We start from the raw sequence: 56,995 nt of genomic DNA on the forward strand, positions 1-56,995 counted from the left end.
GGTCTGGGCATAGAGAGCCTCAAGCGCCGCCTGTTCCCCGGCGGCGGCACGGGCAAGCTGCCGGTCCAGGCCGTCCTCCGCCGAAGCGGTCTTGGTGCGCATCGTCTGTTCCCCCCTGTCTATAATTGAAACGCATCAGCACGGCGTTTTATTGCGCCGGCTGAAAAAATTTTTTGGGATGATTGGGCGGAGCTTTTTCCGCCGCCTCTATCATAGCAGGCCGGAAGGAAAAAATCCAGTCCCGGCGTGAGCCGGGGACCTTTGCAGATTTTCCGGCAAAAGCGGTCTTTTGGATTGACAGGCCGGAAAAAAACGGGTAGAATACAAAGCGGACATTCGTTTCCCCGGACAGTCGCTTGGCTTCCAGGCTGAGGGAGCCCCCATGAAAACCGTATCATCCCGTATACGCCCCGGCAGCTCAGGGGATGGAGCGGTTGTCTCCCAGGCGGGAGCGGGAACGCTTTCCTAAAAGCACATATCCGGCGCATACAAGTGAACAGGCCCCGATAGCTCAGATGGATAGAGCGGTCGCCTCCTAAGCGACAGGCCGCTGGTTCGAATCCAGTTCGGGGTGCCAGCTCAGAAATTCCCAACACCGCTCCGTTTCCCGCCTTTGGCCGGAAACCTGTGCTGTGTTGGGAATTTCTTCGCCTTCCGCCGGGATATGCCGGATTCCCGGCGGAGAGGGAACGGGGCGGCGGACCGCCTTGCCGGGCCGCGGTTTGGTTTGGGGCGCACGGCCATCAATTTAACGAGCGGACTCCGGCTCGGAAATTTCCAACACCCTCGCCGGATTCCCGGCGGAGACTTCGATTCAAAAATTTTACGCAGGGACCCTGTCCCGTCCGCCGGAGGCCGCGGCCGATTTCAAGAATTTACCCGGAACCAATCGAACCCAGCTCTAAACAATGCAGTACAGCGCCCGGGACCACGGGCACGAGAACAGGCCGAGGGCCATAGGCCCTCCGCCTTCTGCGGTCCTGATCTGTACAGGGCTTGTGTCCGGCGTCACGGATTTTCCCCTGCCTCCCCGCCGCCGGCTGTGACGGTCAAAGCTGGAGCTTAGCCGCGGCAGCGGCGATGATACACGGAAGTATAAAACACGTGAACCCTGCCCACCTCCTGTTTACGCGCTGCAAAACCGCTGAGATAATCGCTCCCATGACGGCGCATGAACCAACCGACTGTCTCTGACCGAACGCCCAGTAAAGCGCGACGCCCCATATCAGCCAGCCCATAAGCATGACGCCAATCGTATGCTCAAGGTTACTGCTTGCCATCTCCTTTTCACTGTGGCCTTTGCGCCGCCTGTCTCCCTTGCGGTTATTACAGCAGTAGTCATAAAAAGACAACCGGTAGCCGCTGTCGACCGCTTTGATGTAAGCACGAATATTGGCTCTTGTGGCCAGGTTTCCGTCGCCGGCGTCTACCTTGTACTTTCTCAGCTCCATCTTCTCCGCAGGGCTGGCATCCATTCCCTGACCATGGGCCTTCTGATAAAGAAGCTGCTCTTTTCTTGCGTTATTCACGTTTACCTCCCTCGTCCGCTGAGTGAATCTATCATCGCGGCAACCGCTAAGGTCACAAGGATTGAGAAAATCCATCCCCGTCCCATAAGTAGTTTCAATATAATAAATAACACACCTGCGATTATGATAGCATTATCAGACGAATTTTGCCTGCTGCCTGTATCGGCGCCTCTGGCCTGACCGCCGCCTGCGGGCCTGCCGGAAGAGCCAACGCCCAGCAAATCATCAAACAGCGGTTCATTGTCCCTCAGCCCATGGGGGTATCGGGACACGACATTCAAAATCATGTCCTCCGTCACGCCCATTCCCCTGTAACGGCCTGTTATTTTGGTTCTGCCATAGGGATTGCCGACGGAGCCCCTGATGTTCCACAGCTCCGCAATGGCAGAAAGCGCAAAGCCGAATCCCTCATGCTGGTTTGCCCCCGACACGCCTTCCACCGCTGCCAGATAGATGCTGTGCGCAACATTACGCGGCGTCATGCCGGCATTTTGAACAACCTGAGACGCTTGTCCTTTATCCATAATCCACCCTGCCTGTTCATCGTTCTATACATTTTATGTAATATTGTAATGTTTCTCTGATTGGCGCGTACTCCGGCGCAATGGCAAGAATCTCTTCCTCCACATCGGAAAGCAGGATTGTCCCATCAATCTCTTTGCCCTTGTATTTCTCAAAGACAGACATCAGCCCTTTTGCCTCCAGGGTTTTCCTGGTGTTGTTTCCGTTGTCGCCCTGGCCGATTGCAAAATTCATACACGCCGCGTCGCCGTGCTTCGGCCCGCGCACCCCAAGCAGAATGCCAACGAACGCATTATAATCCCATTTGTTGGCCAGACTCTTTCTGTAAAGGAGCAATTGATCCCGAAAGCGGGTCATGGCCGGCGCGCCGGCGCCGCGCCGGAACGCGGCCAATGTCAGCTTATCCAAAGCCCGGAAGGCAGAAACTGGCTCGCCTATCACTCCGACCTGTTCTATCTCCATTCTCCTCATGCCACTACTATCATAAAAAGGACGTGGTCTCACACGGTATTCTTCATAGCTGTTTGTAACATTCCAAAATCTATATAGCTGACTCTCATCTGGAACATGGTAGATATTATCAAAACACCAAAAATGGAGGTTAAGGTTATTGTAACGCTGAAAGTGTATTCTTTTCTTTTCTCCATCCTGTTTAAGATGATACACCTCAAACCCTGTTGGAATAAAAGCAAGTTTGCCGTCAAAATAATAGTATCTTGAATCATTGAAACCCAATGTACATAATTTCCAGCCTACAGAATATTTTCCCCGCAGCTGGACTACGCCCTGGATATCTGTGTGAACCAGCTGGATATCTTTATCGCTCGTTTTTACCCACATGGTATCGTCAAGCATATTAAACGAGAAAATATGCCGGTCATCCCATGACGGCAGAGAATCCTCATTTATCTTTGCTTTCCAGCTGGGCCTTGCAAAGCAATCCAGTACGCTCCATTGATTTTTCGATAAATCAATATGAACGATGTAAGAAATCCGATTCCCATCGCTTCTCGTATATCCCGCCACAACACGATGTTTATTCGCATACAAAAATTGGCAGGAGATATTACCAATATTTGAGGGGGCCTGAGAAAACGGCAGTTCTCTTCCCCATTCCTGCCGGTAGCTTTCCCGCAGACAATTGTCAAATGCCAAGTCCCCTTTCTGGACGCCCCACAGCAGCGTCTTTTCCCCTGTCAGCATATTGACGCGGTAAATATCCGTACTCATTGCGGGCTGCCTTGTTTCGGAGTAAATCACTGTATTGTCATAGACATATACGCATTCCAGACGAGAATGACCATGACGGCTTTCTTTTCTGCCAAACACATGCGTATAAATCTTACGCCCGTCAAAGCCGAATAAGGAGATGGTTTCCATGTCGTAAAGGAAATAGCCACGGCGGTTGACCGCAATATAAGTATGGAAATTAAATGTTCTTCGGGTATGAAGCCTGATTGCATGGGATGTTTTCCGCTGTACATTGGATTTTATGACATAAACGCCGTAATTCCTGGCCTTGAGACTTCCTTCAGAGCGAAGAAAATAAATATCACCCTGATATTTTGAATATTGGGAATATCCTTTCCTGAAATAATTCCTCTCCATAGTGGATGGAGCTGTGCGTCGCCAGTCAGGGTCAACATAATACTCGCTGTGAAACCCGAAGCAGTCCTCATTCTCCAGCTTGTCTGAAAGCGGATTGAATCCTGAATTTGTCATATTCATACCATTTCCCTCCCTCAATATTCCCTTCCGTATGTCATACGCCGCAAAACCGCAGCCTTTATTTGCAGGTCAGCTTAATCCACTCCGAAAACTTCTTGAACAGGCCGTCAATCTGCGCGGAGGTATAGCCATATTTCAGCAGCCGTTCCTTGATGCCCTTCTTGCTTTTTGCGTTCCAGTTCGCTTTCACCCAGCCCTTTGTCTGGGTCCGAATCGTATTATAGGGCCCGAACCACTCCATCCACTGCGCATAAAACGCGTTGAGCAGCTTCCCCTTGTTCGCCGCCTTGGCGGATTTCAGGTAATACTCGTCAAATCCCTTGTGGTCAAACCAGTCAATCATCTTCCCTTACCTCCTCAAAAATTTTGGCAGCGGCCCGCCGGGGTCACCGCCGGAATATCCTGACTGCAAATAATCCCATCTCCAGTGCGGCCGCCGCGCATCCCGCCATGAAAAAGACCTGATTTGCCAGGCCATACGCGTGGAACAGTCCCAGGGATACCCCTCCCTTAAGCGGGTACAAAAATCGCACCTTTTTCTTGTTGCATACATCCGTTGCCAGATGGGAGAGAAATCCCGCCGCAAACGAAACCACCGCCTTTTCCCACACCAGCCCAATGGCGAAACACAAGAGGGCCAATGCCAGAAAAGAATGCATAAAGGACCTGTGAGGCTGTTCCTTGCCAAACGCGCAGATGCAGATAAACAGCAAGATACCGGCGATAATACGGCCATAGCCGCTGTTTCGCACCACCTGTTCAATTACTCCGGTGTGGAAAAAACAGTCCAGCGCAAGCACCGCCAGCAGCACCACGGCGGAAAGCATGACAATTTTATCAGCATCACGGTGGGACCCTGATGTGCCGACGTCTATGTCGCTGATCAATGCGCCGAAAGCGCCTCCGCCGGCGGCCAATACAAGCTCCGGCACAGTCTCCGGCTGGGTGACCGCCATGGCCGCGGCAATTCCAATCACCATATGTGTTTTCCCTAACAAAACTGCCTCCCTTCCCCCCGGCAGCCGGACAACCCGCTTGTCCCTGTCACCTCCGAGGACACTGCGTTCAAATTCAGCTCCAGCAGCGAATCATCCGGGTTCATACCCCCGCCGCACGGGGCATAACGCTTCAAACCGCCCCATCGTGTCGAACTATGTAATATCATACCCAATTGAGTTATAATTGTCAATAGCCAACCCGTTTGTTCATCTATTGGGCATCACCCATTTTAGATAAACTTTTTTTCAGATGACGAAAGCGGGGCATATTGGATGATAGAAAATGAGGTCCTGGGACGAATCCGGGAGTTCCTGAAATTGAATCACTGGTCCATTTACAAGCTGGCAAAAGAGTCAGGCATTCCCTACTCAAGCCTCAACAACTGCTTTCTCCGCAACACCTGCCCGACAATCCCGACGCTTGAGAAGCTTTGCGCGGGGCTGAATATCAGCCTGTCGGACTTCTTCGATTTCAAGAAGAACCCTCTCCGTGACACAAGTTTATCCGAGGATGAACAGAATCTCCTGAGCGCGTACCGGAAGCTGTCCAAAAGAGACAGGGAGCTTCTCGGCGCATATTGTGACGGTCTGAGCAGGAAAAGAAGATAGCGGCCGGAAGACCCCCGGGCCATCCCCCAGGCTCGAATACCGGCGGCCTTCCGGGCCGCCCCGGGGAATGGACAGCGCCCAGGAAAAAACGGCATATCGCACAAACAGCGCCCTGCCCGAGTCGGAAGCAACTCGGACAGGGCGCTGTTTGAACGTCTGCATGTACCGATGTTCAGCCGTGCTGACGGCATCACTCCGATGAACAGAGCTTTTTTCGCTTCATCCGCACAGGGAAACGCCGCGAAGGAGACTCCTTCGCGGCGTTTTTCAGGCAGCCGGAACAGAATCAGGCGGCAGCCTTGCTTCGGTTGGAAATGCGGTTGCTGACATAGACCAGGGCAATCAGGGCGATGCCGATGACGTCCGTTGCGGCGCCGGGAATCACCAGACACAGGCCGCCCGCCAGGGACACCACCCGCATGATGGGATTCACCGGGCCGTTGAGATAGCCGATGAAGCCCGCGCCGATGCCCACCAGGCCGATGACGGCGGTGCAGATCATGGGCAGAGCCTCCAGGAAGGTGCCGCCTATCATAATCATCTTGGGATTCATAGCGAACATGTAGGGTATCAGGAAGGCGGCAATGGCCAGCTTGGTGGCGTTGACGCCGGTTTTGAAGGCGTTGCCCTTGGCAATGGCGCTGCCGGCATAGGCCGCCAGAGCCACGGGCGGCGTGATGTCCGCCACAATGCCGAAGTAGAAGCAGAACATATGGGACGCCAGCATGGGGATGCCCGCCTTGATGAGGATGGGGGCGGCGATGGTGGAGGTAATCAGGTAGTTGGAGGTGGTGGAGACGCCCATGCCCAGAATCAGGGAGGTGAACATGGCGCACACCAGAGCCAGGAAGACGTTGTTGCCCACCAGGTCGAAGATGCCCGCGCCGATGCGCTGGCCCAGGCCTGTCAGAGTCACCATACCGATGATGATGCCGGCGGTGGAGCAGGCGGTAGCCACGGAAACCACATTCCGTGCCGCCTGGGGCAGGGCGGTGAAAATCTGGAGGAAGGGCACCCGGGTCCCCTTCCGGAGATAGGGAACGATGATGCAGATGAGACAGCCGATGAGGGCGGAGCGGGTGACGGTGAAGCCGGAAATCATCAGGTAGATAATGCCGATCAGCGGCAGCAGCAGGTGTCCCTTGTCCCGCATCAGCGGCCAGAGCCTGGGCAGCTGGTCCCGGGGGGTTCCCTTGAGGCCCAGGCGCTTGGCTTCCAGGTGAACGCTGATCCAGATGCCAATGAAGTACAGCGCCGCGGGAATGACGGCGATAATCATCAGCTCCCGGTAGGGCACGGCGCAGGCCTCGGAGATCAGGAAGGCGGCGGAACCCATGACCGGGGGCATGATCTGCCCGCCGGTGGAGGCGGCGGCTTCCACGGCTCCGGCAAACTCCGGCGTATAGCCCAGGGACTTCATCAGGGGGATGGTGAAGGAGCCGGTGGACACGGTGTTGGACACGGAGGAGCCGGAGACGGTGCCCTGAAGGGCGGAGGACAGCACCGCCACCTTGGCGGGACCGCCGGCGGCCCAGCCTGCCAGGGAGTTGGCCAGGTCAATGAAGAACTGGCCGATGCCGGTTTTCTCCAGGAAGGCGCCGAAGAGGATGAACAGGAAGATGTAGGTGGAGCAGACCCCCAGGGGGTTGCCGATGATGCCCTCGGTGGTGATGAACAGATGGGTGATGATCCGCTTGAGGGAGAAGCCCCGGTGCTGGAGGAAGCTGCCCATGTACTTGCCCACCATGCCGTAGACAAAGAAGCAGGAGGCGATGATGACGATGGGCGGGCCCACCACACGCCAGCAGGCCGCCAGAACCAGCGCGATGCCGAGGCCCGCCATAACCGTGTCCATCATGGTGTAAGCGCCGGCCCGGAACTGGAGGGCCTTGTAGTTCAGAATGAAATAGGCCACCACGCAGAAGAACAGCCCCGCCAGCAGGCAGTCATACCAGGGCAGCTTTTTCCGGTCGGCGTTCTTGGTGGCGGGGTAAATCAGAAAGGCCAGACAGATGGCAAAGCCCAGGTGGGTATAGCGGAGAATCTGGAGGGGCACCTTGTTGGAGATGGAGGCGTAGAGCTGGAAGAGCGCGAAAACGGTCAGAACAATCCGGAGGAGCTTTTCACCCCTGGGGGAGAAAATTTTATACTTGGATTCCCGGTCGATGGCGGACAGGTCGATCTCCTCAGGAGGGGTCTGTACTTTTTTCTTGAAGAGGGCCATGGCTGTTCTCCTTCTGTTGATGTTTTATATCAAAGAGCCTCCGGCACGGGGAACCGGGGGTTCCTTCGATTCCTGAGTTGAAGCCGCTTCATGCGGCGGAGGCAGAGGCGCGGGGACTGCGCGGTTCTTTATGGGTTCTTAACGTCGGGAAGAGCACGGGCAGGACAGAACCATTTTCTGTCCTGCCCGCCGCTTCATACTGCAGGTATTTGCTTGTCTGCCGGATTACTTCAGGTAGTCGGGGATCTCGATGCCCTGCTCCTCATAGTAGCGCATGGCGCCGGGATGCAGGTCGCTGGGGATACCGCTGAGGGCGGCGTCCAGGCTCATGTAATTGGCCTTGGCGTTGATTTCCTGCACATCGCCCAGGTTCTCATAGATGGCCTTGGTCAGGGCATAGATTTCGTCGTCAGAGAAGGTATCGTTGCACACCATCATGCACTTCACGGCCACAGAGGTGATGGGATGGCCCAGGTTATACTCGTCGGTCTCCGGGGTGAAGGAGGAATAGAAGGGATACTGCTCCAGCAGCTTGGCCATATGTTCGTCATCAATGGTGACCAGGTCGATGTTGCCGTTCAAAGACAGCTCGGTGACGTTGGAGTTGGGATAACCGGAGCACATGAACATGCCGTCGAAGGTGCCGTCCTGAACGCCGTTTTTGGCGGTGGACTGGTCGGCAAAGGTCTCATTGATGTCGTCATAGGTCATGCCGTAAGCGCCCAGAATCTGACGGGCGGCCACCTCGTAGCCGGAGCCCACAGCGCCCACGCAGATGTTCTTGCCGGCCATGTCGGAGATGGACTGAATGCCGCTGTCCTTCCGGACCACGATCTGCACCATCTCGGGATAGCAGGCGGTGATGGCCTTGAAGTTGGTGATGGGGGAGCCGTCGAAGAGCTCGATGCCGTCGTGGGCATAGCTGTACACGTCGGACTGAATCATGGCAAACTCATTTTCGCCGGAGCCCAGCAGACGGGCGTTTTCGGTGGAGCCGCCGGTGGCGTTGACGGTCAGATTCGCTCCCGTCACATTGTTGATAACGGTGCACATGGCGTTTCCGAACTGATAGTAGTTTCCGGTGGCGGAGCCGGTGCCCATCAGATAGCTGCCGGAGAAACCGGGCTCGGCAGCGTCGCCGGAACCGGAGTCGGCAGGGGCGGACGTACCGGAGTCCGCGGGAGCGGAAGTGCCGGAATCGCCGGAAGAGGACCCGCCGGAATTGCCGCCGCAGGCGGCCAGGGACAGGACCATCATCAGGACCAGAAGCAGAGACATAAACTTCTTCATAAACTTTCCTCCATTATCGGTTTGAAAGGGTATGCTTTGCTCCGCAGGCGCGGACCATAGCACCTCTATTATAACAGGGACAGACATAAGATGTCCAGTTCGATATCCTACAAGGAAACAGTCGCTTTTTCATCAAATCATACAGAAAACGCCGGATAATTAAGTATTACTCATTATAACTTAAACAAATCAACAGCAAAATGAGAAAAACTCATTGAATTTTGAGGACAGATTGTTATAATACAAACAAAAGGGGGCGGTTTTGTGCTGGTAGAGCGGATTCGGGGCGGGTATGCCCAGATGTCGGCGGTGGAGAAGCGGATTGCCGACATAATCCTGGAGGACCCGGTGCAGGTGACCAACAGCACCCTGGCCCACCTGGCCGCCCGGGCCGGCGTGTCGGAGGGCAGCGTCATCAACTTTGCCGGACGGCTGGGGGTGGGAGGGTTCAGCGCCCTGAAAATCGCCCTGGCCCGGGAAACCCACACCGGCTTTTCCTTTGGCGGCGTGACGGAGGAGGACACGCCTCTGTCGGCCTTCCGGAAAACGGCGGGCAACACCGCCGACGCCGTCCAGCGCACGGCCCGCGCCATTCAGAGCGCCCCTCTGGAGCAGGCGGCGGCGCTGCTGGCCTCCGCCCGGCGCATTGACATCTTCGGCGCAGGGGACTCCGCCCTGATTGCCCAGGACGCTTATTTTCACTTTATGCGGGCAGGCCTGCCGGCCTATGCCATCACGGATTACCTGACCTTCAGCATCGACGCCGCCCAGCTGGACGAGAGCTGCGTCGCCCTGGCCGTTTCCCACTCCGGGCAGACGGCGGAGATTGTGGACGCCATGGAGCTGGCGAAGCGGCGGGGCGCGGCCACCATCTGCGTGACCTCCTATGGGGACAGCCGTCTGGCGAGGCTGTGCCAGGCGGCCCTGGTTACCGCCTCCAGCGAGGCGGAACGCCGCCAGGAGGCAGTGGCCGCCCGGCTGACCCATATGATGGTGCTGGACGCCCTGTGCGCCTATCTGTCCGCCCGGCGGGGGAGCCGGGCCGTGGAGCGGGAGGACGCGGCGGAGCAGTATCTGTCCCGCCGGCGCTATCCCCGGTGAAAAGGAGGAGAACGGGAATGAAACGGAACAACAGCCTGCGCGTGCTGCTTCTGGCGGCCTGGGGAACCTATATGACTGCCTATCTCTGCCGGGTGAACCTGTCCACGGTGCTGGATAAGCTGTCGGCAGGGCTGGGGGTCAGCGTGGAGTACCTGGGGCTTGCCAGCTCGCTGTATTTTGTGACCTATGCCGTGGGCCAGCTTCTCAACGGCGCGATCGGGGACCGGGTGAATCCCTACCGCTTTCTGATGCTGGCCCTGAGCCTCACCGGCGGCATCAACCTGATTCTGGCGTTTCAGACCAGCGGAGCCCTGTTTACGGTCCTCTGGGGTCTGAACGGCTTTTGCCAGTCCATGTTCTGGAGCACGCTGCTGCGTCTGCTGTCCTTCCACGCCCGGGAGGACCAGCGGAAAAACGTCTCCACCATCATGTCCACCTGCTCCGTAACAGGCTATCTTCTCAGCTGGGTGGTGCTGAGCTGGCTGTTCCGGCCCCTGGACTTCCGGCCCTATTTCCTGGTCCCGGCACTGGCGGCCCTGGCGCTGATTCCGGCGTGGCTCCTGCTGTCCCGCCGGATTCCCTATGAGGACAGGCGGGGAGAGCGGCCGTCCCCGCCGCCTCTGCCTCAGATTGCCCGGGAATTTGTTCAGGACCGGCTGTTTTTCATCTGTCTGCTCTGTCTGCTGGTGGGGGCCATTCAGGAGGGGGCGGTGTTCTGGCTGCCCATGATTTTCACCGGCGTCCTGGACCTGGGGGAAAACTCTCTGCTGCTTCTGGTGCTGATTCCCCTGGCCAAGCTGGCGGGGGTGTTTCTGGCCAGAGGGACCCTCTCCCACCTGGGAGACGACGCGCGCTGGGCGATGCAGGTAATGCTGGCCCTGGCCTGTGCCGCGGCAGGATGCCTGGTTTTGACGGCGGAGCATACTTCCCTTGTGACGGTGCTGCTGATTGCCGCCCTCATTGCCGTGGTCAACGCCGGCAACTGGTATATGATCTCGTACCTGCCCCTGTATTTCTCCGGCCGGAACATCGTCTCCACCCTGGTGGGCGTCTTCGATTTCTCCACCTACATCGGCGCGTCTCTGATGTCCGGCGCTCTAGGGGGCCTGCTGAGCCGGGTGGGCTGGGTCGCCCTGCCTGCCGCATGGCTGGCGCTGTCGGTGCTGGGGCTGCTGCTGGCCTTCACCGGCGCTGGCGGCTGCCTGGCGAGGAAGGGCGAACAGAGAGTGATACTCATTTCAAATAAAACTAAATAGTTTTATTTGAAATAGAACCCCACTCTGCGTTTCCGTTTTGCGCCGGAATGGCACAAAACACGTCTCAGAGCCTGTTTAAAATCTCAACGTGTGCGTATTGGCGAGGGGATTTTTTGTCCTGCAAGGCAAAAATCCGCAGGCATCCTGACGGATGGCAAGGATTTTTAACGCAGTCAGGGCGGAAAATACACTGTCAAGACGTGTGCGGGGAGATTTTAAACAGGCTCTCATAAGAATCCAACGCGTTTCCTGCGCTATAAAAAGCTTTTGAAAGCTTTTTAATGGATTCCAGTATGAAGAACAGGGCCTGAAAAAACAGGAATCAGGAGCTGCCGGACGAATGGGGCAGTTCCTGATTCCTGTTTTAGAGGCTGTTTTAAAACCAGCGGAATGTCGGATGGGGGCAGATTGTTTCGCCAGACAAGGCGATTGGACGCGGGAATCCTGACGGATTTCAAGTCCAATCAACGCAGTCCTGGCGGAATAAGATACCCCAAGACGGCGTTTTGACGGTTTTAAAACAGACTCTAGTACATTTCCCGGGAAACCCAGGACCATAACGGACTCACGGGGCTTCCGGACCGTCCAGGGCCTTCCGCCGCCCCGCGCTCCCCTCAGCGGAACCGGGTGGCGAACCGGTTCCCCAGCCTCTGGCGGAAGGTCTGCCGCAGTTCCGCCCGCTGTTCCTTTGTCAATGTCCGGCAGGGGAGGATGTAGAGGTCCTGGGCGGAGACATAAATCATGAAAATCTGGTTCAGCTCAAAGACACAGGCCAGATTTCCAATCTGTTGGGAGGCCTTGATGCTCCGCTCCGGAATTTCAAACTGGACCCGGTGGGACTCCAGGACAGCGGTATAGGTGCAGCCCAGGAAGTTCCCCGGCGTCCGCATATACTGCCGGATGCTCCGCTCCGTCCCGGCGAACAGCAGGAGGCCCCAGCAGAGATAGGCCGCCGCCAGGAAGAACACCAGGGGGTTGGCCGTTCCCAGCCCCAGATAGGAGCCGGTCCCGTAAAGAACGGCCCCGATCAATACCACGAACATGATCTGCAGGGGCCGGCGGTGCCGCAGAAAGAGGCCATAATAAGACGCCTTCCGGAAGTCGGAAACCGTCACCTTATACTCCACCTGTATTTTCTCCATGCTTTTTTCAGCCTCCGTCATCATCAGAATGAGGCCACTATATCAGAATTTTTCCCCTTTTTCAACCCGGGGACGGCGCAGGGAACGGGATTTACGCCCGCCCCCTGTCATAACGCCTGTGGCGGGTCTCTGTGCCCGCCCGTTTTCCCAATGATGCTGGGCTTCCGGCAGGCAGGCCGGACCGTTGGAAAAACGCCGCCCGTCAAAAATACCGGCAAAAAAATCAAAAGGGGCAAAATGCGCAAAAAACGCAAAAATGTCAAAAAACGCAAAAATACTGCCCGGGATTTCTCCCAGGCAGTATTTTTTCTTGACAGCGGGAAAGCGGCACAACCGCGGCAGGACTGCCCGTTTATACCTCTGCCGGAGCCTCGCTGGAATCCCCGAAGGTCTTCACGGCTCTGGCGGTTTCCGCTCTCTTCTCTTCCAGAGACTCCTTCAGAATCATGTCCTTGACCTTCATCAGCCGGATGGTGGTGGCCCGGTCGTTTTCGTCCAGCTTCATGTTGATATACCGGATGGCCTCCTGGGTGTTGGGGATCATCACATACTCCAGGGCGTTGACCCGGCGGCGGGTCTTTTCAATCTCCTCCGCCATCAGCTGGGCGGACTTCTCAATCTCCGCCAGCTTCAGCATCTTCCGGAAGACCTTCCCCAGGGCGTCCACGGCGGTGTCCAGCTCGCCGGAGGTGGCCGCGAAGCCGTAGGGATAGATGTCGGAATCCGACCGTGTCTGGGTCTGGAAGTCGTACACCGGCACGTTGACGGACATGATATTCTGGAAGGTCATGGTCAGCTCCACGCTCTGCTTGGGGTAGACCAGAGCCTGTTCCAGGGCCTCGGAGCTCATGAGGGCGGAGGCCACGGTGAAGGCCCCATGGACCGTCATCAGCTCTTCTTCCACCTCCGCCCGGAGGGCGCGGACCTCCCGGACGGTGTCCAGGAACTGCTTCATCAGCTCATCCCGCTTGTCCTTCAGCAGCTTGTGGCCCCGCTGGGCGGTGCGCAGCTTGCCTTTCAGGCGGGTGAGCTCCATTCGGGTGGGGCTTACCGTGATATTCGCCATGGCTCACCCCTCCTTTAGTCTTTCTTTGGCCAATACTTCTCGATCAGCTCAGGCTTGATGCGCTTCAGCTCCGCCTTGGGCAGGATGCTGAGGAGCTCCCAGCCCAGATTCAGCGTCTCTTCAATGGACCGGTTTTCGTCATAGCCCTGGTTGACATAGCGGCGCTCAAACTCGTCGGCAAACTTGGCATACAGCAAATCGGTGGGCGTCAGGGCCGCCTCGCCCAGAATGGACATCAGCTCCTTGTTGTCCTTGCCGGTGGAGTACGCGGCGAACAGCTGGTTCATGGTGTCCGCGTGGTCCTCCCGGGTCTTGCCCTTGCCCACGCCCTTGTCCTTCAGACGGGAGAGGCTGGGCAGCACGTCCACAGGGGGATGGATGCCCTGGCGGTACAGGGACCGGGCCAGGATGATCTGACCCTCGGTGATATAGCCGGTCAGGTCGGGGATGGGGTGGGTCTTGTCGTCTTCGGGCATGGTGAGAATGGGAATCATGGTGATGGAACCCTTCTTGCCCAGCTGACGGCCGGCCCGCTCATACAGGGTGGCCAGGTCGGTGTACAGATAGCCCGGGAAGCCCCGGCGTCCGGGAACCTCCTTCTTGGCGGCGGAGACCTCGCGGAGGGCCTCGGCATAGTTGGTGATGTCGGTCATGATGACCAGCACGTGCATATCCTTCTCAAAGGCCAGATACTCCGCGGCGGTCAGAGCCATACGGGGGGTGGAGATGCGTTCCACGGCGGGGTCGTTGGCCAGGTTGGAGAACAGGACGGTCCGCTCGATGGCGCCGGTCCGCTTGAACTCGCTGACGAAGAATTCGGACTCCTCGAAGGTGATGCCGATGGCGGCGAAGACCACGGCGAAATTGCCGGCGTCGCCGCCCAGCACCTTGGCCTGACGGGCGATCTGGGCCGCCAGGTTGGCGTGGGGCAGGCCGGAGCCGGAGAAAATGGGCAGCTTCTGGCCCCGGACCAGGGTGTTCAGACCGTCAATGGTGGAAACGCCGGTCTGGATGAACTCGTTGGGGTAGTCCCGGGCGGCGGGGTTCATGGGCAGGCCGTTGATGTCCCGGTACTCCTCGGCCAGGATCTCGGGGCCGCCGTCGATGGGCTGGCCCATGCCGTTGAAGACCCGGCCCAGCATGTCGCCGGACACGCCCAGCTGAAGGGGGTGACCCAGAAAGCGGACCTTGGCGTCCGCCAGATTGATGCCGGCGGCGGCCTCAAAGAGCTGGACCACGGCGGTGTCGCCGTTGACCTCCAGCACCTTGCCCCGGCGGATGGACCCGTCGTGAAGCTCCACTTCCACCAGCTCGTCATAGGTGACGTTTTCCACCATCCGGACCATCATCAGAGGGCTGACGATCTCCTCTACGGTTTTATATTCACGAATCATCAGTTCTCACCTCCCTGGGCGGCAACCTCTTCGATCTGCCGCTCCATATCGGCCTCGATCTCCTCATAGACCTTGACGTAGTCCTCGGCGGGGACGCTCTTGGCCCGGCCGATTTTCTCACGGGCGGGAATATCGAAGAGCTTCATCGCGGACGCGCCCTTGGCAATAGCGTCCCGGCACAGAGTTTCGTAATGGAGAATCATGGCCAGCAGCCTGCCCTGGCGGTCGTAGCTGGAATAGCCGTCGATATCCGTAAAGGCGTTCTGCTGGAGGAAGTCCTCCCGGACCATCCGGGCCACTTCCAGAGTCAACTGGTCGGAGGGGGACAGGGCATCCTTGCCGACGAGCTGGACAATCTCGTTGAGGTTGGCCTCCTGCTGGAGGATGCTCATGGCCTTGGTCCGGTCCTGCATGAAGCTCTCGCCGAAGTTCTCGTCGAACCAGGGCTTGAGGGTGTCCAGATACAGGGAGTAGGAATTCAGCCAGTTGATGGCGGGGAAGTGGCGCTTATAGGCCAGAGACGCGTCCAGAGCCCAGAACACCTTGACAATCCGCATCGTGGCCTGAGACACGGGCTCGGACAGGTCGCCGCCGGGAGGGGACACAGCGCCCACGGCGGTCAGACTGCCCCGGCGCTCGTCGCCGCCCAGGCACTCCACGCTGCCGGCCCGCTCGTAAAACTGGGCCAGACGGGAAGACAGATAGGCGGGGTAGCCCTCTTCGCCGGGCATCTCCTCCAGACGTCCGGACATCTCGCGGAGGGCCTCGGCCCAGCGGGAGGTGGAGTCTGCGATAACGGCCACGTCATAGCCCATGTCCCGGAAATACTCGGCAATGGTGATGCCGGTATATACGGAGGCCTCCCGGGCCGCCACGGGCATGTCGGAGGTGTTGGCAATCAGCACCGTCCGCTTCATCAGGGACTCGCCGGTGCGGGGGTCCTTCAGCTCGGGGAATTCCCGCAGCACGTCGGTCATCTCGTTGCCGCGCTCGCCGCAGCCGATGTAGACCACGATATCCACATCAGACCACTTGGCCAGCTGGTGCTGAACCACGGTCTTGCCGGAGCCGAAGGGGCCGGGAACGGCGGCGGTGCCGCCCTTGGCGATGGGGAACATGGTGTCGATGATCCGCTGGCCGGAGCACAGGGGCTTCACCGGGGGATATTTCTTCTCATAGGGCCGGCCCACACGGACGGGCCACTTCTGGGTCATGGTCAGGGGGACGTCCCTGCCGTCCTCTGTGGTGAGGATGCCGATGGTCTCCGTGACATTGAAGCTGCCGCTTTTCAGCTCCTTGATGGTTCCCTTCATTTTGGGGGGAATCATAATTTTATGGAGCACCACGGGGGTCTCGGGGACGGTGCCGATGATGTCGCCGCCCACCACCTTGTCGCCGGCCTTGGCGATGGCGGTGAATTCCCACTTCTTTTCGTGGTCCAGGGCGGAAACCTCCACGCCGCGGGTGATGTTTGCGCCCACCTTTTCCACAATCTTTTCCAGGGGACGCTGGATGCCGTCGTAGATGCCCTCGATCATGCCGGGGCCCAGCTCCACGCTCATGGGCGCGCCGGTGGTTTCCACCACAGCGCCGGGGCCCAGGCCCGAGGTCTCCTCATAGACCTGGATGGAGGCGGCGTCGCCCTTCATGGTCAGGATCTCACCGATCAGGCGCTGAGGACCGACGCGGACCACGTCGGACATGTTGGCGTCCGACAGACCCGTGGCAACCACCAGCGGCCCGGAAACTTTAACAACTTTGCCGCTCAAATTTATGCAACCTTCTTTCAGGATAAATTTGCCGGAAAAACCCTCTTCAGGCTCCGCCCGAACAGGGGTCCAGGGGCAGGCCCCCCGGTTTCTCCGCCGGAGGCGGAGAACTGCATTTCAATCATGTTCGCGACGGCATGTGCGTCACGAAGCTCCCCCGGCCGTCCTGCCGGACGACAGGGGAGACAGACGGGGGCGGAGCCCCGTCCTTACAGGGCAATCCTGCAAAAAACACTCCGCACAGGGGGCGGGCTCTGTCCCGCCCGAACGGTGCGCCGGTTCCGGAAAACAGGCTTGCCGGTTACAGAATATCCGCGCCTACCGCCCGCTCGATGGCCCTCTGGATGTTGTTCTTTCCAATGCCCAGGGAGCCTCCCCGGCCGGGAATCAGGATAATGGCGGGCCGCAGCTCGTCCTTGTAGCGGGCCAGCACGTCGTCCATGTCCCTGGCCAGCTGCTCGGTCAGGTAAATCACCGCGCAGTTTTCCTTTGCCAGCTCCCGGATCTTCTCCCTGGCCTCCGCCGCGTCTGCGACAGGGTAGGTGTCCAGCCCCAGGGCCCGGAAGCCCATGACGGATTCCCAGTCGCCTACGGCCGCAATTCGATAAGTCACTGCCATACGTTCACCGCCTTACACATAGCCAGTCCGCAGCCGGGACCGGATGACGCCGGCGCTGAGCCCGGCCCCCCGGCCCATCAGAAGGATGCGGATGTTGGTGTACTCCGTTTCCCGGGCGGCCAGATAGCCCAGCAGGGGCGCCTCTCCAAAGGGCACGAACTGGGCCCCGGACAGGTAATCGCCCACCGCGTCGTCGCAGCGCTTCTCAAACTCCGTCAGGGAGCCGCCCCGCAGGGCCTCGGCGCCGGCCTCCGCCGCCGCCTGGAGGGGCGTGGGTCCGTAGAGCTCCGTCAGTCCGGAGCCCCCTGCCGTCCCCACCGCCAGAATGGAACCGGGTTCCACGTCGCCGCCCTCCAGCAGCACCGTTTTCAGGAAGTCCGCGCTCTTGCCCATCCGGAGGGTCCGGATCAGGCTGCGGAGATTGGCCGCGTCAATCTGGGAACGGACGTAGCCCGCCAGAAAGGCGCTGCCGGTCTCCTCCGCCACCCCGGCCATCTCCCGGTAGCACCAGCGGTCCAGCACGATGTCGCTGAGCTGGGGGTCCCGGGTGGCGTCCAGGGTCTCCCTGGCCTCCGCCGCGGCGGCGGCCAGAGACTCCGGCAGCTCATCCAGGCGTCCTGCCTGGACGGCCTCCTTCAGCACCTTGGCCTCCACCCGGCCCATGTCCATCAGCATCCGGTCGGGGCTGGTGTCCATGGCCTGGGCCTTCAGAATGGCCTTGATATTGTGATAGTCGTATTTCAGCTTGAAAATGTCGATATACCTGGGGTCCGGCGCGCCGCCGGTCAGGTCCGCCAGGGTGGCCTCCCGGACGGCGGACAGCGCCGCGTCCATGGCCTCCGGATCGCTGGCGTTCAGCTCCGGATAGCCGCACTCCTGAAGGATTTTCACCGCTTCCTCGTCTGTGCGGGCGTCCAGAATCTGTTCCATCCGCTCCCGGCTCAGGAGACCTGTCTCCATGGCCTTGACCCGGGCGGAGATGGCCAGGTAATCGGTGTCTCTGATTTTTTTAGTCAAGACACTTCCTCCTTGTCACGCGAAGAGCTTCCGCGCCACGTCCCCGGCTGTCTCCGCCTTCTGGAGGCGGACCAGGGTGTCGAAGGCACAGTTGACCTCCACGTTTTCCGCCCGCAGGATAAAGCCGCCCTGAATGGCCCGGGTCTCGCCGGAGAGCTTCAGCTTTTTCCCGCCGGCCTTGTTGGCCTGCTCCACGGCGGCCTTGCCCACGGTCTCCCGGTCCTTGGGGGAGAAAATAACCTCCTCCGTTCCGGTGGAGGACGCCTGAGCCAGCAGCTCCGCCAGCACAGATGTATATTTCTCCGCAGGCATGGCGCGGAGCTTTTTCAGGGCCAGGTCATAGGCCTTTTCCACCATTTCCTGTTTGGCGGCAAGGGCCAGCTTCCGAGCCTCCATCTGGGCGGTGCCCGCCAGGCGCTCTTTCCGCTCGGCGGCGGCCTTTTCGTTCTTCGCCGCGATCTGGGCGGCCTCGGCGTCGGCCTGGGCCTTATAGCCGGCGGTAATCTCCGCCGCCTGGGCTCTGGCCTCGCTCAGCACCCGGTCAATCTCGGCCTGCGCGTCAGCCTGGATGCGCTGGGTGATTTTTTCAATTCCGTTCATGTCAGTCCCCTTTCTCCGGGGCGGCTCAGAACTGCAGGAGCATCAGCATGGAGGCCAGCAGGGACAAAATGGCATAGAACTCCACGATGCCGCACAGCAGCAGGCCCTTGGACCAGTCATCGGGCTTCTTGGCCAGAATGTTGATGGAACCGGCGGCCACGCGGCCCTGGGCAATGGCGGAGAGCAGTCCGCCGAGAGCCATGGGCAGGCAGGCGGCAAAGTAGGCCATGCCCTGGGCGGTGGTCATATTCAGAAGGCTCTGGAAGTCCCCGCCCATCAGGCCCATCTGGGCGATGGCAAAGAAGAACACCACCATGCCGTACAGGCCCTGGGTGCCGGGGAGCAGCTGGAGAACCATGACCTTACCGGATTTGCTGGGGTCCTGGCACAGAAGGCCGGTGCCGGCCTCGCCGGCGATGCCGGTGCCCTTCGCGCTGCCCACGCAGCTCAGACCAACCGCGAGACCCGCGCCCAGCAGCGCCAGAGCCAGACCGCCAAAGGATTCAACGAAACTCATGATAATTTCCTCCTCAATTATTTCTCGATGTCTACATATTTGGGTTCGATATTCAAGGGACGGAAGGGCTTGCCGCCGTCCTCATAGAACCGGCCGAAGAACTCCAGGCACTGCAGGCGCATATCGTGGACATAGCAGCCCAGAATATTCAGCGCGAAGTTCAGCGCGTTGCCGATGACGGCAATGATGATAAAGGGGATGATGTGCCCCGTCATGGCGCCCAGCTGATTGAACACCTGGGCCACCACCGCCCCGGCCAGCATCAGGGCCATCAGGCGGGAATAGGACAGAATATCGCTGAAGTAGCCGGTGATGCCGTTGTACAGGGAACCGAAGATGCCCGTGACGATGCCGAAGCCCTTTTTCCCATACCCCTGGGTCAGAACCAGAATCACCAGGGCGGCGATCAGTCCCGCCTGCACATTGCCCAGGGCAAAGCCCGCTCCGGCGGCGATGAAGGCCGCAAACCATGCGCCCTCTCCGCAGAGGGCCGACATGGCCTCTCCCCGGCGGAACTTCAGGCACATGCTGACAATCATGCCGGTGAACACCTGGACCACACCCAGAACCAGCGCGCCGATCAGCACCGGCACCGCATCGCTCAGGGGGTCGAAGGCGGACCACAGCGGCACGCTCTTGGGGTCCACGCCGGACAGCAGGCCCCGGATCTGGGGAATCAGATCCCCGAAGAAGCCGCCGGTGAGAGCGCCCCAGATGAATGTGGACACGCCGCACAGGCCTATCAGGGGAATCATATACCGCATGGTGGCTCCGTTTGGCCGGGCCTTTTTCATGATGAAGGCCGAGAGGCCCATCATGATGAGGCCATAGCCCATGTCCGCCATCATCATGCCGTAGAACAGGATGAAGAACGGAGCCATCAGGGGATTGGGGTCTACGGTGCCGTAGGCCGGCAGGGAGTACATGTCCGTCACCATGTTCAGCGGCTTTGTAAACCAGTTGTTTTTCAGCTGGACCGGAACCTCGGGGATATCCTCCTCCGACGGGTCCTCCGCCTCCCAGGCGCAGCCCTCTCCGTTCAGCAGGCGTTCCACCTCGCTCATGCGCTCCGCCGGGGCCCAGCCCTCGAAGAAGAGGATGGTGCCGTCGGTCAGGAGCCGCTCTGCGTTCTGACGCTCCGCCGCCTCGGCGGAAAGGCGGTCCGCGTAGAGCTTCAGGTCCTCGTAGGCGCCGGAGGCCTCCGCAATGGCGGCCTCCGCCTTCTGGCGGCTCTTCCGGTTTTCCGCCAGAGCGCCGTCCAGCGCCGCGGCGTTCTCCGAGGCCGTGCCGCTGAGGCCCTGGAAGGCCGTCACGCTGAACCCGTGGGGCCGCAGGACCTCCATGGCCGTGTCCTCATCGGCCTTGTGGCAGACCAGCAGGCAGCAGCGCTGCTGCTTTTCCGCGCTGATTTCATAGAGCTCCGCCGCCGCGTCCGCGCCGGCCAGCTCGTTGCGGATGGCGGCGGTGTCCGCTCCGCCGGGGAGCACGCCCGGGCGGAACAGCACATGGGCCGTCTCCGTCAGCTCCAGGGGCATATCCAGCCCCATCCAGGGGTCCAGGGCCGCCCGGCGGCTGATCAGCCGGGTTTCCTCCCCCTGGAGGCGGGCGATGTCCTGAAGGACCAGATTGATGGTCTTACTGACCTCCCGGGGCCATTTCGCCGCCTCCTCGTTCAGAAAATCCTCTCGGGTGACCTGCTTGCGGGGGGTCAGCATGCCGTCCTTCAGCCCGCCGTAGCGCCTCAGCGCCTCCAGAGCGGCGTTGACTGAGGCCAGGTCGTTTTTCGTCTCTGCCAGACGGGAGGTCTCCCGCCGCAGCAGCTCCGCCCAGGCCGGGTCCGCCAGACGGCCGTCCGGCTCCCGGATCTCCACGCAGCCCAGGCGCAGCAGCGCCCGCAGAAGCCGGTCCCGGCTGTCGGCCATGGCCATCACGCGGAGCTTTTTCATTTTTACAATGGCCATCTCAGTGCTTCACAACCCTTCCGACAATAAAGTCCGCGGCCTCCTCCAGGCGTTTGCCCGCGGCCTCCTGCATGGCGGCGGCCTCCTTCCGGGCGGACTGGGCGGTTTTCTCCGCCTGGACCGCGGCGGCCTCCTCGGCCTTTCGCAGCAGCTGCCGCCCGGCCTCCAGCCCGTCGTCCTGCACCCTGCGCAGAAGCGCCTGGCCCTCCCGCTCGGCGTCGGCGACCAGCTGCCGTGCCTCCGCCTCAGCGGCGGCCCGGCGTTCCCGGCATTCGGTTTCCGCCTGTGTGACCTTTTCGATTGCTTCCAGGGACATCCGTTTTCACCTTCCTCCTGTTCTTGGCGCTGGCGTTGCGGCCCCCCATACCGGTACGGCGGGAATCTTTTCCCTCAGGCCGCAGGCTCACTGACTGTATTATATGGCACAACGCCGCGCAATGCAAGGGATATTTTGCCCGACAGGCAAAAAGCCGCCCCGGTTCTCCGAAAAACAGCGGCGCTTTTATCCGCCTTCTTCTTTCCTTTTTTTCAGGGCTGTGCTATACTGGTCTTAGAATCTGTATTCACAACCGCTGCACGCCGTCCAGGCGGCAGACTTCACAAAAAAACCGCATGGCGGGCAAAAAACCGCGCGGCGGGCAAAAAACCGCGCGGCGGGGTATCGGGAGGGCATCCATGAACGGAGAGGAACGGCGGCAGGCCATTTTAAGCATCCTGCAAAACAGCGGCGGACCGGTCAGCGCCGGGAGCCTGGCGGCCCGCTTCGCCGTCAGCCGGCAGGTCATCGTGGGAGACGTGGCCCTGCTCCGGGCCGGCGGCGCGGAAATCTTCGCCACGCCCAGGGGCTACGCCGCCGCCCGGCCCGCCGCCGGCCTGACCCGGCAGATTCCCTGCCGCCACGACGGGGCGGGGATGGAAGCGGAGCTCAACGCCATGGTGGACCATGGCTGCTCCGTGCTGGACGTCATTGTGGACCATCCCGTTTACGGCCAGCTCACCGGCCCCCTTCAGCTCTCCAGCCGCTATGACGTGGGGCAGTTCCTGGCCCAGTGCGCCGCCTCGGACGCCCGGCCCCTCTCGGACCTCACCGGCGGCATCCACCTCCATACCCTGGCCTGCCCCGACGAGGACGCCTTCTGCCGGGTGCGGCAGGCCCTGCGGACACTGGGCGTTTTGCTGGAGGACTGACATTCAATTAGGAATGAGGAATTGCCCAACGCTGTCAGCCGCTCAATCATTCCTCATTCCTAATTCCTAATGCCTAATTATCAGGAAAGGGGTTTTCCCATGAACAAATCCTCGGGAATGAGAGACATGACGGCGGGAAATCCCGCCGGGCACATCCTCTATTTCGCCCTGCCCCTTCTGGCAGGGAGCCTGCTTCAGCAGTTTTACAACATGGTGGACAGCTGGGTCGTCGGGCGCTACGTGGGAGACGGAGCCCTGGCCGCCGTAGGCGTGGGCTTCCCGGTGCTGACCATGTTCTCCTCGCTGTTTATCGGACTGTCCAACGGCGGAACCGTGGTCATCGCCCAGTTTTTCGGCGCGGGGAAGATGGACCGGGTCCGGGACGCAGTGGACACCGTCTATGCCGCCTTTCTCATGTCCATCGTCCCCCTGACGGCCCTGGCCCTGCTGGCGGTGGGGCCCATCCTCCGCCTGCTCCAGGTGGAGCCCGGGGCCTATGACGAGGCCTATCTCTATTTAATGGTGGTCTGCGCCGGCCTCATCGGCAGCGTGGGCTACAACCTCAACGCCGGCATCCTGGGGGGCCTGGGCAACAGCCGGAGCACCCTGCTGTTTCTGGCGGTGGCGTCGGTGATGAACATCGTGCTGGATCTGGCGCTGGTCCTCGCCTGCGGACTGGGGGTTCTGGGCGTGGCTCTGGGAACCATCATCGCCCAGGCCTTTTCCTGGCTCTTCGGCGTGGCCTATATCAACCGCCGCTATCCGGAGATTTCCCTCCGCTTATTCCCCCGGACCTTCGACCGGGCCCTGTTCCGGCAGATCATGGGCATCGGCCTCCCGGCGGGGGTGCAGATGTCCCTGGTGGCCCTGGGGGCCATGGTGGTCATGGGGAAAATCAACAGCTACGGCAAGGAGTTCACCGCCGGATATAACGTGGGCTTCCGGCTGGACCAGCTGGCCTTCCTGCCCATCCAGAGCCTTTCCAGCGCCGTCGTCTCCTTTGTGGGGCAGAACATCGGCGCGCGGCAGCTGGACCGGGCCCGGCAGGGCATCCAAATCACGGTGATGCTCTCCGCCGCCTGGGCGGTGCTGATGACGGCGGTGCTGATGCCCTTCAGCGAGCCCCTGGTGGCCTTCTTCTCGGACACGCCGGCGGTGGTTCACGCCGGGGCGGTGTATCTGAACTGCATCATGCCCTTTTACTTCCTGTTCGCCATCATGTTCTGCCTGAACAACGCCATGCGGGGCGCGGGAGACAGTGTGTTTCCCATGGTGAACGTGATTCTGTCCCTGATTCTGGTGCGGGTGCCGGCGGTGTACTGGCTGGCGGACCGGTTCGGGCCCGATTATATGTATTACGGTATGGCCGTGGGCTGGACGGTGGGACTGGCCCTCTCCGCCGCCCATTACTTCTCGGGCCGCTGGAAGCAAAAGAGCGTCACCGGCGGCGAAAACAGCCCCTGAGGGGCGCGCCCCCCACCAAAAAAATTTCCCGGGTAATATGCCCGCGCCTGCCGGGGCAGGCGGCCCCTCAAAAAGCGCTCGGGGCGCGGATCACCGGAGGCTGCTATGAAACATCCCGACAAACAAGGCTGGACCGCCCTGGCGGCCATCGTCCTGTTCTACCTGGTCATCGAGAGTCTGGGCGTCACCTGCCCCATCCGCTTTATGACCGGCGTCTCCTGCGCCGGCTGCGGCATGAGCCGGGCCTGGCTGGCCCTGCTTCGGGGAAACTTGGCGGAGGCGGCCCGGTTTCATCCCCTCTTCTGGCTGCCGGTTCCGGCGGCGGCGCTGCTGTTGTTCCGGCGGCGGCTGCCCCGGCGGGTTTTCCTCTGGGCCATGGGGGCCGTCTGCGCCCTGTTTCTGGGGGTCTATCTGGTCCGCCTCTTCAGTCCCGGGGACGCCGTTGTGGTGTTCCGGCCCGCCCAGGGCTTCCTGGTTCAAATGCTCCGGCGGCTTTGCGGCGGAGCCTGACAGATACATACAAAAGCACCGGACCGGAGCGGTCCAAAGAAAGGAGATCATTATGAAATGTTGGAAATGCGGAGCCGAGCTCCCGGAGGGCGTCCAGTACTGCGGCAGCTGCGGCGCGAAACAGGCCCAGTACAGCGGAAACCCCTTTGCGGGTCCGGCCCCCTCCGCGCCGCCTCCCCCCGGCAGCGGTCCCCGGAGGCCTGAGGAGAATCCCGGCGGCTTCGGCGGTCCAAATCCCGGCGGGCAGCCCGGGGGACCGAATCCCGGCGGCTTCGGCGGTCAAAACCCCGGCAGGCAGCCCGGCGGTCCGAATCCCGGAGGCTCCGGCGGCGGCTATAACGGCCGCCCTGGCGGCGGAGACCAGAAAATTGTCCTCACCGTCTTCGCAGCGGTCTGCGGCGCGGTTTACGGCCTCCGGGCCCTGAGCGGAGGAGCGGGGCTGCTGCGGCAGCTGTTCCAGGTGATGCCCGGGCGGCATTACTTCGGCCTCCTCGGCCCTGTGGTCTCCCTGTTTTTCAGCGCTCTGTTCACCGCCACAGCCCTGTGGATGTGCCTGATTCTGCTGATGCTGGCCTTCCGGCGGACCCGGCAGAACTCCGACGGGCTGCTCCTCTGCCTGTGCAGCGGCGCTGCCGCCATGGTGATTCTTCGGGTTCTGTACATGCCTGTCTGCCTGGTGCTCCCCAGCATGGGCCTGAACTTCAGCATTTATCTGGGCCTTCTTCTCCGCTCCATTGCCGGGGCCGCCGTCTCCGCAGGCGGCGTGTACTGTATCCTCCGGTTCCTGCTGGGGGAGATGCCCCTGGCCGGGAAGAACGCCGACGACCTCCGGAACGACGTCCGGGAGGCCTTCCGCGCCTCCGCCCAAGCCGCCGGGGAGGCGGGCAGTCAGGCCGCCCAGGCCGCCCGGAACACCCGGAACGACTGGAATGACCGGAGAACCCAACAGACGCCTCCCCCGCCCGGCGGCGGCATGCTGCTGAAGACGGACCGGAGCCTGCTGGTGTACATCCTGCTGAGCTTCGTCACCTGCGGCATTTACGCCTGGTATTTCATTTATGCCCTGGCCAGGGATGTGAACATCGCCTGCGCCGGAGACGGGCGGAGCACCGCCGGGCTTCTCAAGCTGGTGATTTTCAGCTTCCTCACCTGCGGACTCTATGGAATCTACTGGTATTACAGCCTGGGGAACCGCCTGGCCTACAACGCCCCCCGGTACGGTCTGAACTTCCAGGAGAACGGCACCACCATCCTGCTGTGGCATCTGGTGGGCCTCGTTCTCTGCGGCGTGGGCCCCCTGGTGGCTCTGTACATCATCATCAAAAACACCAACGCCCTCTGCGGGGCCTTTAACGCCCGCCGGGGCATGTAAGAAAGGAACCGGTCTTTTATGAACCATTATCAAACCTGGGCGGAGGCGGAACTCCGGTGGACGGAGGACCTCCGCCGCAGGAAGCGGAAGCAGCTCGGAAAGGCCGCGCTGCTGACCCTGCTCCCCTTTCTGGGAGGCGCCGTCCTGACGCCTCTGATCATGGCCCTCCAGGGCTTCCTGTCCGACCCGGCGGAGGGCCTGGCCTATGGCCTGCTGTTCCTCTTCTTCGGCCTGTTCCTCATACTCCTGTTCTATCTCATCATCTTCCCCCAGACCACGAGGCATTCCTATGCCAAGCGGCTGAGGCGCATGGCCAAACGCCTCTCCCCGGAGGACCGGGAGGACCTGGGCCGGGACCTGCTGGAGGCGCTGAGCGACCCCCGCCGGCACTTCGAGTTTGCCGACAGCGTCCAGGCTGGCACGCCCTTCCATTTTCTCCTGGGGCGGCGCTGGGCCTTCCTCTCCGGCGGACAGCGCTACGAGCCTGCCGCCCTGCCGCTGGCGAAGGTTCACGGCTTTTCCACGGGGCAGGACGCCCTGGCGGTGGGGGGCAAGGTGGTACGGTTTTTCTATGTCTATTTCGACGGCCTGCCGGACAGGGACCGGATGGGCTTCCACGACGAGGCCAACCGGGACCGGGTCCTCTCCATGCTCCGCGCCTGGCAGGCGGAAATCCTCTGAGCCTCTTTTGCGTCCCCGCGTTCCTTCCGTTGCGTCCCCATGTCCCTTCCATATTTGAGCAGATTATGAGGTGATGGTATGAAACGACTGAACAATGCGGTTCTTTCCCTCTGCGTACTGGTCCCGCTCTGCCTTCTGCCCGGCTGCCAGAAGGGCGGGGGGTCCGCCGTTCCGCTGCCGGAGGAGGCGGCGGTTCTGGACGCGCTGGAAAAATCCGGCCTGCCGGGGACGATTCACGAGTCCGAATCACAGATATCCCCTCAGACGGAGGGCGGCGCCCGGTATGTCCGTTACGTAATCTGGGAGGAAATAGAGTCCTCCGAGGATGTCGAAACCGGCTGGCTTGTGGCGAATTTGACTTCCGCGGATTATAAGGGGCGGCGGGTGATGGATACGCTGTTCTTCGAGCAAAGCGCCGCTTCGGAGCAGATTGTGTGGGCGGACTGGAAGCCGCACATGGCGTTCGCGGCGCTGGTCTGGGGCGGCCTTGACAGTGAGGATGAGATTTATCAGGCTTTCTGCGAAAAAGAGCTTCCGGAGGGCAAACGCACATACACGTGGGAAGCCCGGCTTTCAGGGGGATACTGTACGGTGTCCTATTCCCTCCGTCCCAGCCGTACCGTTTATGACGAAGCCGGATTCGAGGTAAAGGAACAGTCTGCCCATGTAAGAGTCGGTCTCTATGAGTCCCGGGAGCTCTATGAGGAGCTCAGAACGAATCCGGACGGAACAGGCCCGGAGCCGGCGGAACCGTGACGCGGAGGCCCGCCGCCGGATGAAAAGCGCGGAAGGCCGCGCCCTCAGCCGCTTTTCCTCTTGTCTTTTCCAGATCTTGCGGTATAATAGAGTCGTTACGCCAGTTTCAAATTCCGGCGCCCTTCCATTCGGGGCCGCCGCCCAAAGGAGAACACCCGCCATGGACAACAAGAAATTCTATGTCACCACACCCATTTATTATCCCTCGGACAAGCTCCACATCGGCCACACCTACTGCACCGTAGCCACCGACGTGCTGGCCCGCTATCACCGCCTGCTGGGGGAGGACGTCATGTTCCTCACCGGCACCGACGAGCACGGCCAGAAAATCGAGGAGAAGGCCAAGGAGGCCGGCGTCACCCCCCAGGAATTCGTGGACCGCATCGTGGAGGGCCCCCGGGGCGTCCGGGACCTGTGGAAGCTGATGAATATTTCCAACGACCGGTTCATCCGCACCACCGACGACTACCATGTCAAAGCCATCCAGTATATTTTCCGGAAAATGCACGAAAACGGAGACATCTACAAAGGGGCCTACAAGGGCAAATACTGCACCCCCTGCGAGTCCTTCTGGACGGAAAGCCAGCTGAAGGACGGCTGCTGTCCCGACTGCGGCCGCCCCGTCAAGGACGCCGAAGAGGAGGCCTATTTCTTCCGCCTGAGCAAGTATGCCGATAAAATCCGGGACCTGCTGGAGAACACCGATTTCCTGGAGCCCCGGAGCCGGGTCCACGAGATGGTGAAAAACTTCATCGACCCCGGCCTTGAGGATCTCTGCGTCTCCCGGACCAGCTTCTCCTGGGGCGTGCCGGTGGACTTTGATCCCGGCCACGTGGTCTACGTCTGGGTGGACGCCCTTTCCAACTATATCACCGCCCTGGGCTATGGAAACGACCGGTATGACGACTATGACAAGGGCTGGTGGCCCGGCGTCAACATCGTGGGCAAGGAGATTGTGCGCTTCCACTCCATCATCTGGCCCGCCATGCTCATGAGCCTGGGGGAGCCGGCGCCCAAGAAGTGCTTCGGTCACGGCTGGCTGCTGCTGGACGGCGGCAAGATGTCCAAATCCAAGGGCAACGTGGTGGACCCCTATATTCTGGCGGAGCAGTTCGGCGTGGACGCCCTGCGCTTCTTCCTCATGCGGACCTTCCCCTTCGGCTCCGACGGCAACTTCTCCAACGAGCTCTTGATCCAGACCATCAACACCGATCTCGCCAACGACCTGGGCAACCTGGTCTCCCGCACCACCGCCATGGCGGGCAAATACTTTGGCGGCACCCTGCCCACGGCCCGGAGCTATGACAAGGAGAAGGACGACGAGCTGGTGTCCCTGGTGCTGGGTCTCCGGGAGAAGTACGAGGACGCCATGGAGCACTACGCTCCCCACAAGGCTCTGGAGGAGATTTTCAAGGTCATCCAGCGGGCCAACAAATATATCGACGAGAATATGCCCTGGGCCCTGGCCAAGGACATGGAGGCCAACGGCCCCCGTCTGGCCAGCGTCCTGTACCACCTGCTGGAGGCCACCCGCATCTGCGGCATCCTGCTGACCCCCTTCATGCCCCAGCGCATGGAAAAGCTCTTCGAGCAGATCGGCGCGGAGGAGAACTGCCGCACCTGGCTCAGCGCCTCCATGTGGGCGGCCCTGGACGCGGACGTCACCGTCACCAAGGGTGAAAACCTCTTCCCCCGGGTGGATATGGACAAGGCCCTGGAGGAGCTGGAGGCCGCCGTGGAGGCCGCCCGTCAGGCGGAGTCCGGCGTGGAGCTGGAGCCCCAGAATCCGGAAAAGGTGGACTTCGACACCTTCTGCAAGTCCGATTTCCGGGCCGTGAAGGTGAAGGCCTGCGAGGCGGTGAAGAAGAGCGACAAGCTGCTGCGCTTCACCCTGGACGACGGCACCGGCACGGACCGGCAGATTCTCTCCGGCATCCACAAGTGGTATGAGCCGGAGACGTTAGTGGGCAAGACCCTGGTAGCCATTGTGAACCTGCCGCCCCGGAAGATGATGGGTCTGGAGAGCAACGGCATGCTGATTTCCGCCGTCCACAAGGAGAAGGGGGAGGAATGCCTCCACCTGCTGATAGTGGACGACGCCATCCCCGCCGGCGCGAAAATGTGCTGATTTGGAAAACAGGAGGGGCGGAACCCCTCCTGTCCTGCTTTTACGATGATTCGGAGAGGTGATGCACATGTATCCCAGAATTCGTGATATGCGTGAGGACCATGATCTGACGCAGACCCAGCTGGCCAAGCTGCTGGATATGTCCCAAACCGGCTATTCCAAATACGAGACAGGGGAAAATGACATCCCTGTCGACATCCTGAGCAAGCTGGCGGACCTCTATCATACCAGCATGGACTATCTGGCGGGCCGCACAGATCAGCGGAAGCCTTACCCCAGGAAAACAAATACCTGAGAGCGGGTCATTCGTGGTTTTTTGCAGGGCGTGTCCAACGCGGAAATTTTATGCAGGGGCCTGTCCCGGCCCGTCTTCAGGAAGCCTTGCGCCAGCGGAAGAACGGGCGGGCGCAGAGGCCCGCCCCTACAGGCGTTCTTACGGGGGTCAGGCATAAAGACTGCCCCATCCTTCTGATAAAATGCGTGAACGGGCCTGTTTAGGTCCCCATCACCCTAACGGCTCCTGCCGTCTGTGCTATCATGTTTCCCGGTGATGTATATGACGCAGATGAGAGCGCTTCGGGAGCTTCGCGGCTATTCGCAGAAAAAGATGCAGGAGCTGACGGGGATTGACCGAGGTAATTACTCAAAAATCGAAAACGGAAAAAGAACGATGACACTTTCCCAATGTATCCGGATTTCCGCGGCCTTAAATACCAGCATTGATTATCTGCTGGGCCGCACGGACTGTCCGGACCCTTATCCTCCTGCAAAATAGCAGGTTTCGGGAATAATTCCGGCCATTCGGAGAAAACTTCCTGTACCAAACAACAGGAGGCCATCCATATGCCCGACATGAAAAACAGCGAGACTCTGCAAAACCTGATGCGGTCCTTTGCCGGCGAGAGCCAGGCCCGGAACCGCTACACCTTCGCCGCCAATCTCTGCCAGAAGCAGCAGCTTCACGTCCTGGAGGCGGTTTTTACCTTCACCGCCAACCAGGAAAAGGAGCACGCCGAAATCTTCTACAATCACATGAAGGCCCTGGCAGGGGAGACTGTCCAGATTGACGGCGGCTATCCCGTGGACATCACCAACAACGTGACGGAGCTCCTCCGCCGGGCCCAGCACAACGAGTATGAGGAACACGACCCGGTTTATCCCACTTTCGCCGCCGCGGCCCAGAAGGAGGGCTTCCCGGAGGTGGCCGCCTCCTTCCAGCAGATTGCCAAAATCGAGGAGGCCCACGGAAACCGCTTCGGCCATCTGGCGGACCTGCTGGAGGCGGGGAAGCTCTTCGTCTCCGACACAAAGTGCGGCTGGATGTGCCTGAACTGCGGCCATATCCACGAGGGACTCCAGGCCCCCAAAACCTGTCCCGTCTGCTCCCACGACCAGGGCTTTTTCATCCGCCTGGAGATGGCGCCCTACGGCGGCAGCGTCCTGAAACGCGCCTGACAGCCAAAAACGGCGGCCGCTCCACTGCGGCCCGCCGTTTTTTCGTTCTCAACTCCCGTTTCTCGACTCTCCACTCTCCACTCTCAACTCTCCACTCTCATCTCTGATAGGGTTCCGCCTCATCGGTCAGCCCCACCAGATAGTCGATGCTGGTGCCGTAAAACAGGGCCAGGGCAATCAGCGCCCCGCTGGGCACGTCCAGCCCGCCGCTCTCATAGCGGGAATAGGTGGCCTGGGAGACATGGAGCAGCTCCGCCAGCCTCCGCTGAGGCAGATCCCGGTCCTCCCGCAGATCCCGCAGCCGCCGGTACATCGCCGTTCCCCCCTTCGTCCGCCGGACCCCGACGCGTTTTCTTTCCTATCTTAGGATATGCGAAAATTGCATATTGATTTTTATACGAAAATCGCATAGAACGGGGAAAAGACTTGGTGGACGGAGGCAGCGGCGTGGCAAAGAAAAAGAAGGAACCGGCTGAGAGCTGGCGGATTTGGGTGGATACGGAACGGCGGGTGGTCTCTTTTCACGAGGTCCCCGGCGGGCAGCTGCTGGAGTTTTACAGCCGGGAGCTGTTTCAGAGCTGCATCGACCGCTACACCGCCCAGCGGTACCGCTATCAGTAGCGGCGGAGGCTTCGGGGGCTTCGAGAATTTCGGGCATTTCGGGGATTTTTCCAGTTGACAAACGGAAAAAACGTGATATGATAATTTGCAATTGAAGATTATGGCGAAGATAAGGACGAGTAACCCGCTGGCTTCTCCCAAGAGAGCCGCCGTCTGGTGCGAGGCGGTGAGAAGGGACGGGCGAACATCACCTTGGAGCCTCCTGCTGAAAGACTGCGCGAGTAGGCAAGGACGTGCGGCGGGCGTTACTCCGCCGGCCCGTATCGGCGGGCTGTAAGGGGCCGCTTTCCGGAAGGAGGCGGCAACGAGAGTGGTACCGCGGAGCGTTTTTGGCCCTCCGTCTCTTGAAAGAGACGGGGGCTTTTTATTTTTGGGAAGGGAGGCTGTGCCATGACAAAAGACGAGTGCCGGGCGTATCTGCCGGACAGCTGGCTGCCGGTGCTTGAAGCGGACCCGGTGCTGTGGGACATTTTCTCCGAGCATGAATATCATCTGGAGGAGGAGGCCGTGCCCCCCTTCCTGATACAGGAGCTGCGGGGCGGACACCTGGAGCATCTGCGGCCCCTTCTAGCCCTCTACGGGGAACCGGGACTGGAATTGCTGCAAGGTCTTCTGGAGATCGACGAGGCCGCCAGGGACACCGCCCAGCTCCGCCTGCCCAACGGCCAGACGGCTTATGCGGGATACTTTTTTGCGCGGTTCGGCAGGGAGGACCAGGAGAAGGCCGTGAAAACCGCCAAGAGCTATCTCCGGGCCGTCTGCCGGGTCTATGAAGAGGTGTTTCACGAACCGTCCCCGGTGGGGCCCCAGGCGGGCGTGCTGCTGCTGACGGGTCAGGAGGCCCGGGACATGCGGGAGAAGGTCCATCAGGCCTATGTCCACGGGAAGCCCTATCTGCCGGATTTGCAGATTCACGATGAAATGGGCGACTGGTTCGCGGACCTGCCCTGCCGGGAGAACTGCGGCGAGCTGGCGGGCCTGTTCCACGAGGCCCTCTACCATATCAGCAACGATTACTTTTTGTCCTACTGTCTGCAATGGCCCCTGACGGAGCACCCGGACATGGAAAATCCCTTCCGGCCTCATTTCCAGCTGTGGAAAATGGGACTGACGCCTCAGTTCTTCCACCACGACCAGATGGCCCTGGTGGACTGCTGAAAGGAGCCGCCTATGAATCGAGCGAAAAAAGAGGCGGCAGACAAATCCGCGCCGGAGCTGAACATTCTTTTCCGGGATACGCCGGAGAAGCTCCGGCCCCTGGCGGAGGAGGCCGCCGAAGCCCTTTCGGCGCTGCTGCGGGAGCTGGCGGCCATGGAAGACAAAGCCTTTGCCCAATATACCCGCCTGTGCCGTCAGGGCCGGGTCATCGAGTTCCGGGACGGAGAGCGGAGAGCGTTCACGGACATCCAGGCTTGGAAGGAGGAGAACAAAGCCCGGTTCGCCGCCTTTCTGGACCCTCACTGCACTCAAAAGCTGATCTTACAGCGGCGGGGCTGTCTCCATGCCGCTCAGTTTCCCTCCGCGTTCAGCTGCCTGAACACCGGCTGTGAGCTGGCCGTCACCGTGAAAAGCGGGACCAGGGCGGTGATATGGCTGACGCCCGACGGCGGCAGCGTTTCCTTCGACCTGTCCAATCCGGACGTCCGGTATCTGGTGGAGAGCGCGAAGCGCCGGGGACACAGCGCGGTGACCTACAGCTTTTTTGAGAAATTCCGCTTTACCCTGAAATGGGAGGGGGAGGACTGGAGACTGGACGAGGTCTTTGTGAGCAGCCTCCACGAGGACCGCTGGCGGAGAGATTTTTACTTCTGACTTCTGACTCCCGGCTTCTGAAAAACCGGCGGCCCCCGGGTTTTGGCCCTGCGGGCCGGAAAGGAGCCACCATGAACTGTCCCCAATGCGGCCTTCCCATGGAGGAAGGAAATCTGCATACACAGAAATACCCCTTCTGGACCCGGCAGGAGCTGCGCTTTTTCTGGGACCCCACCGACAAAGTGGAGATCGGCCCCGCCGGGGACGACGACACCACCGTATTTACCCGGGACCACTTTCCCACGTTTCCCGGGGCTGGGCTCTGCCGGGCCTGCGGTTTGATTTGTTTTACCGGAACGCTGATTGAAAAATCCAATACAAAACGCAATACAAAAAAGGAGTAATACAAAATGGACTACAACAAGACCATCCACCTGCCGAAAACCGACTTCCCCATGCGGGCGGGCCTGCCCAAGCGGGAGCCGGAGATGCTGAAGCGCTGGGAGGCCGAGGACCTCTATCACGAGCTTCTGAAAAAGAACGAGGGCAAGCCCCTCTTCAGCCTCCATGACGGCCCTCCCTTCTCCAACGGGTCCATCCACATGGGCACCGCCATGAACAAGGCCATCAAGGACATCATCACCCGGTCCTACGCCATGCGGGGCTATTATACCCCCTATATTCCCGGCTGGGACAACCACGGAATGCCCATTGAGTCCAACATCATCAAACAAAACAAGCTGAACCACAAGGCCATGAGCATCCCCGACTTCCGCTCTGCCTGCCACGATTTTGCCCTGCACTATGTGAATGTCCAGCGGGACGCCTTCAAGCGCATCGGCGTCGTCGGCGACTGGGACCACCCCTATCTCACCATGGACCCCGGCTTTGAGGCCGAGGAGGTGAAGGTCTTCGGAGCCATGTACAAGAAGGGCTATATCTACAAGGGCCTGAAGCCCGTCTACTGGTGCCCCCATGACGAAACCGCCCTGGCCGAGGCCGAGATTGAGTACCAGGACGACCCCTGCACCACCGTCTATGTGAAATTCCCCATGCACGATGACCAGGGCAAGCTCTCCTCCTATGACCGGAGCAAGCTCTTCTTCGTGATCTGGACCACGACGATTTGGACCCTGCCGGGCAACCTGGCCATCGCCCTCCACCCCGCTGAGAGCTATGCCATTGTGAAGGCCTCCAACGGGGAGCACTATATCATGGCCGAGGCCCTGACGGAGAAGGTCATGGGCCTGGGCGGCTTCGACAACTGGGAAATCGTGGAAACCCACCCCGGCAGCTTCTTTGAAAACATGCTGGCGGATCACCCCTTCCTGCCCAAGACCAGCCGCCTGCTGCTGGCGGACTATGTCACCATGGACTCCGGCACCGGCTGCGTCCACACCGCCCCGGGCTTCGGCGCGGACGACTACCAGACCTGCCGCCGCTACGGCATGGACATGGTGGTCCCTGTGGACGACCAGGGCAAACACACGGACTATGCCGGAAAATACGCCGGCATGACCACCGACGCCTCCAACCCCGTCATTCTGGCGGACATGAAGGAGAGCGGCATGCTCTTCGCCCAGGAGGACATCGTTCACAGCTACCCCCACTGCTGGCGCTGCAAGAGCCCCATCATCTTCCGGGCCACTCCTCAGTGGTTCTGCTCCGTGGACAGCTTCAAGGAGGAGGCGGTGGCCGCCGCCGACGAGGTCCGCTGGGTGCCCAAGTGGGGCATCGACCGGATGAAGTCCATGATTCGGGAGCGGGCGGACTGGTGCATCTCCCGCCAGCGCCGCTGGGGCCTGCCCATCCCCGTGGTGTACTGCAAGGACTGCGGCAAGCCCGTGGTCACCGACGAGACCATTTCCGCCATTTCCGCCCTCTTCGCCGCTGAGGGCTCCAACGCCTGGTTCGCCAAAGAGGCGGAGGAGATTCTCCCCGCCGGGTTCGCCTGCCCCCACTGCGGCGGAAAGACCGGCTTTGAGAAGGAGACCGACACCCTGGACGGCTGGTTTGACTCCGGCTCCACCCACTACGCCGCCATGAAGAAGGACCAGGGCTTCTGGCCCGCCACCATGTATATGGAGGGCCTGGACCAGTACCGCGGATGGTTCCAGAGCTCCCTGCTCACCGCCGTGGGCGCTTTCGGCAAGGGCGCGCCCTTCAAGGAGTGCGTCACCCACGGGTGGACCGTGGACGGCGAGGGCAAGGCCATGCACAAGTCCGCCGGAAACGGCATGGACCCCGCCGAGGTCATTGACAAATACGGCGCGGACATCCTCCGCCTCTGGGCCGCCAACACGGATTACCACGCCGACGTCCGCTGCTCCCACGAGATTTTCAAGCAGCTGAGCCAGAACTATCTGAAATTCCGCAACACCGCCCGGTACTGCCTGGGCAACCTGGACGGCTTCAACCCCAACGACCTGGTGAAGCCGAAGGAGATGCTGGAGCTGGACCGCTGGGCCGTGACCCGGCTGAACGGACTGATGGAAAAGTGCTTTGCCGCCTATGACGACTATGAGTTCCTGGCGGCCACCCATGCCGTCAATGACTTCTGCGTGGTGGACATGTCCAACTTCTATCTGGACATCATCAAGGACCGGCTCTACTGCGACGAGACCGACGGCCTCAGCCGCCGCAGCGCCCAGACCGCCCTGTTCCTGATTCTGGATACGCTGACGAAAATCATGGCCCCTATCCTCTGCTTCACCTGCGACGAGATCTGGCAGGCCATGCCCCACCGGGAGGGCGACGATACCCGGAACGTGCTGTTCAACGACATGAACCAGACCTTTGCGGAGTATGCCCTGGACGGCGAAACCATGAAGAAGTGGGAGTGTATCGTCAAGACCCGCGACGCTGTCAATGCCGCGCTGGAGGCCGCCCGGGCGGAGAAGAAAATCGGCAAGAGCCTGGAGGCCAAAGTCATCCTGACCGTCACCCCGGCGGAGCTGGAGAGTCTGGACGATGAGGAGTTGGCCGACCTGCTGATCGTCTCCCAGACAGAGCGCCGCAAGGGCGACGGGAACGTAATGACGGTGGTCGTGGAGCCCGCCGCCGGAGCTAAGTGCGAGCGCTGCTGGAAGATTCTTCCCACCGTGGGGTCCGACAAGGACCACCCCGCTCTGTGCCCCCGCTGCGCCGCGGCAGTGCGGAACCTGCCCCGGTTCTGAACTCACGCGCCCAAAACCCCGCCGCAAGGCGGGGTTTTCAGCGGCTTCCGTAATATTTCGGTTTTTCCTGTTTTCGGCCATTTTCGAAATTTTTCGAGCTTTTTTTGAGATTTTCAGAGACTTTTCGAGACTTTTCGAGACTTTTCGAGACCTTCCGAAGCGCTCCGGCAGGGCCCCGGCCCGCCGGCGGACAGATCAAACGGCCCTGAATGGCCGTGTGTTCAGCCAACCCGTTTTTCGTCAGGTTTGCCAATCTTTTTCCATCATTTTTAGAGAGTCTTCTCTTGTCTCCCGGCCGAAAATGTGGTATAATGAGACTCACCTTTGAAGTTAGGAGGAGCTAACTTGCAGAAACGCAGTCACACCTTACTGGCTCAGACCCTCCTGAGAACCGAAAGCGGTTTTGGGGCCCGCCGCTTTGAATGGGCCTTCCTCTTCGGCTCGTTCCAGCCGGATGTGAACCCGTTCAGCTATTTGAAGGGCTCCGTCCGTTATCATAAGCTGAAGGGCCATAATTACGTAAATTCCCGGCAGTACATCAACGCACAGATCCGCAAGCTCCAGAAGCGGAGCCGCTGGACCGTCTGGCAGTACTACACCCTGGGCAAGCTGACCCACTATCTGGCGGACGCCTATACCTATCCCCATAACGAAAACTATCCCGACAGCATGCTGAACCACCACAATTATGAGACAAACCTCCGGGCCTTCCTCCGGGGCTACCTGGCCCACCAGTATGTCCGCCGCCAGCAGGCCCGCCGGGACCTCATCGCCGCTCTGGAGGAGCTTCACGAGCAGTACATGGCCACCCGGGCCAGCATGTACCGGGACGCCAGCTACATTCTGAAAGCCACCAGCCTTCTCATGGCGGGCTGTCTGCCCGCCGCCTGACGCGCCCCCGTCAAATCCCACAAGGGGCGTGCCCCCCAGTCTCCGGATTTGTAGGAACTCACAGTTTTCATTTCCGGGATGTTGTGTTATGCTTTAAATATCTAAAGAGCCCGACAAAGGAGAACCACACCATGACCGCTGTGAACCGCATCGCTGAATACGGCTATTTCTACTTTAGCTTTACCTATTTTGGTAAGGCTTTTCGTGGTTTGGCTGAAAGTGCGCGCGGCTGAGACGGCGGCCCTCAGGGGAGGCATGGAACGTACAGCGACCCGCAGCCAAACCGGCTGCGGGATTTTTGCGTTTTCCAGGCTTCCCGCGGAACTCCATTACAGGATTTGGGACTAAGGAGGAACCTCGTCATGATTGTCATTCTGAAGCACAACCCCAACAGGGACCAGCTGGACAGCCTGATTACCTGGCTCCAGGAAAAGGGTATCATCATCCACACCAGCATCGGCGAAGCCAACACCATTCTGGGCCTTGTGGGAGACACATCCAAGCTGGACATCGACCTGATTGCCGCCCTGGACATTGTGGAGGATGTGAAGCGGGTCCAGGAGCCCTACAAAAACGCCAACCGGAAGTTCCACCCTGAGGACACGGTGATTCCCGTGGGCAATACCCAGATCGGCGGCGGCACCCTGACCCTGATGGCGGGCCCCTGCTCCGTGGAGAGCGAGGAACAGGTGGTGGCCATTGCCAAAGCGGTGAAGGCCAGCGGAGCGACGATGCTCCGGGGCGGCGCCTTCAAGCCCCGGACCTCTCCCTACGCCTTCCAGGGCCTGGGGGCCACAGGCCTGGAGTATCTGAAGGTGGCCCGGCAGGAGACCGGTCTGCCCATTGTGACGGAGCTGATGGACCTGACCCAGCTGCCCCTGTTCAAGGACGTGGATGTCATCCAGATCGGCGCCCGGAACATGCAGAACTTCGACCTGCTGAAGGCCGTGGGGCACCAGGACAAGCCCGTTATGATCAAGAGGGGCATGTCCGCCACCTATGAAGAATGGCTGATGAGCGCCGAGTACGTCATGGCCGGAGGCAACGAGAATGTGATTCTCTGTGAGCGGGGCATCCGGACCTTCGAGAGCTACACCCGGAACACCCTGGACCTGGCCGCCATTGCCGTGCTCCGGCGGCTGACCCATCTGCCCGTCATCATCGACCCCAGCCACGCCACCGGCAAGAGCTGGCTGGTGGAGCCCCTGGCCCGGGCCGCCGTGGCCGGCGGGGCCGACGGCCTTCAGATTGAGGTCCACAACGACCCCGCCCGGGCCCTGTGCGACGGTCCGCAGTCCCTCAAGCCCGAGGCCTTCGACCCCCTGGCGAAGAAGCTGCTGAAGCTCCACGCCTTCATGCAGAGCCTGGACCAAGAGTAAACTGGTTGTCAAATTAGGAATGAGAAATGAGGAATTAGGACTGGTTCCATCTGTTCGCCCCCCTTAATTCCTAATTCCTAACTCCTAATTCCTAATTTGAGAGGAAGGGTGAAACAATATGAATATCGGCATTGTGGGCCTGGGCCTCATCGGCGGCTCCATGGCCAAGAGCACCAAGGCCCGGACGGCTCACACCGTCTGGGGGACGGACCTGGACCAGGAGACCATGACCCTGGCCCGGATGAGCGGGGCCGTGGACGGGCCCCTGACGGACGAGAATCTGCGGTTGTGCGACCTGATTCTGGTGGCTATCTGCCCCAGTGCGGCCATTGAGTGGGTCCGCAGCCACGGGGACAAAATTTCCAAAAGCGCCATTCTGGTGGACCTGTGCGGGGTGAAACGGGTGGTGGTGGAGGCCCTGACCCCCGTCGCTGAGCGGCACGGCTTTGCCTACATCGGCGGGCACCCCATGGCGGGCCGGGAGCGGGGGGGCTTCACCGCCTCCAGCGAGGACCTCTATGTGGGAGCCTCCATGATTCTGACCCCGGACAAGCGGACGGACATGCAGCTGCTGGAGACGCTGAAGGCCTATTTCCTGGACATCGGCTTTGCCGGCCTCACCTTCTCCGACCCGGAGGAGCACGACCGCATCATCGCCTTCACCTCCCAGCTGGCCCACATCGCTTCCAGCGCCTATGTGAAGTCGCCGGAGGCCCAGCGCCGCCGGGGCTTTTCGGCGGGCAGCTTCCAGGACATGACCCGGGTGGCCCGGCTGGATGAAAACATGTGGACGGAGCTGTTTCTGGACGACGCGGACTATCTGGTGAAGGAGCTGGATATTCTGATTCAGAACCTGACGGACTATTCCGACGCGCTGAAATCCGGCGACGCGGAGCGGGTCCGGGCTCTCCTGCGGGAGGGCCGGGAGATGAAGGCCGCCGCCGGAGGAAATTAAAGGAGGACCGCCAATGCCGGACTATAAAGAGATACGGGTGAACACAGTTCCCGCCTATACGTTCACCATCGGCCCCGGCCTGCTGAGGGACTGCGGCCAACGGCTGCGGGAGGTCCTGTCCCCCTGCCGCATGGCCGTGGTCACCGACTCCGCCGTGGCCCCCCTGTACTTGGACACGGTGCGGCAGAGTCTGGAGGCGGCGGGCTTCGCCGTCTGCTCCTATGTGTTCCCCGCCGGGGAGGGGAGCAAGCACCTTGGGACGCTTTCCGAGATTCTGGAATTCCTGGCCTCGGAGCGCCTGACCCGCACCGACTGCGTGGCGGCCCTGGGGGGCGGGGTCGTGGGGGACATGGCAGGCTTTGCCGCCGCCTGTTATCTCCGGGGCATCCGCTATGTCCAGCTGCCCACCACGCTGCTGGCGGCGGTGGACTCTTCCGTGGGCGGGAAAACCGCCATTGACCTGAGCGCCGGAAAGAACCTGGCCGGGGCCTTCCTCCAGCCCGCCGCCGTCATCTGCGACACGGACTGTCTGGAGACCCTTTCCCCGGAGGTCTTTGCCGACGGGGCGGCGGAGGCTGTCAAAACCGCCGTGCTGGCAGACCCGGGACTGTTCAACAGCCTGGAGGACGGCTTCATCCGGATCCTGGACCCGGCGGCCCTGATTGCCGGCTGCGTGGCCTACAAGGCCGGCGTGGTGGAGCGGGACGAGAAGGAGCAGGGGGAACGGAAGCTGCTGAACCTGGGCCACACCGTGGGCCACGCCATTGAGAAGTGCAGCGGCTATACCATCCCCCACGGCCACGCCGTGGCGGCGGGCCTTGCCATAATGGCCCGGGCCTCCGAGCGCCTGGGCTGGATGTCTCCGGAGGGCATCAGGCAGCACGACGCGGAGCGCATCTGCTCCACCCTGCGCCTCTCGGGACTGCCCATTTCCACGGATTACTCCCCCGAGGCCCTGGCGGAGGCCGCCCTTGCCGACAAGAAACGGGCCGGGGACTCCATCACCATTGTGGTCCCCAGGGAAATCGGGCGCTGTGAGCTGAAAACAATCCCCGTGACGGAGCTGCTGCCGGTTATCCGGGCGGGATGGGAGGCGTAGATGGACGTACAGATCACTCCCCGGCGGCTCTCCGGCGTGGTGACGCCGCCCCCCAGCAAGTCCATGGCCCACCGCCTGGTCATCGCCGCCGCCCTGGCGGCGGGGACCAGCACGATTCACAATCTGACCCTCTCCCAGGACATCAAGGCTACCCTCCGCTGCATGTCGGGCCTCCGCTGTCAATGGGAGTGGCAGGACGAAAACACCCTGAAGGTCCGGGGCTGCATCAACCGGGAGCGGGACCAAAGCGGCCTGCCCCGGCTGGACTGCGGGGAATCCGGGTCCACCCTGCGGTTCCTGATTCCCATTGCCCTGGCTCTGGAGGGAGGCGGGACGTTCACCGGCCGGGGCCGTCTCATGGAGCGGCCGTTGGACCCCTATTTCCAGATTTTTGACCGCCAGGGCATCTCCCACCGGCTGGAGGACAGCCTTCTCACCATAGAGGGCGACCTGTGGCCCGGGGAGTACCGTCTGCCGGGGAACGTGTCCAGCCAGTTTTTCACCGGCCTCCTTATGGCTCTGCCTCTTCTGAACGGGCCCAGCGTGGTCATCAGCACCACAAAGCTGGAGTCCGCCGCCTACACCTCCATGACCATGGGCGTGCTGGCCCGGTGCGGCATCCACGTCCGCTGGTCCCATGGCCTCAACGGCTTCGGCATCGAGCCGGGGGTCTACAGCCCCTTTGAGGAAAGCGTGGAGGCGGACTGGTCCCAGGCGGCCTTCTGGTACGCCGCCATTGCCCTGGGAAGCACGCTCCGGCTCCGGGGGCTGGATGCCGGGTCCTATCAGGGGGACAAGGTGGTCTCGGAGCACGCCCGGACCCTGAGCCGGCCCGGGGATGTGTCCATCGACCTCTCCGGCTGTCCCGACCTGCTGCCCCCTCTGGCGGTGATGGCGGCGGTCCGGAAGGGGGACACCCGCTTTGTCAATGCCGCCCGCCTCCGGCTGAAGGAGAGCGACCGCCTTTCCACCGTCCGGGACATGCTGCTGGACCTGGGGGGTCTGGCAGACGAGGGGCCCGACAGCCTCACCGTCCACGGCGTGGAGCGCCTGGCCGGGGGCACGGTGGACGGGGCCAACGACCACCGCATCGTCATGGCGGCAGCAGCCGCCGCCTGCGGCTGTGAGAGGCCCGTCACCATTCTGGGGGCCGAGGCGGTGAGAAAATCCTATCCCCGCTTCTGGCGGGATTACGAAAACTTAGGAGGTGAGGTCCGTGTCCTCTGAATTCGGCAGGGCGCTCCGCATCAGCGTCTTCGGCCAGTCCCACGGGAGGGCTATCGGCGTCGTCATGGACGGCCTTCCCGCCGGGGAGGCCGTCGACCTGGAGGAGCTCCAGCGCTTTCTGAACCGGCGGCGTCCCGGCAAAAATCCCCTTTCCACCGCCCGGAGGGAGGGGGACGTTCCGGAATTCCTCTCCGGACTGGAGAATGGAAAAACCTGCGGCGCGCCCCTGTGCGCCGTCATCCCCAACACCGACCAGCGCTCCGGGGACTATTCCGAACTTCAGGATAAGCCCCGGCCCGGCCACGCGGATTACACCGCCGCCGTCAAGTGGGCCGGTCAGGCCGACATGCGGGGCGGCGGGCACTTCTCCGGGCGGCTCACCGCGCCCCTCTGCATAGCCGGAGGCATCGCCAGGCAGATTCTGGCCCGGCGGGGCGTCTATGTGGGAGCCCACCTGTTTTCCGTGGGCCACGCCCGGGATATGCTCTTTCCCCTGCATCCCACGCCGGAGCTTTTTGACGCCGTGGCAGCCAAGCCCCTGCCCGTTTTAAACGACCACGCCATTGAGGCCATGGAGACGGCCATTCTGGCGGCCAGGGAGTCCCAGGACAGCGTGGGGGGCACGATTGAGTGCGCCGCCGTGGGCCTTCCCGCCGGACTGGGGGAACCTATGTTTGGCGGCGTGGAAAACCGGCTGGCCGCGGCCCTGTTCGGCATCCCGGCGGTGAAGGGCGTGGAGTTTGGCGAGGGCTTTCACGCCGCCGCGCTCCGGGGCTCGGAAAACAACGACGCCTTCACCGTGGAAAACGGCCTGGTCCGCACGGAGACCAACCACGCCGGCGGCATTCTGGGGGGCATCACCACCGGTATGCCCCTGATTCTCCGGGTGGCCGTGAAGCCCACGCCGTCCATCGGGAGGCCGCAGAAAACCGTCAGCCTCTCCGCCGGAGAAACCGCGGAGCTGACCATACACGGACGCCACGACCCCTGCATCGCCCACCGGGCCGTCCCGGTGGTGGAAGCGGTGACCGCCGCGGTCCTTTTAGATTTGCTTTTGGAGGGAAATCATGGAACTTTCTGAAATTCGCGCCAGAATTGACGCCGTAGACGACCAATTGCTGAAGCTCTTCTTGGAGCGCATGGAGCTGGCGGAGGCGGTGGCCGTCTATAAAAACGAGCACCGCCTGCCGATTTTGAACCGGGAGCGGGAGCGGGCCATTCTGGCCAAGGTGACGGAGAACGCCGGGGACAAGGAGCGCTACGCCTATCATCTCTATTCCACCCTCTTCGAGCTGGCCCGGTCCCGGCAGGCGGAGCTCATCGGAGCGCCCACCCGCGTCGGCGCGCAGATTCAGGCCTCCCTGGACGCCGGAAGCCAGATGTTCCCCCAGACGGGCCTGGTGGCCTGCCAGGGCATCGAGGGGGCCAACTCCCAGGTGGCCTGCGACCGTCTGGTTCCCAGGGGAAGCATCGTCTATGTCAAGACCTTTGAGGCCGTGGCGTCGGCGGTGGAGTCCGGTCTGTGCAAGTTCGGCGTGCTGCCCATTGAAAACAGCTCCAACGGCTCCGTCCGGGCGGTGTACCAGCTTTTGCAGGAGCGGAGCCTGTCCATCGTCCGGTCCACCCGCCTCTGCATCCGCCACGAGCTGCTGGCCCTCCCCGGCGTGAAGCTGGAGGAAATTACGGAAATCTACTCCCATCAGCAGGCGATTGGCCAGTGCTCCCGGTTCCTGGACGGGCTGAAGGACGTGAAGGTCATCCCCTGCGACAACACCGCGGTGGCCGCGAAGCTGGTGGCCGAATCCGGCAGCCGCCATGCCGCCGCCATCTCCTCCCACCCCTGCGCGGCGCTGTACGGCCTGGAGTGCCTCAGCAATGCCATTCAAAACAGCGACAACAACTATACCCGCTTCGTCTGCGTGGCCCGGGACCCCGCCATCTATGCCGGGGCCAGCCGCATCAGCCTCATCATCGCCTTTGAGAACAAGCCCGGCGCGCTGTACGACATCCTCTCCAAGCTGGCGGCGCTGGACATCAACATGACCAAGCTGGAATCCTGCCCGGTGGTGGGCAGCGACTTTGAATTCATCTTCTTCATCGAGCTGGAGGCCGACGTCCGGGACCCCAGCGTCCGGGCCATGCTGGAGGAGATGGAGCGCAGCTGCGCCCAGTTCCAGTTCCTGGGCAACTACGCCGAAGCGTAAGCCATGGAACGGATTTACGGTCTTCTGGGCCGCCGCCTGGGCCACAGCTGGTCCGTACCCATCCACGCCGCCTGCGGCTGCGGGGGCTACCGCCTCATCGAGCTGGAGCCGCCGGAGCTGGAGGCCTTCCTCCGGCGGGAGGACATCGGCGGACTCAATGTTACCATCCCCTACAAACGGGAGGTCCTGCAATACTGCGATGTGATTGACCCGGCGGCCCGGGCCATCGGCAGCGTGAACACCCTGGTCCGCCGGGGCGGGAGCCCCGCTGGCGGCGGAAAGCTGTACGGCTATAACACGGACATCGACGGCTTTCTCTACATGCTCCGCCGGGCGGATATCTCCCTGACGGGGAAAAAGGTCCTCATCCTGGGCAGCGGCGGGGCCTCTCTCACGGCCCAGGCGGCGGCGCGGCAGGAGGGAGCGAAACAAATCGTGGTGGTCTCCCGCTCCGGCCCGGACAACTACGAAAACCTCCCGGAGCGCCACGCCGACGCCGGGGTCCTCATCAACACCACGCCTGTGGGGATGTGGCCGGACCTGGAGGGGCGGCCTATCGATCTGCGGCTGCTGCCCGGCGTGACGGACGTGGCGGATATGATTTACAACCCTGGGCGAACCGGACTGCTGCTCCAGGCGGAGGCGCTGGGATGTGCCGCTCCGGCGGACCGGTACGTGAAAAATCCCGCCCGGCCCCGCCAGCTCCGGTGGACCGGGGGCCTGCCCATGCTGGTCCGGCAGGCGGTGCGGGCGGAGGAGCTGTTTTTTGGAAAGCCCATCCCCGAGGAGACGACGGAGCAAATCATCTCCCGGCTCCGGCAGGACATGACGAATATTGTCCTCGTCGGAATGCCCGGCTGCGGCAAGACCACCGTGGGCCGCTGCGTGGCGGAGCGCTCCGGCAGACCCTTCGCGGATGTGGACGAGGAAATTGTCAAAAGGGCGGGCCGGTCCATCCCGGACATCTTCGCCTCTGAGGGCGAGGGGGCCTTCCGGAGACTGGAGCACGAGGTTCTGACGGAGGTCTGCGCCAGAGGCGGCCAGGTGGTGGCCACCGGCGGCGGGGCGGTGCTCTGGAGCGAGAACCGAACCGCCATGCGCCGCACCGGCTGGGTCTGCCGGCTCAAGCGGGACCTGAGCCGGCTGCCCAAGGAGGGCAGGCCACTGTCCCAGTCCGGCAGTCTGGAGGAGATGGAGCGGGTGCGGGGACCCCTGTACGGCGCGGCCATGGATTTTGAGATTCAGAATGACGGCAGTCCGGAGGAGACCGCCGCCATTGTCTGGAAAAATTTTATGGAGGGATTTATATGAGCGAAAAAAAGAAAAGCATCCTGGTCATCAACGGACCCAACATGAACCTGCTGGGCATCCGCCAGCCGGAAATTTACGGCAATTCGGACTATGTGGATCTGGAGAACATGATTACCGCCGAGGCGGAAACGCTGGGTGTGGCAGTCTCCTTCTTCCAGTCCAACCATGAGGGGGACCTGGTGGACGCCATTCAGCAGGCCTACTTTGACAAGGCGGACGGCATTCTCATCAACCCCGGCGCCTACACCCACACCAGCATCGCCCTGCTGGACGCGGTGAAATCCGTGGGCATCCCCACGGTGGAGGTTCACATCTCCGACCCGGACACCCGGGAGGAGTTCCGCCGCGTGTCCTATATCCGGCAGGCCTGCATCGCCACCATCAAGGGCCGCGGCCCGGAGGGCTATCTGGAGGCCCTGCGGCTGCTGGCGAAGTGAGGCCGGGGACCGCCCATACACAACAAAAAGAGAGGGCATCCGCCCTCTCTTTTGATTTGCCTCTTTGCGCCCGGCGTGTCAGACCTCCGTCCAGGCCTCCCGTCTGACCGGGGGAAGCACCTTTTTCGGGTCCGGCCAGGAATCCGGTCCGTCGGTTTCCGCCACCTCCTTCAAATCCCGGATTTCCCCGGCGAAGGCGTGCATGGCGTGGGCAATGGCATAGAGCTGGGGATAGGTCTCCACGCAGCGTGCCTTGGCGTTCTCCCCCTCAAAGGCATAGAGCCACTCGTCGCCCGCCGCCCGGCGGGCCTCCAGATAGCGGGCCACGGCGTCGCTGAAATCGTCGTTCTCCCCCTTCTCCGCCCGCCCGGCGTACTCCACATAGGACAGCAGGGCATATTCCGCCTTGGACAGGCATTCGTTCACACGGCAGCCCAGATAGGCGGCAATGACGTCCCCGGCGTAGCTGAGCATTTTATCCGCCCGGAGATAGCAGCGTGTGAACTCCCTGGCGTGGCGCCGGGCAAACTCCCCCGGGTCGAAGTTCAGGGCCCGGCAGACAGCCAGCATCAATTCCGGCCGCAGCTTCATTTCAGTTCCCGGAACGGGGGACTCCTCCGGCATGGCACATCTTCCTTTCTGTCCAGGTTTTACAAAATCCGACGGAATGCGGCGGATTTTTTAGTACATTTATTGTACCACGCCGGTTCTGCCTTTGCAAGAGGGATTCTGCCCCGGAATCGACGGTGTTGGCGGCTTCCGGTCCGTCTCCGCACCGCCGGGGAAGAACGCAGAAGCCGGGGCAGCCCCGCAAGGGAGCTGTCCCGGCCTCTGAACCGTCTGGGGAAATCAGAAGGGGCGGCGCTCAGTAGCCCACAATCAGGCCCTTCTCCATGGCATAGAAGCTGGTCAGACCCCGGCAGGACTGGATATCCACCCGCTTCACCGGCAGGTCCTTCAGAATCTGCTCCTTGAGCTTCAGGGCCCCCGGCAGATTTTCGCAGTGGGAGATCACCACCTCCGCGCCTGCGCAGTCCTTGCTGTCCCGCATCAGCGCCGTGAGCACCTGATAGGTCCGGGCCTCGCCCCGGGCCTTGCCGGACACGTGGATGGTGCCCTGGGGGGTGGCGTCCGCCACCACGTGGATGCCTAGGGAGTGGAGCAGGGTGCCCACCAGGGGGCGCATCCGGCCGTTTTTAATGAGATTGTCGAAATTCTCCAGGGTAAAGCAGGTCCGAAGCGCCGCCTGATACAGCCGCAGCTGCGCGCAGATGTTCTCGAAGGCCTCCCCGGCCTCCATCAGCTCCTTGGCCCGGCGAATCAGCAGTACCATGGCCCCGGCGGTGGCCTTGGAGTCGATGACGCAGATTTCCTTTTCCGGGTGCTCCTCCAGCACCATGTCCCGGGCCATCACCGCCGCGTTATATGTGCCGGAAAGGTTGGCGGAAATGGTAAAGCACACCGTTTTCTCCCCCTTCTCAAAGGCCCGGGCAAAGGCGGCGGGAGAGGGGCAGGCGGTGGAGGAGGCGGTTTTTTCCGCGTTCATGGCCGCAAGCAGCTCCGGGACCTCCAAATAGTCGTTGTCCAGGAACTCCCGTTCTCCCACCTGGAGACGCAGGGGCACCGTCTCAAACCCAACGGTCTCGCTGGCGAAATCGCTCATCCGCAGGTCGCAGCTGCTGTCGCTTACAATGTTCCACATCATATAAATCACCCCATGATATGGTTTTCAAAACCATGTTTGATATTATGATAACACAGAACGTCCGTCTTGTCAACGGGGAATTCAGCGGCGGATTCCGGCTCATCTCTCCATGAAGAGACGGAATCTTTTGCTCTGTTCCGTCGTTGACATAACGCCGTGCAAAACTCTGTGGAAAATGTGTAAAACCCCTGAGAGCCTCAGCCTTTTCCCGGGCGGCAGGCCACGTTATGAAAACAGGCCTCCCACAACATTTTCCGAAAAATTCCCGGCCCGGACGCCGCCGGAACCGCCGGGGGGGAGGGAAAACCGCCGGGCGGCGGAAAGCCCGCCGGAGATTTTTTCCGGAGGCGAAACCGCCTCAGAGCCTGTTTAAAATCCGGCGGAGTGCCGGATTGGGGCAGATTTTTTTGTCGGGCAAGGCGGTTTGACGCAGGCATCCTGGCGGATTTCAAGTCAAACCAACGCAGCACCGGCGGAAAAAGATGCCCTGTGACGGCATTTCGATGGATTTTAATCAGGCTCTCAGACTCCGGGGGAGCGTGATTTTTCCGCGGCCGGCTCCGCCGGAGTGCATTCGGGCCCAGGGTGTCTATTGACACTGGAAGCGCGGGAATAGTATAATATCATATCATCACGCACCGGCGGCGGGCGGGACCCGCGGCGCTTTTTGAGAGCCATCGAAACGGAGACTGACAATGAGCGAGAAGACAAACCGGAAGGAAACACAGAGGGGAATGCCCCTGCTCCTCTCTATAATATTGGTATTCATCATGTTCGGGACGGTGGTGTTTTCCGTGTCCCGGCGGATATCCAGCGAGATGTCCGCGTCGGCTGTCCAGAATCTGCAGGAGAGTCTGGACCTGATTGAGGGCACCATTGAGGCCATTCTCCGCAGCCAGGCGGAATTTCAGACGCTGATTGCCCGGGAGATTGCCGGGACGGAGGACCCGGAAGCCTATATCCGGGCCTATGAGGGGAACCAGACCATGCCCGGACTGGCCCTGATCCGGACGGGCGAGACGGAGGGCATCTCCAATACCGGCGAGGTCTTCAGCGGGGAGGACCTGGACTTCTCCGCCGGGGGGACGGTGATGGGCCTGCCGGTGTCCCGGTCCTATCTGAACGATATGGGAACCTGGGCCTATACCATCAAGTGTCCCGTGGAGCTGGACGGCCAGACCCTGGGGACCCTGTATGCCGAATATATCTACACCGCTCTGGACCGCACCCTGCCCGACGGATTTTACAACAAGCAGGCCACTCTGTACATCATGGACAGGGAGAGCCGGCGCTTTGTCCTCCAGCCCAAGGGGATGGGACAGCGGAGCGCGGGGCACCTGAATCTGGACGACTTCTACCGGGCCAACGACATGAAGGACCCGGAGATTCTGACGCAGGCGGACGCCTGCCTGGAAAACGGGCAGAACTACCTGTTCTACCACGACGTCCGGGCGGTCCAGTCCCTCAGCTACATGTGGTCCGTCAATGACGGGACGCTCTACCTGGTGGGCTATGTGCCGGTCCAGGCCATTCAGCAGGAGGGCCGGTCCGTCACTTGGAGCATCCTCGCCGTTGTAATCTCCATGCTGGCGGCGTTTTTCCTGTGCATCCTCCTTTATTATCTCAACTGGCGGCAGCAGGACCAGCTGCGGAGAGAGCAGGAGGAGGAGCGGAGCCTGCACAGCCGGCAGCTGACGGAGGCCCTGCGGGCCGCCCAGATTGCCAGCGAGTCCAAGACCACCTTCCTCTCCAACATGTCCCACGATATCCGCACGCCCATGAACGCGGTGCTGGGCTTTGCGGCGCTTCTGGCCAAGGACGCGGAAAACCCCGCCAGGGTCCGTGAATACACCCGGAAAATCATGGCCTCCGGGCAGCATCTGCTCAGTCTGATCAACGACATTCTGGACGTCTCCAAGATTGAGAGCGGAAAAGTGGCGCTCAGCCTGGAGGCCTTTACCTTCAGCGACATGATCGCCTCCGTGGAGGCCATGATCCAGCCCATGGCCAAGGCCAGAGGGCAGATCTTCCGTTTGGAGGTCACGGGCATCCGGCACGAATGCCTGATGGGAGACGAGACCCGCATCAATCAGGTTTTAATTAACCTGCTCTCCAACGCCGTGAAATATACGCCGGAGGGGGGACGCATCTGGTTCCGCATCATCGGCCTCCCCCAGCGCTCCAGCCAGTATGAGCGCATCCGCATCGAAGTGGAGGACAACGGCTACGGCATGACGCCGGAGTACCTGGAGATCATTTTCGACGCCTTCACCCGGGCGGAGAACAGCACCACCAACAAGGTTCAGGGCACCGGGCTGGGCATGGCCATTACCAAGAGCATTGTGGAGCTGATGGGCGGAACCATATCGGTCCAAAGCGAGGTGGGACGGGGGTCCCTCTTCCAGGTGGACCTGGAGCTCCGCATTGCCGAGGAGCAGGACAGCCGGCGCTTCTGGGAGCGGCAGGGCGTCTCCTGCCTTCTGGCGGCAGGCGGGGACCCGGAGAGCCGGGAGAACATCCGGGTGCTGATGGAATCCACCGGGGTCGCGCTGGAAACCGCCGGCCGCCCGGAGGAGGCCGCCGCCTGGCTGAGGAACGGAGGGGACTGCCAGCTGGCCCTGGCGGACTGGGAAGCCTGCGGACTCCAGGGCTTCCGGACCCTGCGGGAGGCCCTGCCTCCCGGCGTGCCGCTGCTGCTTCTGGCGGAGTTTGACGCCGGGGACACAGAGGAGGCCCTGGCGCTGAACCGGACCGCCCTGCTGACGAAGCCCTTCTTCGTCTCCGCCCTTCAGGAGCGGGCGGCAGAGCTGTGGGCGGAGCCCGGCGGGGCGGAGGAGGCCGGGGACCTGCGGGGCCTTCACTTCCTGGCGGCGGAGGACAATGAAATCAACGCCGAGATTCTATCGGAGCTGATGGAGCTGGAGGGCGTCTCCTGCGAGATTGTGGAAAACGGCCTTTTGGCGGTGGAGCGCTTCCGGCAGTCGGAGCCGGGGACCTATGACGCCATTCTGCTGGATGTTCAGATGCCGGTGATGAACGGCCACGAGGCCGCCCGGGCCATCCGGGCCCTGGAACGGCCGGACGCCGGACGCATCCCCATCATCGCCATGACGGCCAACGCCTTCACTGAGGACGAACGGGCGGCTCTGGACGCCGGCATGGACGCCCATGCGGCCAAGCCTCTGGATATGGAGCTGCTGAAGAAGCTCATTCATCAACTGATTAAGCGAAAAGAGGCCTCTAACCCATGAAAAAGTTCACCGGAAAGCGAAGGGCCGCGCTGGCTCTGGCGGCGCTGCTCTGTCTGACGGCCTGCGGGGGGAACGGCCCCAGGGGCATGGTCATCGAGGACCAGGAGGAAATACGGAAGGTCAACCTGTTCAGCCCCATGGAGAAAACCGATCCCGATGCGGACAATGTGGCCCGGACCGCCTCGGACCTGACGGCAGCCATGGCAGAGGAGGCCCTGGACATCACCATGGTCTACAGAACCTATACGGCGGAGGACCACCAGGACAAAACCTATGACGACGTGGCTCTGGACCGGGCCCGCAGCAATCTGGACGATCTCTATCTCCTGAACCCGGACACCCTTCTGGTCCTGGGATCCGAAGGGAGGCTGGCGGACCTGTCGGGTCTGGAGAGCGCCCAGAACCTGCGGCAGATTGTCCGCACCGCCAACACCGTGGACGGTAAGCTGGTGGCCATTCCCCAGGAGGTGGCGGCCTACGGCCTGTTTGTCAACATGGACCTGTTCCGCCAATACGGGCTGACTCTGCCGGAGACGCCGGAGGAGTTTCTGGAGTGCTGCCGGGTGTTTCAGGAAAACGGCATTGAAACCCCTGTTGGGGCCAACCGCTGGTGGCTGGAGACCTTCGTCTTCGCCCAGGCCTATGCCGGGCTGTACAACGGCGGAAACATCGAAGCTGAAATCGCGGCGCTGAACAGCGGCGAGGCAAAATACAGCAGCTATATGCGCCCCGGCTTTGAATTTTTGCAGACCCTCATCGACCGGGGCTATATCGACCGGGAAAAGGCCCTGGTCAGCGAGGCCATCGAGGCGGAGCGGCCGGATTTTCTGGCGGGAAAGACCCCCATTGTCATGGCTTACTGGGGGGCGGCCAATGCGGACAGCGCCTATGGAAAGACGGACTTTGAGATGCGGGTCATCGGCTTTCCCAGCAGCCTGGGGCAGATGCCGGTGGTGTCCATGACCGGCTTTGCCGTGGGCGCCGGGGCGGAGCACCGGGAGGACGCCCTCCGGGCCCTGGATATCATGACCTCCGACGAGGCCCTCCGGCTTTACTCGGAGACCAACCGGGTCATCTCCCCTTCGCGGAACATTCAGGTGGACTGCGTGCCCGCCCTGCGTCCTCTGAACGACCGGATTGAGGAGGGCGTCTATGTCCTGGGCTCCAACGCGGGCATGAATGTGGAGCAGTGGGGCAACACCTGCCAGATCGTCCGGGAGCTGCTGGCCGGGGCGTCTGTGGACGCGTGCATGGCGGCCTTTGACCGGCTTCAGGAGGAGGCCCTGGCCCGGTAGTCCTCCGGCGGGAGGGGCGCGGAAAATTTCCTCCCCTCCCCGGATTGATTCTTGACAGGCACTGTGGTATAATCAGCTCGAACATATGAGCCCCGCGCCCGGAGCGGCCGATGCCGCCCCCTCCCCGGAGGCGGGCTTTTGCGGGACTGGAGGAATGAACTTGGAGAACCAGGATTATGAAAATATTCTGAACACCATGCCGGGGACAGGCGTCTATGTTATCCGGGAAGAGGATCATGGGATCCTCTATTTTAATAAAAAGGCCAAAGAGGCGACGCCGGAGGCGGCCCTGGGCGTTCCCTGCCGCGATGTGTGGGGCGGGTCCTGCGCCGGCTGTCCTCTGGAGACCATGGAGGACCGGCGGGAGAGCCGCTCCGTCGGCTATCACGATTCCTATGGCGGCGTGGTGGACATCACCGCCGCCCGGACCCTCTGGGAGGGCCGGACCCCCGCCGTTGTGCTGACCGTGACCCCCCGGGCTGAGGACGGTTTTGCCTGCCGCAAGCTTCTCCGCCTGGATCTGGAGGGAGACGCCTGCACTGTGCTGAAGTCCGACGGCGAGGGCTGGCAGCCCCAGGACGGCCCCCTCTCCCTTCAGCTGGAGGACCTGGCCCGGAACGGCGGCGTCCACCCCGGGGACCGGGCCCGCCTCGCCGCATACATCCGTCCGGAGGGGCTCCGCGACGCCCTCCGGAAGGGCGGAACCCTGCTTTACCGCCGCCGGGACGCGGCGGGCGTCCGATGGAACCTGATGGAGGTTTTTCCAGACCTCTCCGGCGAGGACCGCTTCGCCGTCCTCTGCATCAGGGATGTCCACGGCGCTCCGGGAGAGGACCCGGACAGCCCGGAGGAGCAGGCCCGGCCCCAGCCGGCCTATACCCGGCGGGACATGCAGATGGCCGCCATTCTGAAATCCCGCTTCAAGATGATGAACACGGTGGACCTGGAGACGGGGTTGTGCGAGCGGGTGGACCTCAGCCGTCCCACCGGGCCGGAAAACACCCGTTCCGGGGACTACAGCCACTTTGTTCAGTATGCCCTGGACCGGGTGGTACACCCTGACGACGCCGGGACCTATCAGGAGCAGCTTTCTTTGGAGCATCTCCGGAAAAAGGCGGAGACCGTGGAGGACTTTGCCGAGGAGGTCTGCCTCTACCGGCAGCTTGCCGGAGACGAAGACCCCCGCTGGATTGAGCTGCGGGTGATTTACACCCGGCAGCAGGACGGGGTGACGGTAAACATCCTGGGTCAGGACGTCACCCGGGCCAAGTGTCAGGAGGCCTCCCGCCTCCAGGCGCTGGAGGACCGGGCCGCTGTCATCAGCAGCCTGAGCAGCCTGTTTTTTTCGACCTATTACATCAACCTGGAGCAGGATACGTTCCGGGCGGTGGTGCAGATGCGCCGGGTGGGCGACATATTGGGCGAAGAGGTGGAATGCTCCGCCGCCTTCCAAATCTACGCCAATCATTTCATCCACCCCGAAGACCGCCAGGAATATTTGCAGGTCATGAACACCCGAAATCTGCGGGAGACGCTGCGCTGGTGGAATCCCTGCGCGGCAGTGGAATACCGGATGGCGCCGGGGACCCCGGAGGAGGGGCGCCGGGTCCGGGCCACCGCTGTGCTGGCCCAGACGGGTCCGGACGACATTCCCATGACCGTGGTCTACGTGGCCCAGGACATCAGCGGCAGCCGCCGGACGGAGGGAGAGACCCATGGATAACAGAGAGAGGAAGCAGGGCGCGGAAAAGAAGCAGGGCGCGGAAAAGAAGCAGGGCGCAGAAAAAAAGCTGGGCGCGGGGAAAGAAGCCGGGAGCAGAGAGAAGATTCTGGTCATTGACGACAGCGCCGTTCAGACCGAGCACCTTTATTCCATTTTGAAGGAAGACTACGAGGTGGTCCGCTGCCAGACCGCCCAGGAGGGTCTCCGCGCCGCCAAGGACGGGAATTTCTCTCTGATTCTGCTGGACGTCATCATGCCGGACATGGACGGCTTCATGCTGCTCCAGGAGCTGAAGGCCACGGAGCTGACCCGCCATATCCCGGTGATTCTGCTGACCAGCCTGGCGGATATCCAGTATGAGGAACGGGGTCTGCTGCTGGGCGCGGTGGACTACGTGGCCAAGCCATTCAGCCCGGTGATTATCCGGGCCAGGGTGAACACCCATGTGCAGCTGTACCACTATCAGATGGAATACCGGGAACAGGCCATGGTGGACGGTCTCACCGGCGTGGCCAACCGGCGGCGCTATGAGGACGTGAGCCGGAACAAGTGGGAGGACGCCATGCGCTTCGGCCTGCCGCTGTCCATCTGCATGTTTGACATTGACAAGTTCAAGCTCTACAACGACACCTTCGGCCACCCGGCGGGAGACCAGGTCATCATCTCCGTGGCGAAAAGCGTGTCCGCCCATTTCCAGCGGGCCACGGACCTCTTTGCCCGCTACGGCGGCGAGGAATTTGTGGCGATGTTCATGGGCAGCGCCGGGAAATCGGCCTTCGAGTTCATGAAAACCGTCCGGCAGGCGGTGGAGGACCTCCACATCCCCCACAATTCCCCGGTGTGCGAATGGGTGACCATCAGCGCCGGCGGCGTGACCTGCGTGCCCAAGGCCGGGGACAGCTATGACACGTTTTTGAAGCTGGCGGACACCATGCTTTACGACGCCAAGCGCCTGGGCCGGAACCGGGTGGTCTGGATGGGCGAGAACGGAGCCCAGTGGCGGGAGAAGTGAGGATTCCGCATTTGGAACGGAGCGTTCTTTTTCCGCCTGAAACAGCATAAAATAGGGGAGGGGCTTGCCCCTCCCCGCCTTCGTTTCGGAAGCGGAGATGAAAAGAGAGTTAAGAGTTGAGAGTGGAGATGCCGAGAGACGCCGGCTGGGAACCCTCCAGACTCAAAACTCAAAAACCCCAAAAATCCTGACGCAAAAAATATACGGAGGCGGACTATGAAAAGACAAAAACCCAGCCGGGTCCAGCAGAGTGCGGCGGTGTCCGCCCTGCTGCTGGCGGCGCTGTTTTTGCTGCCCCTGGCGGTAATCGCCCCCTTCCGCGGGCCCCTGCTCAGCCGGACGGAGACCCCGGACGAAACGGAACAGCCGCTCCCCTTTACCAGCGGGGACCTGGACGGGGGAACGGTTCTGCGGGTGCTGGACGGGGAGGAGGTCCGGGAGATGGACCTGGGAACCTATCTGGTGGGGGTGGTCCGGGCGGAGATGCCCGCCTCCTTTGAGCCGGAGGCGCTGAAGGCCCAGGCCGCGGCGGCCCGGACCTATACGCTGTACAAGCTCCAGACCGGCGGGAACCATGGGAAGACCGCCGACATCTGCACCGACTCCACCTGCTGTCAGGCCTATATCAGCGAGGACCGGGCTCGGTCCAACTGGGGGGAGGACGCCGACGCCTATGAGGCCAAAATCGAGACGGCGGTCCGGGAGACCGACGGGGAAACGGTGCTCTACGGCGGCGTGCCCATTCTGGCGGTGTTCCACGCCTCTTCCGCCGGGCTGACCCGGGCGGCGGGTCAGGTCTGGCTCAACGACCTGCCCTATCTCCAGGCGGTTTCCTCCCCGGAGCAGGGGGACCGGATTCCCAACTACTACAGCCGCGTGGAGTTCACGGCGGCGGAGCTGAGGGAAAAGCTGCTGGCGGCCTGGCCGGAGGCGGACCTCTCCGGCGGTCTCTCCGGCTGGCTGCAGGACCCGGTAACCGACGCCGCCGGCAGCGTGGCCACGCTGTCCGTGGGGGACGTCACCGTGAAGGGAAGCCAGCTCCGTTCCGCCCTGGGCCTGCGGTCCGCCTGTTTCGAGTGGGAAACCCAGGACAACGGACAGGGCATGGTCTTTTTTGTCACCGGCCACGGTCACGGCGTGGGGCTGAGCCAGTACGGAGCCAATCAGATGGCGGCGGAGGGGGCAGACTACCGGGAAATCCTGACCCATTACTACAGCGGGACGACGGTGGAGCCCTTTTCCGCCTCCACCTTCCGCCCGCCGGAGAGAGGCGAAGACGCCGGGGGCCCGGAGGAGGGCCCGCCTGATGAAACGCAGCAACAGACGCCCCCCGAGGAGTGACCCACTGGGAGCGTTTATGCAGGGGCCAGACTCTGGCCCGTCTGCCGAAGGCAGGGAGAGCCCGGAAGCGCGGGAGAGGATCCCTTCCCTACAGGCGTTCTTGCGGGAGGCAGGCGTAAAGCCTGCCCCTGCGCCCCATCTCTCTGATAAAATGTGTAAGCGGACATTCCGCGCCCCATTGCCGCTTTACAAAAAGCGGAGGTCTGTGCTAAAATAACGGTGCGTTTCACAAAAGAGGAGAAGGAGGGACGGACCATGAACAAACGGCGGCTGCCCGCCCTGCTTGCGCTGCTGGCCATGCTGGCCTGCCTGTGCCCCGTCCCCGTCAGGGCCTCCGGCAGCGTCTACTTTACCGCCGCCGGCAGCTATGTCCTGCCCCTCAGCGACAGCACCATGCCCTTCTGGACCGGCGGCTATCTCTATATCCCCACCACCGTGTTCACCGGCTCGGCGCGGGAGGCCCTGGGCATCTCCCAGGTGCTGAACAACGCCCAGAACCGCGTGGTTCTCTACAGCGGCGGCCGCTCTCTGACCTATGAGCTGGGGAACAACTATGCCCGGGACAACGACGGCGTAACCTACTATCCCGGCGCCGTCCGGCGAAACGGCGTGGTCTTCGTGCCGGCCTACTCCGTTTCCCGCTGCTTCGACATCGTGTATTCCGTCATTGACGTGAACCGGGGCAGTCTGGTCTGGCTCCGGCAGCCGGATTATACCCTC

At 61.7% G+C, this 56,995-nt stretch carries 54 protein-coding genes, 1 tRNA gene and 1 other annotated feature (1 of these 56 cut by a window edge); of the genes, 34 read left to right on the top strand and 21 right to left on the bottom strand.

What is annotated here, in order from left to right; all coding sequences use genetic code 11:
• The first annotated feature begins 500 nt into the window (after positions 1–500).
• Positions 501–577: transfer RNA gene (locus Q0063_RS02615), tRNA-Arg, on the top strand.
• Between the two features lie 472 nt (positions 578–1,049).
• On the opposite strand, the gene Q0063_RS02620 is transcribed toward Q0063_RS02615, so the two are convergent.
• The 5 genes from Q0063_RS02620 to Q0063_RS02640 are packed head-to-tail and all read right to left on the bottom strand — an operon-like array spanning position 1,050 to position 4,759.
• The gene (locus Q0063_RS02620) at positions 1,050–1,529 is read right to left on the bottom strand and encodes a hypothetical protein (RefSeq protein ID WP_297870421.1); all 480 of its coding nucleotides are present in this window, start codon (positions 1,527–1,529) and stop codon (positions 1,050–1,052) included.
• A gap of 2 nt (positions 1,530–1,531) precedes the next feature.
• Positions 1,532–2,053 (bottom strand): hypothetical protein, encoded by a 522-nt coding sequence (locus Q0063_RS02625; RefSeq protein ID WP_297870422.1) that lies wholly within the window; start codon positions 2,051–2,053, stop codon positions 1,532–1,534.
• 16 nt (positions 2,054–2,069) lie between these two features.
• Positions 2,070–3,779: a hypothetical protein gene (locus tag Q0063_RS02630; protein ID WP_297870423.1), complete on the bottom strand. Its 1,710-nt coding sequence runs from the start codon at positions 3,777–3,779 to the stop codon at positions 2,070–2,072.
• 58 nt (positions 3,780–3,837) lie between these two features.
• A complete protein-coding gene (locus tag Q0063_RS02635) occupies positions 3,838–4,122 on the bottom strand; it encodes a hypothetical protein (RefSeq protein ID WP_297870424.1) in 285 nt (94 codons plus the stop codon).
• Positions 4,123–4,165: 43 nt separating this feature from the next.
• Positions 4,166–4,759, bottom strand: a complete 594-nt coding sequence (locus Q0063_RS02640) for a metal-dependent hydrolase (protein ID WP_367180318.1) — start codon at positions 4,757–4,759, stop codon at positions 4,166–4,168.
• Positions 4,760–5,050: 291 nt separating this feature from the next.
• On the opposite strand from Q0063_RS02640, the gene Q0063_RS02645 reads away from it, so the two are divergent.
• A complete protein-coding gene (locus tag Q0063_RS02645) occupies positions 5,051–5,386 on the top strand; it encodes a helix-turn-helix domain-containing protein (protein ID WP_297870426.1) in 336 nt (111 codons plus the stop codon).
• Positions 5,387–5,672: 286 nt separating this feature from the next.
• Here the strand turns inward: Q0063_RS02645 and Q0063_RS02650 are convergent, their stop codons facing one another.
• Together Q0063_RS02650 and Q0063_RS02655 are read right to left on the bottom strand one after the other, a co-directional pair.
• On the bottom strand, positions 5,673–7,610 hold the full coding sequence (locus tag Q0063_RS02650; protein ID WP_297870427.1) for a TRAP transporter permease: 1,938 nt from the start codon (positions 7,608–7,610) through the stop codon (positions 5,673–5,675).
• A 225-nt stretch (positions 7,611–7,835) separates the two neighbouring features.
• Complete coding sequence (locus Q0063_RS02655) at positions 7,836–8,900, bottom strand: TAXI family TRAP transporter solute-binding subunit (protein WP_297870428.1); 1,065 nt, start codon at positions 8,898–8,900, stop codon at positions 7,836–7,838.
• A 264-nt stretch (positions 8,901–9,164) separates the two neighbouring features.
• Here Q0063_RS02655 and Q0063_RS02660 point away from each other — a divergent pair, with 264 nt between their 5' ends.
• Positions 9,165–10,001: a MurR/RpiR family transcriptional regulator gene (locus tag Q0063_RS02660; protein ID WP_297870429.1), complete on the top strand. Its 837-nt coding sequence runs from the start codon at positions 9,165–9,167 to the stop codon at positions 9,999–10,001.
• A gap of 17 nt (positions 10,002–10,018) precedes the next feature.
• On the top strand, positions 10,019–11,257 hold the full coding sequence (locus Q0063_RS02665) for an MFS transporter (protein WP_297870430.1): 1,239 nt from the start codon (positions 10,019–10,021) through the stop codon (positions 11,255–11,257).
• Between the two features lie 614 nt (positions 11,258–11,871).
• Here Q0063_RS02665 and Q0063_RS02670 read toward each other — a convergent pair.
• The 11 genes from Q0063_RS02670 to Q0063_RS02720 all read right to left on the bottom strand — a co-directional run bounded on the left by Q0063_RS02670 (position 11,872) and on the right by Q0063_RS02720 (position 21,658).
• The gene (locus Q0063_RS02670; RefSeq protein ID WP_297870431.1) at positions 11,872–12,399 is read right to left on the bottom strand and encodes a hypothetical protein; all 528 of its coding nucleotides are present in this window, start codon (positions 12,397–12,399) and stop codon (positions 11,872–11,874) included.
• Positions 12,400–12,441: 42 nt separating this feature from the next.
• Positions 12,442–12,732 (bottom strand): hypothetical protein, encoded by a 291-nt coding sequence (locus Q0063_RS02675; RefSeq protein ID WP_297870432.1) that lies wholly within the window; start codon positions 12,730–12,732, stop codon positions 12,442–12,444.
• Between the two features lie 19 nt (positions 12,733–12,751).
• On the bottom strand, positions 12,752–13,465 hold the full coding sequence (locus Q0063_RS02680; RefSeq protein ID WP_297870433.1) for a V-type ATP synthase subunit D: 714 nt from the start codon (positions 13,463–13,465) through the stop codon (positions 12,752–12,754).
• Between the two features lie 14 nt (positions 13,466–13,479).
• Positions 13,480–14,859, bottom strand: a complete 1,380-nt coding sequence (locus Q0063_RS02685) for a V-type ATP synthase subunit B (RefSeq protein ID WP_297870434.1) — start codon at positions 14,857–14,859, stop codon at positions 13,480–13,482.
• Positions 14,859–16,628, bottom strand: a complete 1,770-nt coding sequence (locus tag Q0063_RS02690) for a V-type ATP synthase subunit A (RefSeq protein ID WP_297870435.1) — start codon at positions 16,626–16,628, stop codon at positions 14,859–14,861. Before Q0063_RS02690 ends, Q0063_RS02685 begins: the two co-directional genes overlap by 1 nt.
• Before the next feature lie 301 nt (positions 16,629–16,929).
• Positions 16,930–17,247: a V-type ATP synthase subunit F gene (locus Q0063_RS02695; protein WP_297870436.1), complete on the bottom strand. Its 318-nt coding sequence runs from the start codon at positions 17,245–17,247 to the stop codon at positions 16,930–16,932.
• A gap of 12 nt (positions 17,248–17,259) precedes the next feature.
• Positions 17,260–18,264: a V-type ATPase subunit gene (locus Q0063_RS02700; RefSeq protein WP_297870437.1), complete on the bottom strand. Its 1,005-nt coding sequence runs from the start codon at positions 18,262–18,264 to the stop codon at positions 17,260–17,262.
• 15 nt (positions 18,265–18,279) lie between these two features.
• Positions 18,280–18,864, bottom strand: a complete 585-nt coding sequence (locus Q0063_RS02705; protein ID WP_297870438.1) for a V-type ATP synthase subunit E — start codon at positions 18,862–18,864, stop codon at positions 18,280–18,282.
• Positions 18,865–18,889: 25 nt separating this feature from the next.
• On the bottom strand, positions 18,890–19,381 hold the full coding sequence (locus Q0063_RS02710) for a V-type ATP synthase subunit K (RefSeq protein WP_297870439.1): 492 nt from the start codon (positions 19,379–19,381) through the stop codon (positions 18,890–18,892).
• Between the two features lie 17 nt (positions 19,382–19,398).
• Positions 19,399–21,342 (bottom strand): V-type ATP synthase subunit I, encoded by a 1,944-nt coding sequence (locus Q0063_RS02715; RefSeq protein WP_297870440.1) that lies wholly within the window; start codon positions 21,340–21,342, stop codon positions 19,399–19,401.
• A gap of 1 nt (position 21,343) precedes the next feature.
• A complete protein-coding gene (locus tag Q0063_RS02720; RefSeq protein ID WP_297870441.1) occupies positions 21,344–21,658 on the bottom strand; it encodes a hypothetical protein in 315 nt (104 codons plus the stop codon).
• 359 nt (positions 21,659–22,017) lie between these two features.
• Here Q0063_RS02720 and Q0063_RS02725 point away from each other — a divergent pair, with 359 nt between their 5' ends.
• The 10 genes from Q0063_RS02725 to rbr all read left to right on the top strand — a co-directional run bounded on the left by Q0063_RS02725 (position 22,018) and on the right by rbr (position 30,896).
• Positions 22,018–22,530 (top strand): transcription repressor NadR, encoded by a 513-nt coding sequence (locus Q0063_RS02725; protein ID WP_297870442.1) that lies wholly within the window; start codon positions 22,018–22,020, stop codon positions 22,528–22,530.
• A gap of 99 nt (positions 22,531–22,629) precedes the next feature.
• A complete protein-coding gene (locus Q0063_RS02730) occupies positions 22,630–23,994 on the top strand; it encodes an MATE family efflux transporter (RefSeq protein ID WP_297870443.1) in 1,365 nt (454 codons plus the stop codon).
• A gap of 105 nt (positions 23,995–24,099) precedes the next feature.
• The gene (locus Q0063_RS02735; RefSeq protein ID WP_297870444.1) at positions 24,100–24,504 is read left to right on the top strand and encodes a DUF2752 domain-containing protein; all 405 of its coding nucleotides are present in this window, start codon (positions 24,100–24,102) and stop codon (positions 24,502–24,504) included.
• A 52-nt stretch (positions 24,505–24,556) separates the two neighbouring features.
• Positions 24,557–25,876: a DUF4234 domain-containing protein gene (locus tag Q0063_RS02740; protein ID WP_297870445.1), complete on the top strand. Its 1,320-nt coding sequence runs from the start codon at positions 24,557–24,559 to the stop codon at positions 25,874–25,876.
• 18 nt (positions 25,877–25,894) lie between these two features.
• Complete coding sequence (locus Q0063_RS02745; RefSeq protein WP_297870446.1) at positions 25,895–26,557, top strand: hypothetical protein; 663 nt, start codon at positions 25,895–25,897, stop codon at positions 26,555–26,557.
• Between the two features lie 78 nt (positions 26,558–26,635).
• Positions 26,636–27,313, top strand: a complete 678-nt coding sequence (locus Q0063_RS02750) for a hypothetical protein (RefSeq protein WP_297870447.1) — start codon at positions 26,636–26,638, stop codon at positions 27,311–27,313.
• 160 nt (positions 27,314–27,473) lie between these two features.
• Positions 27,474–29,441 carry a methionine--tRNA ligase gene (gene metG, locus Q0063_RS02755; protein WP_297870448.1) on the top strand — a complete coding sequence of 656 codons (1,968 nt, stop codon included), beginning with the start codon at positions 27,474–27,476 and terminating at the stop codon, positions 29,439–29,441.
• A gap of 67 nt (positions 29,442–29,508) precedes the next feature.
• A complete protein-coding gene (locus Q0063_RS02760; RefSeq protein ID WP_297870449.1) occupies positions 29,509–29,736 on the top strand; it encodes a helix-turn-helix domain-containing protein in 228 nt (75 codons plus the stop codon).
• A 270-nt stretch (positions 29,737–30,006) separates the two neighbouring features.
• Positions 30,007–30,216, top strand: coding sequence for a helix-turn-helix domain-containing protein (locus Q0063_RS02765; RefSeq protein WP_297870492.1), 210 nt, complete (start codon positions 30,007–30,009; stop codon positions 30,214–30,216).
• A gap of 68 nt (positions 30,217–30,284) precedes the next feature.
• A complete protein-coding gene (gene rbr, locus Q0063_RS02770) occupies positions 30,285–30,896 on the top strand; it encodes a rubrerythrin (RefSeq protein ID WP_297870450.1) in 612 nt (203 codons plus the stop codon).
• A 97-nt stretch (positions 30,897–30,993) separates the two neighbouring features.
• Here the strand turns inward: rbr and Q0063_RS02775 are convergent, their stop codons facing one another.
• Positions 30,994–31,209 carry a helix-turn-helix domain-containing protein gene (locus tag Q0063_RS02775; RefSeq protein WP_297870451.1) on the bottom strand — a complete coding sequence of 72 codons (216 nt, stop codon included), beginning with the start codon at positions 31,207–31,209 and terminating at the stop codon, positions 30,994–30,996.
• Positions 31,210–31,343: 134 nt separating this feature from the next.
• Here Q0063_RS02775 and Q0063_RS02780 point away from each other — a divergent pair, with 134 nt between their 5' ends.
• The 14 genes from Q0063_RS02780 to Q0063_RS02845 all read left to right on the top strand — a co-directional run bounded on the left by Q0063_RS02780 (position 31,344) and on the right by Q0063_RS02845 (position 45,948).
• Entirely contained in the window at positions 31,344–31,517 is a 174-nt protein-coding gene (locus Q0063_RS02780; protein ID WP_297870452.1) for a hypothetical protein, read from the top strand.
• A 97-nt stretch (positions 31,518–31,614) separates the two neighbouring features.
• Positions 31,615–31,865, top strand: a binding site (T-box leader).
• Between the two features lie 42 nt (positions 31,866–31,907).
• Complete coding sequence (locus tag Q0063_RS02785) at positions 31,908–32,675, top strand: hypothetical protein (protein WP_297870453.1); 768 nt, start codon at positions 31,908–31,910, stop codon at positions 32,673–32,675.
• A gap of 12 nt (positions 32,676–32,687) precedes the next feature.
• The gene (locus Q0063_RS02790) at positions 32,688–33,329 is read left to right on the top strand and encodes a hypothetical protein (RefSeq protein WP_297870454.1); all 642 of its coding nucleotides are present in this window, start codon (positions 32,688–32,690) and stop codon (positions 33,327–33,329) included.
• A 71-nt stretch (positions 33,330–33,400) separates the two neighbouring features.
• Positions 33,401–33,673, top strand: a complete 273-nt coding sequence (locus Q0063_RS02795) for a PF20097 family protein (RefSeq protein ID WP_297870455.1) — start codon at positions 33,401–33,403, stop codon at positions 33,671–33,673.
• A 6-nt stretch (positions 33,674–33,679) separates the two neighbouring features.
• Complete coding sequence (gene ileS / locus Q0063_RS02800; protein ID WP_297870456.1) at positions 33,680–36,445, top strand: isoleucine--tRNA ligase; 2,766 nt, start codon at positions 33,680–33,682, stop codon at positions 36,443–36,445.
• A gap of 345 nt (positions 36,446–36,790) precedes the next feature.
• On the top strand, positions 36,791–37,336 hold the full coding sequence (locus Q0063_RS02805; protein ID WP_297870457.1) for a zinc dependent phospholipase C family protein: 546 nt from the start codon (positions 36,791–36,793) through the stop codon (positions 37,334–37,336).
• 362 nt (positions 37,337–37,698) lie between these two features.
• Entirely contained in the window at positions 37,699–38,715 is a 1,017-nt protein-coding gene (gene aroF, locus Q0063_RS02810) for a 3-deoxy-7-phosphoheptulonate synthase (protein WP_297870458.1), read from the top strand.
• Between the two features lie 118 nt (positions 38,716–38,833).
• A complete protein-coding gene (locus Q0063_RS02815; RefSeq protein ID WP_297870459.1) occupies positions 38,834–39,670 on the top strand; it encodes a prephenate dehydrogenase/arogenate dehydrogenase family protein in 837 nt (278 codons plus the stop codon).
• Positions 39,671–39,683: 13 nt separating this feature from the next.
• Positions 39,684–40,769 carry a 3-dehydroquinate synthase gene (aroB, locus tag Q0063_RS02820; RefSeq protein WP_297870460.1) on the top strand — a complete coding sequence of 362 codons (1,086 nt, stop codon included), beginning with the start codon at positions 39,684–39,686 and terminating at the stop codon, positions 40,767–40,769.
• Complete coding sequence (locus tag Q0063_RS02825; protein WP_297870461.1) at positions 40,770–41,996, top strand: 3-phosphoshikimate 1-carboxyvinyltransferase; 1,227 nt, start codon at positions 40,770–40,772, stop codon at positions 41,994–41,996.
• Positions 41,986–43,077, top strand: coding sequence for a chorismate synthase (gene aroC / locus Q0063_RS02830; RefSeq protein WP_297870462.1), 1,092 nt, complete (start codon positions 41,986–41,988; stop codon positions 43,075–43,077). The genes Q0063_RS02825 and aroC overlap by 11 nt, the downstream gene beginning before the upstream one ends.
• Positions 43,064–44,200 carry a bifunctional chorismate mutase/prephenate dehydratase gene (locus Q0063_RS02835; RefSeq protein ID WP_297870463.1) on the top strand — a complete coding sequence of 379 codons (1,137 nt, stop codon included), beginning with the start codon at positions 43,064–43,066 and terminating at the stop codon, positions 44,198–44,200. The genes aroC and Q0063_RS02835 overlap by 14 nt, the downstream gene beginning before the upstream one ends.
• 3 nt (positions 44,201–44,203) lie before the next feature.
• Positions 44,204–45,511 carry a shikimate kinase gene (locus Q0063_RS02840; RefSeq protein WP_297870464.1) on the top strand — a complete coding sequence of 436 codons (1,308 nt, stop codon included), beginning with the start codon at positions 44,204–44,206 and terminating at the stop codon, positions 45,509–45,511.
• Positions 45,508–45,948 (top strand): type II 3-dehydroquinate dehydratase, encoded by a 441-nt coding sequence (locus tag Q0063_RS02845; RefSeq protein WP_297870465.1) that lies wholly within the window; start codon positions 45,508–45,510, stop codon positions 45,946–45,948. Before Q0063_RS02840 ends, Q0063_RS02845 begins: the two co-directional genes overlap by 4 nt.
• A 78-nt stretch (positions 45,949–46,026) precedes the next feature.
• Here Q0063_RS02845 and Q0063_RS02850 read toward each other — a convergent pair whose 3' ends face one another.
• Positions 46,027–46,572 carry a hypothetical protein gene (locus tag Q0063_RS02850; protein ID WP_297870466.1) on the bottom strand — a complete coding sequence of 182 codons (546 nt, stop codon included), beginning with the start codon at positions 46,570–46,572 and terminating at the stop codon, positions 46,027–46,029.
• Between the two features lie 241 nt (positions 46,573–46,813).
• On the bottom strand, positions 46,814–47,653 hold the full coding sequence (locus Q0063_RS02855) for a DegV family protein (RefSeq protein WP_297870467.1): 840 nt from the start codon (positions 47,651–47,653) through the stop codon (positions 46,814–46,816).
• A gap of 695 nt (positions 47,654–48,348) precedes the next feature.
• Here Q0063_RS02855 and Q0063_RS02860 point away from each other — a divergent pair.
• From Q0063_RS02860 to Q0063_RS02885, 6 genes are all read left to right on the top strand, one after another.
• The gene (locus Q0063_RS02860; RefSeq protein WP_297870468.1) at positions 48,349–50,904 is read left to right on the top strand and encodes a hybrid sensor histidine kinase/response regulator; all 2,556 of its coding nucleotides are present in this window, start codon (positions 48,349–48,351) and stop codon (positions 50,902–50,904) included.
• Positions 50,901–52,199, top strand: a complete 1,299-nt coding sequence (locus Q0063_RS02865) for an ABC transporter substrate-binding protein (protein WP_297870469.1) — start codon at positions 50,901–50,903, stop codon at positions 52,197–52,199. The genes Q0063_RS02860 and Q0063_RS02865 overlap by 4 nt, the downstream gene beginning before the upstream one ends.
• A 160-nt stretch (positions 52,200–52,359) precedes the next feature.
• A complete protein-coding gene (locus Q0063_RS02870; RefSeq protein ID WP_297870470.1) occupies positions 52,360–53,922 on the top strand; it encodes a hypothetical protein in 1,563 nt (520 codons plus the stop codon).
• Positions 53,915–54,934 carry a diguanylate cyclase gene (locus Q0063_RS02875; protein ID WP_297870471.1) on the top strand — a complete coding sequence of 340 codons (1,020 nt, stop codon included), beginning with the start codon at positions 53,915–53,917 and terminating at the stop codon, positions 54,932–54,934. Before Q0063_RS02870 ends, Q0063_RS02875 begins: the two co-directional genes overlap by 8 nt.
• Before the next feature lie 216 nt (positions 54,935–55,150).
• Positions 55,151–56,275, top strand: a complete 1,125-nt coding sequence (gene spoIID / locus Q0063_RS02880; protein WP_297870472.1) for a stage II sporulation protein D — start codon at positions 55,151–55,153, stop codon at positions 56,273–56,275.
• A gap of 255 nt (positions 56,276–56,530) precedes the next feature.
• A protein-coding gene (locus tag Q0063_RS02885) for a hypothetical protein (protein WP_297870473.1) crosses the window boundary here: on the top strand, positions 56,531–56,995 show its beginning. Its footprint extends 690 nt past the window's final position; 465 of the gene's 1,155 nt are visible here — the first part of the coding sequence; it begins with the start codon at positions 56,531–56,533; its stop codon lies beyond the right edge, outside the window.

This window comes from uncultured Oscillibacter sp. (assembly GCF_947654275.1).
Lineage (GTDB): Bacteria > Bacillota > Clostridia > Oscillospirales > Oscillospiraceae > Oscillibacter.

What these genes read in the sequence shown, in the direction of transcription:
- Q0063_RS02625 (WP_297870422.1), bottom strand. Translation starts at nt 2,053, where the DNA reads ATGGATAAAGGACAAGCGTCTCAGGTTGTTCAAAATGCCGGCATGACG.
- Q0063_RS02630 (WP_297870423.1), bottom strand. Translation starts at nt 3,779, where the DNA reads ATGAATATGACAAATTCAGGATTCAATCCGCTTTCAGACAAGCTGGAG.
- Q0063_RS02635 (WP_297870424.1), bottom strand. Translation starts at nt 4,122, where the DNA reads ATGATTGACTGGTTTGACCACAAGGGATTTGACGAGTATTACCTGAAA.
- Q0063_RS02640 (WP_367180318.1), bottom strand. Translation starts at nt 4,759, where the DNA reads ATGGTGATTGGAATTGCCGCGGCCATGGCGGTCACCCAGCCGGAGACT.
- Q0063_RS02645 (WP_297870426.1), top strand. Translation starts at nt 5,051, where the DNA reads ATGATAGAAAATGAGGTCCTGGGACGAATCCGGGAGTTCCTGAAATTG.
- Q0063_RS02650 (WP_297870427.1), bottom strand. Translation starts at nt 7,610, where the DNA reads ATGGCCCTCTTCAAGAAAAAAGTACAGACCCCTCCTGAGGAGATCGAC.
- Q0063_RS02655 (WP_297870428.1), bottom strand. Translation starts at nt 8,900, where the DNA reads ATGAAGAAGTTTATGTCTCTGCTTCTGGTCCTGATGATGGTCCTGTCC.
- Q0063_RS02665 (WP_297870430.1), top strand. Translation starts at nt 10,019, where the DNA reads ATGAAACGGAACAACAGCCTGCGCGTGCTGCTTCTGGCGGCCTGGGGA.
- Q0063_RS02670 (WP_297870431.1), bottom strand. Translation starts at nt 12,399, where the DNA reads ATGGAGAAAATACAGGTGGAGTATAAGGTGACGGTTTCCGACTTCCGG.
- Q0063_RS02680 (WP_297870433.1), bottom strand. Translation starts at nt 13,465, where the DNA reads ATGGCGAATATCACGGTAAGCCCCACCCGAATGGAGCTCACCCGCCTG.
- Q0063_RS02685 (WP_297870434.1), bottom strand. Translation starts at nt 14,859, where the DNA reads ATGATTCGTGAATATAAAACCGTAGAGGAGATCGTCAGCCCTCTGATG.
- Q0063_RS02695 (WP_297870436.1), bottom strand. Translation starts at nt 17,247, where the DNA reads ATGGCAGTGACTTATCGAATTGCGGCCGTAGGCGACTGGGAATCCGTC.
- Q0063_RS02705 (WP_297870438.1), bottom strand. Translation starts at nt 18,864, where the DNA reads ATGAACGGAATTGAAAAAATCACCCAGCGCATCCAGGCTGACGCGCAG.
- Q0063_RS02710 (WP_297870439.1), bottom strand. Translation starts at nt 19,381, where the DNA reads ATGAGTTTCGTTGAATCCTTTGGCGGTCTGGCTCTGGCGCTGCTGGGC.
- Q0063_RS02715 (WP_297870440.1), bottom strand. Translation starts at nt 21,342, where the DNA reads ATGGCCATTGTAAAAATGAAAAAGCTCCGCGTGATGGCCATGGCCGAC.
- Q0063_RS02720 (WP_297870441.1), bottom strand. Translation starts at nt 21,658, where the DNA reads ATGTCCCTGGAAGCAATCGAAAAGGTCACACAGGCGGAAACCGAATGC.
- Q0063_RS02725 (WP_297870442.1), top strand. Translation starts at nt 22,018, where the DNA reads ATGAACGGAGAGGAACGGCGGCAGGCCATTTTAAGCATCCTGCAAAAC.
- Q0063_RS02730 (WP_297870443.1), top strand. Translation starts at nt 22,630, where the DNA reads ATGAACAAATCCTCGGGAATGAGAGACATGACGGCGGGAAATCCCGCC.
- Q0063_RS02735 (WP_297870444.1), top strand. Translation starts at nt 24,100, where the DNA reads ATGAAACATCCCGACAAACAAGGCTGGACCGCCCTGGCGGCCATCGTC.
- Q0063_RS02740 (WP_297870445.1), top strand. Translation starts at nt 24,557, where the DNA reads ATGAAATGTTGGAAATGCGGAGCCGAGCTCCCGGAGGGCGTCCAGTAC.
- Q0063_RS02745 (WP_297870446.1), top strand. Translation starts at nt 25,895, where the DNA reads ATGAACCATTATCAAACCTGGGCGGAGGCGGAACTCCGGTGGACGGAG.
- Q0063_RS02750 (WP_297870447.1), top strand. Translation starts at nt 26,636, where the DNA reads ATGAAACGACTGAACAATGCGGTTCTTTCCCTCTGCGTACTGGTCCCG.
- metG (WP_297870448.1), top strand. Translation starts at nt 27,474, where the DNA reads ATGGACAACAAGAAATTCTATGTCACCACACCCATTTATTATCCCTCG.
- Q0063_RS02760 (WP_297870449.1), top strand. Translation starts at nt 29,509, where the DNA reads ATGTATCCCAGAATTCGTGATATGCGTGAGGACCATGATCTGACGCAG.
- Q0063_RS02765 (WP_297870492.1), top strand. Translation starts at nt 30,007, where the DNA reads ATGAGAGCGCTTCGGGAGCTTCGCGGCTATTCGCAGAAAAAGATGCAG.
- rbr (WP_297870450.1), top strand. Translation starts at nt 30,285, where the DNA reads ATGCCCGACATGAAAAACAGCGAGACTCTGCAAAACCTGATGCGGTCC.
- Q0063_RS02775 (WP_297870451.1), bottom strand. Translation starts at nt 31,209, where the DNA reads ATGTACCGGCGGCTGCGGGATCTGCGGGAGGACCGGGATCTGCCTCAG.
- Q0063_RS02785 (WP_297870453.1), top strand. Translation starts at nt 31,908, where the DNA reads ATGACAAAAGACGAGTGCCGGGCGTATCTGCCGGACAGCTGGCTGCCG.
- Q0063_RS02790 (WP_297870454.1), top strand. Translation starts at nt 32,688, where the DNA reads ATGAATCGAGCGAAAAAAGAGGCGGCAGACAAATCCGCGCCGGAGCTG.
- Q0063_RS02795 (WP_297870455.1), top strand. Translation starts at nt 33,401, where the DNA reads ATGAACTGTCCCCAATGCGGCCTTCCCATGGAGGAAGGAAATCTGCAT.
- ileS (WP_297870456.1), top strand. Translation starts at nt 33,680, where the DNA reads ATGGACTACAACAAGACCATCCACCTGCCGAAAACCGACTTCCCCATG.
- aroF (WP_297870458.1), top strand. Translation starts at nt 37,699, where the DNA reads ATGATTGTCATTCTGAAGCACAACCCCAACAGGGACCAGCTGGACAGC.
- Q0063_RS02815 (WP_297870459.1), top strand. Translation starts at nt 38,834, where the DNA reads ATGAATATCGGCATTGTGGGCCTGGGCCTCATCGGCGGCTCCATGGCC.
- aroB (WP_297870460.1), top strand. Translation starts at nt 39,684, where the DNA reads ATGCCGGACTATAAAGAGATACGGGTGAACACAGTTCCCGCCTATACG.
- Q0063_RS02825 (WP_297870461.1), top strand. Translation starts at nt 40,770, where the DNA reads ATGGACGTACAGATCACTCCCCGGCGGCTCTCCGGCGTGGTGACGCCG.
- Q0063_RS02835 (WP_297870463.1), top strand. Translation starts at nt 43,064, where the DNA reads ATGGAACTTTCTGAAATTCGCGCCAGAATTGACGCCGTAGACGACCAA.
- Q0063_RS02840 (WP_297870464.1), top strand. Translation starts at nt 44,204, where the DNA reads ATGGAACGGATTTACGGTCTTCTGGGCCGCCGCCTGGGCCACAGCTGG.
- Q0063_RS02845 (WP_297870465.1), top strand. Translation starts at nt 45,508, where the DNA reads ATGAGCGAAAAAAAGAAAAGCATCCTGGTCATCAACGGACCCAACATG.
- Q0063_RS02850 (WP_297870466.1), bottom strand. Translation starts at nt 46,572, where the DNA reads ATGCCGGAGGAGTCCCCCGTTCCGGGAACTGAAATGAAGCTGCGGCCG.
- Q0063_RS02855 (WP_297870467.1), bottom strand. Translation starts at nt 47,653, where the DNA reads ATGATGTGGAACATTGTAAGCGACAGCAGCTGCGACCTGCGGATGAGC.
- Q0063_RS02860 (WP_297870468.1), top strand. Translation starts at nt 48,349, where the DNA reads ATGAGCGAGAAGACAAACCGGAAGGAAACACAGAGGGGAATGCCCCTG.
- Q0063_RS02865 (WP_297870469.1), top strand. Translation starts at nt 50,901, where the DNA reads ATGAAAAAGTTCACCGGAAAGCGAAGGGCCGCGCTGGCTCTGGCGGCG.
- Q0063_RS02875 (WP_297870471.1), top strand. Translation starts at nt 53,915, where the DNA reads ATGGATAACAGAGAGAGGAAGCAGGGCGCGGAAAAGAAGCAGGGCGCG.
- spoIID (WP_297870472.1), top strand. Translation starts at nt 55,151, where the DNA reads ATGAAAAGACAAAAACCCAGCCGGGTCCAGCAGAGTGCGGCGGTGTCC.